This window comes from uncultured Ferrimonas sp., from assembly GCF_947489035.1.
GTDB lineage: Bacteria > Pseudomonadota > Gammaproteobacteria > Enterobacterales > Shewanellaceae > Ferrimonas.
The window spans coordinates 1-57,671 of record NZ_CANLCI010000024.1; the positions used below are offsets into that span (position 1 = coordinate 1).

Annotated in this window: 48 protein-coding genes (1 of these 48 running past the window's edge); 22 read left to right on the plus strand and 26 right to left on the minus strand. The window is 54.1% G+C overall.

Going from position 1 to position 57,671, the window contains the following annotated elements; translation table 11 throughout:
• Window positions 1–536 precede the first annotated feature (536 nt).
• Complete coding sequence (locus Q0796_RS13625) at window positions 537–932, plus strand: DUF3465 domain-containing protein (RefSeq protein ID WP_298444153.1); 396 nt, start codon at window positions 537–539, stop codon at window positions 930–932.
• A gap of 162 nt (window positions 933–1,094) precedes the next feature.
• Here the strand turns inward: Q0796_RS13625 and hemH are convergent, their stop codons facing one another.
• The 12 genes from hemH to Q0796_RS13685 all read right to left on the minus strand — a co-directional run bounded on the left by hemH (window position 1,095) and on the right by Q0796_RS13685 (window position 14,007).
• Window positions 1,095–2,087: a ferrochelatase gene (gene hemH, locus Q0796_RS13630; protein WP_298444155.1), complete on the minus strand. Its 993-nt coding sequence runs from the start codon at window positions 2,085–2,087 to the stop codon at window positions 1,095–1,097.
• Between the two features lie 123 nt (window positions 2,088–2,210).
• Entirely contained in the window at window positions 2,211–2,855 is a 645-nt protein-coding gene (gene adk, locus Q0796_RS13635; RefSeq protein WP_298444157.1) for an adenylate kinase, read from the minus strand.
• Between the two features lie 116 nt (window positions 2,856–2,971).
• Entirely contained in the window at window positions 2,972–3,820 is an 849-nt protein-coding gene (locus Q0796_RS13640; protein ID WP_298444159.1) for a tetratricopeptide repeat protein, read from the minus strand.
• Between the two features lie 48 nt (window positions 3,821–3,868).
• Entirely contained in the window at window positions 3,869–5,770 is a 1,902-nt protein-coding gene (gene htpG, locus Q0796_RS13645; protein WP_298444161.1) for a molecular chaperone HtpG, read from the minus strand.
• A 102-nt stretch (window positions 5,771–5,872) separates the two neighbouring features.
• The gene (locus tag Q0796_RS13650; protein ID WP_298444163.1) at window positions 5,873–6,697 is read right to left on the minus strand and encodes a hypothetical protein; all 825 of its coding nucleotides are present in this window, start codon (window positions 6,695–6,697) and stop codon (window positions 5,873–5,875) included.
• Window positions 6,698–6,866: 169 nt separating this feature from the next.
• Window positions 6,867–7,466 (minus strand): recombination mediator RecR, encoded by a 600-nt coding sequence (recR, locus tag Q0796_RS13655; RefSeq protein WP_298444164.1) that lies wholly within the window; start codon window positions 7,464–7,466, stop codon window positions 6,867–6,869.
• Window positions 7,466–7,795: a YbaB/EbfC family nucleoid-associated protein gene (locus Q0796_RS13660; RefSeq protein ID WP_298444165.1), complete on the minus strand. Its 330-nt coding sequence runs from the start codon at window positions 7,793–7,795 to the stop codon at window positions 7,466–7,468. Before Q0796_RS13660 ends, recR begins: the two co-directional genes overlap by 1 nt.
• Before the next feature lie 130 nt (window positions 7,796–7,925).
• Window positions 7,926–10,436: a DNA polymerase III subunit gamma/tau gene (gene dnaX / locus Q0796_RS13665; RefSeq protein ID WP_298444167.1), complete on the minus strand. Its 2,511-nt coding sequence runs from the start codon at window positions 10,434–10,436 to the stop codon at window positions 7,926–7,928.
• 114 nt (window positions 10,437–10,550) lie between these two features.
• The gene (gene apt, locus Q0796_RS13670; protein ID WP_298444169.1) at window positions 10,551–11,096 is read right to left on the minus strand and encodes an adenine phosphoribosyltransferase; all 546 of its coding nucleotides are present in this window, start codon (window positions 11,094–11,096) and stop codon (window positions 10,551–10,553) included.
• Window positions 11,097–11,855: 759 nt separating this feature from the next.
• Window positions 11,856–12,590 (minus strand): putative DNA-binding domain-containing protein, encoded by a 735-nt coding sequence (locus Q0796_RS13675; protein WP_298444171.1) that lies wholly within the window; start codon window positions 12,588–12,590, stop codon window positions 11,856–11,858.
• Window positions 12,587–13,432 carry a DUF692 domain-containing protein gene (locus Q0796_RS13680; protein WP_298444173.1) on the minus strand — a complete coding sequence of 282 codons (846 nt, stop codon included), beginning with the start codon at window positions 13,430–13,432 and terminating at the stop codon, window positions 12,587–12,589. Before Q0796_RS13680 ends, Q0796_RS13675 begins: the two co-directional genes overlap by 4 nt.
• Before the next feature lie 143 nt (window positions 13,433–13,575).
• Window positions 13,576–14,007: a hypothetical protein gene (locus Q0796_RS13685; RefSeq protein WP_298444175.1), complete on the minus strand. Its 432-nt coding sequence runs from the start codon at window positions 14,005–14,007 to the stop codon at window positions 13,576–13,578.
• Window positions 14,008–14,535: 528 nt separating this feature from the next.
• On the opposite strand from Q0796_RS13685, the gene Q0796_RS13690 reads away from it, so the two are divergent.
• The 4 genes from Q0796_RS13690 (at window position 14,536) to dusC (ending at window position 20,729) form a co-directional block, all read left to right on the plus strand.
• A complete protein-coding gene (locus Q0796_RS13690) occupies window positions 14,536–15,303 on the plus strand; it encodes an efflux RND transporter periplasmic adaptor subunit (protein ID WP_298444177.1) in 768 nt (255 codons plus the stop codon).
• 6 nt (window positions 15,304–15,309) lie between these two features.
• Complete coding sequence (locus Q0796_RS13695) at window positions 15,310–18,312, plus strand: efflux RND transporter permease subunit (RefSeq protein ID WP_298444178.1); 3,003 nt, start codon at window positions 15,310–15,312, stop codon at window positions 18,310–18,312.
• Between the two features lie 354 nt (window positions 18,313–18,666).
• Window positions 18,667–19,647 carry a DUF2860 family protein gene (locus Q0796_RS13700; RefSeq protein ID WP_298444179.1) on the plus strand — a complete coding sequence of 327 codons (981 nt, stop codon included), beginning with the start codon at window positions 18,667–18,669 and terminating at the stop codon, window positions 19,645–19,647.
• A 137-nt stretch (window positions 19,648–19,784) separates the two neighbouring features.
• Entirely contained in the window at window positions 19,785–20,729 is a 945-nt protein-coding gene (dusC, locus tag Q0796_RS13705; protein WP_298444180.1) for a tRNA dihydrouridine(16) synthase DusC, read from the plus strand.
• Window positions 20,730–20,778: 49 nt separating this feature from the next.
• Here the strand turns inward: dusC and Q0796_RS13710 are convergent, their stop codons facing one another.
• On the minus strand, window positions 20,779–21,288 hold the full coding sequence (locus tag Q0796_RS13710) for a YqhA family protein (protein WP_298444181.1): 510 nt from the start codon (window positions 21,286–21,288) through the stop codon (window positions 20,779–20,781).
• Window positions 21,289–21,441: 153 nt separating this feature from the next.
• Window positions 21,442–21,993, minus strand: a complete 552-nt coding sequence (gene ycfP, locus Q0796_RS13715) for an alpha/beta hydrolase YcfP (protein WP_298444182.1) — start codon at window positions 21,991–21,993, stop codon at window positions 21,442–21,444.
• Window positions 21,994–22,238: 245 nt separating this feature from the next.
• Here ycfP and Q0796_RS13720 point away from each other — a divergent pair, with 245 nt between their 5' ends.
• Complete coding sequence (locus tag Q0796_RS13720; RefSeq protein ID WP_298444184.1) at window positions 22,239–23,612, plus strand: L-serine ammonia-lyase; 1,374 nt, start codon at window positions 22,239–22,241, stop codon at window positions 23,610–23,612.
• Between the two features lie 34 nt (window positions 23,613–23,646).
• On the opposite strand, the gene cysB is transcribed toward Q0796_RS13720, so the two are convergent.
• Window positions 23,647–24,618 (minus strand): HTH-type transcriptional regulator CysB, encoded by a 972-nt coding sequence (gene cysB / locus Q0796_RS13725; protein ID WP_298444186.1) that lies wholly within the window; start codon window positions 24,616–24,618, stop codon window positions 23,647–23,649.
• Between the two features lie 158 nt (window positions 24,619–24,776).
• Between cysB and Q0796_RS13730 the strand changes: the two genes are divergently transcribed.
• Window positions 24,777–25,547 (plus strand): hypothetical protein, encoded by a 771-nt coding sequence (locus tag Q0796_RS13730; RefSeq protein WP_298444188.1) that lies wholly within the window; start codon window positions 24,777–24,779, stop codon window positions 25,545–25,547.
• 203 nt (window positions 25,548–25,750) lie between these two features.
• On the opposite strand, the gene topA is transcribed toward Q0796_RS13730, so the two are convergent.
• Window positions 25,751–28,411, minus strand: coding sequence for a type I DNA topoisomerase (gene topA, locus Q0796_RS13735; protein ID WP_298444191.1), 2,661 nt, complete (start codon window positions 28,409–28,411; stop codon window positions 25,751–25,753).
• A 334-nt stretch (window positions 28,412–28,745) separates the two neighbouring features.
• On the opposite strand from topA, the gene astB reads away from it, so the two are divergent.
• Window positions 28,746–30,080: an N-succinylarginine dihydrolase gene (gene astB / locus Q0796_RS13740; RefSeq protein ID WP_298444193.1), complete on the plus strand. Its 1,335-nt coding sequence runs from the start codon at window positions 28,746–28,748 to the stop codon at window positions 30,078–30,080.
• 265 nt (window positions 30,081–30,345) lie between these two features.
• Here the strand turns inward: astB and Q0796_RS13745 are convergent, their stop codons facing one another.
• On the minus strand, window positions 30,346–33,747 hold the full coding sequence (locus Q0796_RS13745; protein ID WP_298444195.1) for an invasin: 3,402 nt from the start codon (window positions 33,745–33,747) through the stop codon (window positions 30,346–30,348).
• A 412-nt stretch (window positions 33,748–34,159) separates the two neighbouring features.
• Here Q0796_RS13745 and Q0796_RS13750 point away from each other — a divergent pair, with 412 nt between their 5' ends.
• Entirely contained in the window at window positions 34,160–35,446 is a 1,287-nt protein-coding gene (locus Q0796_RS13750; RefSeq protein WP_298444196.1) for a dicarboxylate/amino acid:cation symporter, read from the plus strand.
• A 117-nt stretch (window positions 35,447–35,563) separates the two neighbouring features.
• On the opposite strand, the gene sohB is transcribed toward Q0796_RS13750, so the two are convergent.
• Together sohB and Q0796_RS13760 are read right to left on the minus strand one after the other, a co-directional pair.
• Window positions 35,564–36,598 carry a protease SohB gene (gene sohB / locus Q0796_RS13755; protein ID WP_298444197.1) on the minus strand — a complete coding sequence of 345 codons (1,035 nt, stop codon included), beginning with the start codon at window positions 36,596–36,598 and terminating at the stop codon, window positions 35,564–35,566.
• 100 nt (window positions 36,599–36,698) lie between these two features.
• Window positions 36,699–39,188, minus strand: a complete 2,490-nt coding sequence (locus Q0796_RS13760) for a VolA/Pla-1 family phospholipase (protein ID WP_298444199.1) — start codon at window positions 39,186–39,188, stop codon at window positions 36,699–36,701.
• Window positions 39,189–39,446: 258 nt separating this feature from the next.
• On the opposite strand from Q0796_RS13760, the gene Q0796_RS13765 reads away from it, so the two are divergent.
• Both Q0796_RS13765 and Q0796_RS13770 read left to right on the plus strand, forming a co-directional pair.
• Window positions 39,447–40,193 (plus strand): YciK family oxidoreductase, encoded by a 747-nt coding sequence (locus Q0796_RS13765; RefSeq protein ID WP_298444201.1) that lies wholly within the window; start codon window positions 39,447–39,449, stop codon window positions 40,191–40,193.
• A gap of 102 nt (window positions 40,194–40,295) precedes the next feature.
• Window positions 40,296–40,517 (plus strand): VF530 family protein, encoded by a 222-nt coding sequence (locus tag Q0796_RS13770; protein ID WP_298444203.1) that lies wholly within the window; start codon window positions 40,296–40,298, stop codon window positions 40,515–40,517.
• A 51-nt stretch (window positions 40,518–40,568) separates the two neighbouring features.
• Here the strand turns inward: Q0796_RS13770 and rluB are convergent, their stop codons facing one another.
• Genes rluB through Q0796_RS13795 form a run of 5 tightly spaced genes read right to left on the minus strand, consistent with a single transcriptional unit; the run spans window position 40,569 to window position 44,355 of the window.
• Window positions 40,569–41,450, minus strand: a complete 882-nt coding sequence (gene rluB / locus Q0796_RS13775) for a 23S rRNA pseudouridine(2605) synthase RluB (RefSeq protein WP_298444205.1) — start codon at window positions 41,448–41,450, stop codon at window positions 40,569–40,571.
• A gap of 10 nt (window positions 41,451–41,460) precedes the next feature.
• Entirely contained in the window at window positions 41,461–42,045 is a 585-nt protein-coding gene (scpB, locus tag Q0796_RS13780; RefSeq protein WP_298444206.1) for an SMC-Scp complex subunit ScpB, read from the minus strand.
• The gene (locus Q0796_RS13785) at window positions 42,042–42,851 is read right to left on the minus strand and encodes a ScpA family protein (RefSeq protein ID WP_298444208.1); all 810 of its coding nucleotides are present in this window, start codon (window positions 42,849–42,851) and stop codon (window positions 42,042–42,044) included. The genes scpB and Q0796_RS13785 overlap by 4 nt, the downstream gene beginning before the upstream one ends.
• Window positions 42,852–42,898: 47 nt before the next feature.
• Window positions 42,899–43,519, minus strand: coding sequence for an L-threonylcarbamoyladenylate synthase (locus Q0796_RS13790; protein WP_298444209.1), 621 nt, complete (start codon window positions 43,517–43,519; stop codon window positions 42,899–42,901).
• Entirely contained in the window at window positions 43,516–44,355 is an 840-nt protein-coding gene (locus Q0796_RS13795) for a PHP domain-containing protein (RefSeq protein ID WP_298444211.1), read from the minus strand. The genes Q0796_RS13790 and Q0796_RS13795 overlap by 4 nt, the downstream gene beginning before the upstream one ends.
• A gap of 315 nt (window positions 44,356–44,670) precedes the next feature.
• Here Q0796_RS13795 and aroF point away from each other — a divergent pair, with 315 nt between their 5' ends.
• The 8 genes from aroF (at window position 44,671) to Q0796_RS13835 (ending at window position 52,828) form a co-directional block, all read left to right on the plus strand.
• The gene (aroF, locus tag Q0796_RS13800; protein ID WP_298444213.1) at window positions 44,671–45,684 is read left to right on the plus strand and encodes a 3-deoxy-7-phosphoheptulonate synthase; all 1,014 of its coding nucleotides are present in this window, start codon (window positions 44,671–44,673) and stop codon (window positions 45,682–45,684) included.
• On the plus strand, window positions 45,684–47,240 hold the full coding sequence (locus Q0796_RS13805) for an anthranilate synthase component 1 (protein WP_298444215.1): 1,557 nt from the start codon (window positions 45,684–45,686) through the stop codon (window positions 47,238–47,240). The genes aroF and Q0796_RS13805 overlap by 1 nt, the downstream gene beginning before the upstream one ends.
• Window positions 47,240–47,833, plus strand: coding sequence for an aminodeoxychorismate/anthranilate synthase component II (locus tag Q0796_RS13810; RefSeq protein WP_298444237.1), 594 nt, complete (start codon window positions 47,240–47,242; stop codon window positions 47,831–47,833). Before Q0796_RS13805 ends, Q0796_RS13810 begins: the two co-directional genes overlap by 1 nt.
• Window positions 47,827–48,837, plus strand: coding sequence for an anthranilate phosphoribosyltransferase (gene trpD, locus Q0796_RS13815; RefSeq protein ID WP_298444217.1), 1,011 nt, complete (start codon window positions 47,827–47,829; stop codon window positions 48,835–48,837). Before Q0796_RS13810 ends, trpD begins: the two co-directional genes overlap by 7 nt.
• Entirely contained in the window at window positions 48,834–50,210 is a 1,377-nt protein-coding gene (gene trpCF / locus Q0796_RS13820; RefSeq protein ID WP_298444218.1) for a bifunctional indole-3-glycerol-phosphate synthase TrpC/phosphoribosylanthranilate isomerase TrpF, read from the plus strand. The genes trpD and trpCF overlap by 4 nt, the downstream gene beginning before the upstream one ends.
• Before the next feature lie 13 nt (window positions 50,211–50,223).
• Window positions 50,224–51,411, plus strand: coding sequence for a tryptophan synthase subunit beta (gene trpB / locus Q0796_RS13825; protein ID WP_298444220.1), 1,188 nt, complete (start codon window positions 50,224–50,226; stop codon window positions 51,409–51,411).
• Complete coding sequence (gene trpA, locus Q0796_RS13830; protein ID WP_298444221.1) at window positions 51,408–52,220, plus strand: tryptophan synthase subunit alpha; 813 nt, start codon at window positions 51,408–51,410, stop codon at window positions 52,218–52,220. Before trpB ends, trpA begins: the two co-directional genes overlap by 4 nt.
• Window positions 52,221–52,294: 74 nt before the next feature.
• Window positions 52,295–52,828, plus strand: a complete 534-nt coding sequence (locus Q0796_RS13835) for a septation protein A (RefSeq protein ID WP_298444222.1) — start codon at window positions 52,295–52,297, stop codon at window positions 52,826–52,828.
• Window positions 52,829–54,551: 1,723 nt separating this feature from the next.
• On the opposite strand, the gene Q0796_RS13840 is transcribed toward Q0796_RS13835, so the two are convergent.
• Window positions 54,552–55,124: an acetate uptake transporter gene (locus tag Q0796_RS13840; protein WP_298444223.1), complete on the minus strand. Its 573-nt coding sequence runs from the start codon at window positions 55,122–55,124 to the stop codon at window positions 54,552–54,554.
• Between the two features lie 517 nt (window positions 55,125–55,641).
• Between Q0796_RS13840 and Q0796_RS13845 the strand changes: the two genes are divergently transcribed.
• From Q0796_RS13845 to Q0796_RS13855, 3 genes are all read left to right on the plus strand, one after another.
• The gene (locus tag Q0796_RS13845) at window positions 55,642–55,938 is read left to right on the plus strand and encodes a YciI family protein (RefSeq protein WP_298444224.1); all 297 of its coding nucleotides are present in this window, start codon (window positions 55,642–55,644) and stop codon (window positions 55,936–55,938) included.
• The gene (gene xthA / locus Q0796_RS13850) at window positions 55,938–56,744 is read left to right on the plus strand and encodes an exodeoxyribonuclease III (protein ID WP_298444225.1); all 807 of its coding nucleotides are present in this window, start codon (window positions 55,938–55,940) and stop codon (window positions 56,742–56,744) included. The genes Q0796_RS13845 and xthA overlap by 1 nt, the downstream gene beginning before the upstream one ends.
• 381 nt (window positions 56,745–57,125) lie before the next feature.
• Window positions 57,126–57,455: a hypothetical protein gene (locus Q0796_RS13855; protein WP_298444227.1), complete on the plus strand. Its 330-nt coding sequence runs from the start codon at window positions 57,126–57,128 to the stop codon at window positions 57,453–57,455.
• Between the two features lie 79 nt (window positions 57,456–57,534).
• Here Q0796_RS13855 and panF read toward each other — a convergent pair whose 3' ends face one another.
• Window positions 57,535–57,671, minus strand: partial view of a sodium/pantothenate symporter gene (panF, locus tag Q0796_RS13860; protein WP_298444229.1) — the end only. The gene runs 1,294 nt beyond the window's last position; the window shows 137 of its 1,431 coding nt (coding positions 1,295–1,431); its start codon lies beyond the right edge, outside the window; it ends in the stop codon at window positions 57,535–57,537.

Below are 57,671 nucleotides of genomic sequence, written 5' to 3' on the forward strand. Positions count from 1 at the left end.
ATTCGTCAGCAAGTTGCATAATCAGCCAAGCTCTTTGATATAGCTGTGTTTTCTGGTTTGATTTGATCAACAACGCCTCTTGACTACACTAAGTATTCAAAGTATAAACTTAAATTCACTCATGGTGAGCAATCTATTGAAATACCAGCAAGTTTTATTTTAATAAAAGAGTTGCAAGAAACTGAGCCAACAACACTTTTTATTTGATTAAATGAAAAGATCCAATTGAATTATCACTTCTTCATGGATAATGAAATTGAGTTAGATTTATCACCTTATGACATATGCAGTGAAGTAGAATTTGGTGTGCTGTTGGAGTTTCTAGAAAACCTAGCTCAATAGTTAAAAAATAGAGTCATCCTTACTCATGAAGGAATACAGGGTCAAATAATTTTAAGCTGTGGTCATAAATTCGCATAACAAGTCATTAAAGTAGAAAAAATAACAGTTGGCTTTTTATTCACTCCGTTCACTTATTTTAGCCAACAATTTTTCTCGTCAATCGGGCGTTATGTGAATCCAAGGAGTTTGAGCATATGAAGAGGTTTTTAGTAATCTTAGTGGCAACTCTGTGCCTGATTTCAGTTGGTTCGAAAGCCAATGATCACAAATTGAAACAGGCATATGAAAACCATCAAAGTGACCTTCAAGTTCAGGGAACAGGCACTGTAATTCGTTTGTTACCCGATGATAATGATGGAAGTCGACATCAAAAATTCATCATAAGACTGAATAGTCAACAAACCTTACTTGTTGCTCACAATATCGATCTTGCGCCTAGGATTCCTAACTTAAGAGTAGGTGATCGAGTTCAGTTTTACGGTGAGTATGAATGGAATAAAAAAGGTGGTGTAATGCACTGGACACACCACGATCCTAACAATAGGCACCCCCATGGTTGGTTAAAGCACAACGGTAAAAAGTACGAGTAAAAATTCTCATCACAAACAATTTAAGAGTAATTCCCAACGCGTGGTGATATAAAAGTAAACTAGCAGTATCGTAAATCGTACCACTAACAATTTTAATAAAAACAGCCCACGCATTGCGTGGGCTGTTTTTATTCATCGGGTTTGCTTAATCAGAAAAATAGACTATTTCGCCCAATACCCTGCGTGCTGGTTCACCAGTTGTGCCATCATCTCGATGTGGTCGTCGTTGTCATTCAGGCAGGGAACAAAGTGGTATTGTTCGCCACCGGCTGCGATAAATTCGTTTTTGCCTTCGATCGCCAACTCTTCCAAGGTTTCGAGGCAATCCACCGAAAACGCCGGTGAGATGATGTCGATTTTTGTGATGCCCTGCTTTGGCAGTGCTTCCAAGGTTTCGTCGGTGTAGGGCTGTAGCCATGGCTCTTTGCCAAAGCGCGATTGGAAACACAGCAGCCATTGATCTTCAGTTAACCCCAATGCCTGTGCTAACCCCTTGGCGGTGGCTTCGCAGTGATCGCGGTACAGATCGCCTTCGGTGATGTAACGCTCTGGCACACCGTGGAACGACATCAACAGCTTTTGACCACGGCCATGCTCGGCCCAATGGGCTTCAACGCTGTTTTTCAGTGCGCCGATGTAGCTTGGCTCTATGTGGTAATCGCGGATCAACCGATATTCTGGCAGTGCACGCTGGCTGGCAAACACTTTGGCTAGGCCATCAACCACGGCGCCGGTGGTGCTGCAGGAGTACTGTGGAAACAGTGGCAAGATCACCACTTTATCGACCCCTGCTTGTTGCAGCTTGGCTAAGCCTTCTGCCATGCCCGGTTTGCAGTAGGTCATTCCCAGTTCAACGGGGATCACCGCGCCATGTTGCGCTTCTAGCTTGGCTGCCAAGGCATCCCGTTGTTGCAGGCTGATTGCTTTCAGTGGCGAGCCCTGCTCGGTCCAGATGCTCTGGTAGGCTTTAGCTACGCGCTTAGGCCGGGTGTTTAAGATGATGCCATGCAGAATCGGCTTCCACTGCCAGCGGGGCAGATCGACCACCCGAGGATCACTCAGAAAATCTTTTAAGAAACAGCGAACGCACTCTGGCGTTGGCTTACAGGGGGTGCCGAGGTTAACCAACAGCACACCATAACGAGGCTTTGTCATAGAGGATCAGAGACTTATCGAAAATGGTTATCTACGCAGAGCCTAGCACTGGTTCAAATAACAAAAAAGCCCGCCGAAGCGAGCTTTTGAAGATTGTGGCAATCACTGCGATAAAAGCGGCGATTAACCCAGCAGTTCACCAATTTGGCCAGACACTGCAGCAACTTGCTGAGTACCGTCCATTTTGTGGTACTGGTTCGCGCCAGCAGCAGCGGCTTCGGTGTAGTAGTTGATCAGTGGGGCTGTCTGCTCGTGGTACACAGACAGACGCTTACGCACGGTCGACTCTTCGTCATCGGCACGGATCACCAGTTCTTCACCGGATAGGTCGTCTTTGCCTTCGACTTTAGGCGGGTTAAACACCACGTGGTACACGCGGCCTGAACCTGGGTGTACGCGGCGACCGCTCATGCGCTTAACGATCTCTTCGTCTGGTACGGCGAATTCAATCACGTGATCGACTTTGATGCCGTTCTCGGTCATGGCATCAGCCTGAGGGATGGTGCGTGGGAAGCCATCCAACAGGAAGCCACCTTGGCAATCGTCTTGAGCGATGCGCTCTTTAACCAGACCGATGATCACATCATCTGGTACCAGTTGCCCTGCGTCCATCAGCTTTTTCGCTTCCAGACCCATCGGGGTGCCCGCTTTAATGGCGGCGCGAAGCATATCACCGGTGGAGATCTGCGGTACACCGTATTTCTCCATGATGAATTGGGCTTGTGTGCCCTTACCAGCACCCGGTGCACCCAGCAAAATAATGCGCATGCTCTGTCCTCTAGACTGTGTGAATTTATTGACGCGCGGATCTTGTCACAGGCGGCCTAAATAGTGAAGAGCTAAGCCGTTAGTCTTTGGTCAAAGAACCGCCAGATAAGTTACTTTTAGTACAGTAACCCATAGAATTTGCGGCGATAGCTGCTCGCCACCGGATCCGCACTGCCTAAGGCGTTAATAATATCTAAAAAAGTCACTCGTGCTTGGCCATCGGCCGCGTCTAATTTTTTGCTTAATAACGCGAACAATTGCGCCAGTGCTTCTTCGTTTCGCCCCGCCAAATGCTGCGCTTTAGCCAGCGCCACTGCCACTTGTTGATTGTCCGGCTCGGCGTCCAGTTGCTGTTGTAACGCACGGATCTCTGGGGTGTCAGCAGCTTGTTGCAGCAGGGTTAATTGCGCCACTAGGCTGGTGTATCGGCTGTCTTGATCTTCCAGCTTCACTTTGGCCAATAAGGCTTCCACCTCTTCGGCCTTTTTTTGCCCTAACAGCGCTTGCGCCAAGCTCAGCAAGGTGTCGGCGTTTTCGTCGCTGGCCAGTGCATCACGCAGCAGCAGCACCGCCTGATCAAACTCTCCCGCATCCAACAGCGGCAATGCTTGCTCAAGCAGCAGTTGCCACTGGGCAGGCAGATGCTTAGCCAACATGGTTTCAATCATGGCGGCAGGTTGTGGCCCGGCAAAGCCGTCAACCGGTTGGCCGTTGGCGAGCACCAGTACCGTTGGCAACCCTTGAATACGGAAATACTGCGCCAGTTCCATTTGGGTGTCGCAATCCACGTGCGCCAGCACCATGTGATTCGGGTACAGCTGCGCTTGCTGCTGTAGCACGGTGCTGATCTCGGCGCACTCTGGCATCTGCGCGCTGTGGAAGTTCATCACTACAGGGCGTGATTTACTGGCTTCCACCAACTGCTGAATGTTCTGCGCGTTGGCGTTAAAAATGTTTTCAGACATGGGGGGTTCCATAAACTTAGCCCCGCACTAGGCGGGGCTGAAATCGGCTTATTTGCTCAGCTGCAGCAGCAAGCTGTTCAGTTGAGCCACAAACTCTGATGGGTCTTTCAAGCTGCCTCGTTCGGCCAAGGTGGCTTGGGATAGCAGCAAGTTAGCCCATTGGTCGAAACGCTGCTCGTCTTGCTCGTCGGCCAGCTTCTGCACCAGTGGGTGCTCTAGGTTCAGTTCAAACACTGGGGTTTGCTCTGGCACCTCTTGCCCCATCGCTTCCATCATCTTCACCATCTGGCTCGACATGTCGCTGTCGGCAGCCACGATACAAGCTGGTGAATCGGTTAGGCGTTGCGAGACTTTCACCTCTTTTACTTTAGCGCCTAATACGGTTTGAAAGCGTTCTAGCATTGGCTTGTGGGTTTCGGCCTGCTTTTCTTGCTCGGCTTTCTCTTCGTCAGACAGATCGTCTAAGCCCAGATCGCCTTTGGTTACCGACACCAGCGGTTTGCCGTCAAATTCGGTAAGATGCGATACCAGCCATTCGTCGATGCGCTCAGACAGCAGCAACGCTTCAATGCCTTTCTTCTTCAGCACTTCCAGATGCGGGCTGTTCTTCGCGGCGTTGTAGCTGTCGGCCACGATGTAGTAAATCTTATCCTGACCCTCTTTCATCCGCTCGATGTACTGGGTCAAGCTTACGTTTTCAGTGCCGCTGTCGTTGTGAGTTGAGGCAAAGCGCAACAGCTTGGCGATCTTCTCTTTGTTGCCCATGTCTTCTGCTGGGCCCTCTTTCAGGGCGTTACCAAACTGGCTCCAGAAGGTTTGGTACTTGTCTTCGTCTTTGGCCAGTTTGTCCAACATGCTCAGCACTCGCTTGGTGAGTGCGGTACGCAGCGATTGGGTTACTTTGTTGTCTTGCAGCAGTTCGCGAGACACGTTCAGTGGCAGATCATTCGAGTCGATCAGGCCCTTAACGAAGCGCAGGTATTGCGGCAAGAACTGCTCGGCTTCGTCCATGATGAACACGCGCTGTACGTACAGTTTCAAACCGTGCTTGTTGTCGCGGTTCCACATGTCGAATGGGGCTTTCGATGGGATGTACAGCAGCGAGGTGTACTCTTGCTTGCCTTCCACCTTGTTGTGCGACCAGCTCAGTGCGTCTTCCCAATCGTGGGATACGTGCTTGTAGAACTCCTGGTACTGTTCGTCGCTGATGTCAGACTTAGATTGAGTCCACAAGGCGGTGGCTTTGTTGGCTGCAGCCCACTGGCCTTCGGTGGCTGGGATGGTTTCGCCATCTTGCTCACGCTCGGCTTCGCCTTCTTGCCACATCTCAACCGGGATAGAGATGTGATCAGAATACTTAGCAACGATGGCCTTCAGGCGGTAGTCGTCTAGGTACTCTTTTTCGTCTTCGTTCAGGTGCAGGATGATGTCAGTACCGCGACCGGCTTTGTCGATGTCGGCGGTGGTGAACTGGCCTTCGCCGTTGGATTCCCACTGCACGCCTTGGCTGCTGCCTGCGGCACGGGTGTTCACGGTCACTTTGTCGGCAACAATAAAGGCGGAGTAGAAACCCACACCAAACTGGCCAATCAACTGTGAATCTTTAGCGGCATCGCCGGACAGGTGCGAGAAAAATTCTGCGGTGCCGGATTTGGCGATGGTACCCAAGTGGTTGATCACGTCCTCTTTGGACATGCCAATGCCGTTATCAGAGATGGTTAGGGTACCAGCGTCTTTGTCTACCGACAGGCGCACGCGCAGTTCACCGTCGCCTTCGTACAGGTTGGCGTCTGACAGCGCTTTGTAGCGCAGCTTATCGGCGGCGTCGGCCGCGTTAGATACCAGCTCACGCAGGAAGATCTCTTTATTGGAATACAGGGAGTGGGTTACCAGTTTCAGTAACTGGGCAACTTCTGTCTGAAAACCGTGGGTTTCTTGCTGCACGGACATGGGTTTCTCCTGAAAAACAGTCGTAAAAATTAGTGTCTTTCATGAGATGGGGCCAGCATCCGATTTTTCAATACTCTTTTTACGGCAATCATTACGAGGTGGCTAACTATTAGGCGATATGTGCCACAACGCGGCATCCGCCAGCACCGACTCTGGCAGTGGGGTAACTTGCAATAACCCATCCCCCAATGGCACTCGACTGGTGCGCTGGTAAGAGGAGCAAGCGCGCCGCTGCGCTTGATCAATCAAGCGGGTCAGCATCGGAAACGAGGAACCCAAACGCCCCTGATGGTACTGAAACGGATGCCGTTGCCGCTGCAGGTAATCGCGCATGCGGTCATTCACAAAGGCGGGAATGCCGTTGGCTCGCACGACCGCCTGCGGATGCTGTTGATCGGCAAGCTGCGCGGCACTCAAGCGTTGCTGTACTCGCTCAAACAGCAGCGGCGTTATCGCTAAGGCACTGCGCAGGTGGCCAATCACTTGCGACAGCGCCTGCAACTGCTTGGGATCGAAATCGCACTGATCGGGGCCGCGGTGCAGCGTAAGCAAAATATTGCCGGTGTCGCTTGAAAGCACGCTGCCGGTATGAAAATGGCTTTGCAGCTGCTGGCACAGATCGGCCACATCACTGTGAGCCCGGCGCAAACGCATGGGGCCATCCAATACCGTCACTTGGTTTGGCTGGCTGTTGGCCAAGCAATACCACGGATCTTGGCGACGGTGGGTTAAGTAGCGATTCACTGCGGTGCCGCAGATGTCACTGCCGCAGGCAATGGGTAAGGCTGAAGGTTGGCCAAGATGCGCTAACATGCCGCCTGACGCGCCCATGCTGTGGCGCAAAAAGTCGAGCCATTGATACCAGCTGCCATCAACGGCGGCGTCAAAGGCGCCTTCAATTACTTCTCCCATCCACTGTTCAGTCATCTCACTTTCCCTGTGCAAAACGTAAGCAGTTGTTATTGAGGCCTCAACCTAACGGCATCAACCGCCTTAAACAACGCACAAATCTGGGGAATTTCTGGGGATAAGTTGGGGAAAAGAAAAGGCGCCCAAAGGCGCCTTTTTTACCAATAAATTTTATTGGTGTTACGGTTTAGATGCTGGTTCGGCCACTGAATGACAACGCCAACGTGGTGCCATCAACGTATTCCAGTTCGCCACCCACCGGCACGCCATGGGCGATGCGGGTTACCTTAACGCCGCAATCGTGGGCGATGTCGGCGATGTACTGGGCGGTTGCCTCGCCTTCCACTGTTGGGTTGGTGGCAAGAATGATCTCACTCCACTCCCCTTCCGCTAAGGTGACTTCCAAGGTATCTAAGCCAATGTCATCTGGGCCAATGCCGTCAAGCGGCGACAGGTGCCCCATCAACACAAAATACTGACCGCTGTACTGACCAGCCGATTCAATGGCCAGCAGATCTGCGGGGGATTCCACCACACATAACTGGCCGGATTCGGCGCGCTTGGGGTTAGCACAGATCTGGCACAGCGTCTGCTCGGTAAAGGTACGACATTGTTGGCAGTGGCCAACGTCGTTCATGGCGCGGCTAACGGATTCACCCAGTTTGCCGCCACCGAGACGATCTCGTTCGAGCAGATGAAACGCCATCCGCTGAGCGGAGCGAGGACCAACGCCGGGCAAACACTGCAGCGATTTGATCAGCTCATCAACCAGAGGGCTAAATTTCATTAGAACGGCATCTTCATGCCTGGTGGCAGTTTCATGCCGCCAGTCACTTCAGCCATGTGCTTTTTCTGGTTTTCTTCGATGCGGCGAGCGGCATCGTTGATCGCAGCGGCGATCAAGTCTTCCAGCATCTCTTTATCGTCTTCCATTAAGCTTTCGTCGATCTCAACACGGCGCACGTTGTGGGCACCGTTCATGGTGATCTTTACCATGCCAGCGCCGGATTCACCGGTGCATTCCATTTTTGCGATCTCTTCTTGGGCCTGCTGCATGCGATCTTGCATCTGCTGCGCCTGCTTCATCAGGTTACCCATTCCGCCTTTACCAAACATATCTGTGCTCTCTTAACTGCGATGTTCAATGATGGGGGCACATGTTACCTGAACCGTCCCCCCGGACAAGATGTAGATGTTGCGTTTGCTCACGCCTTGTTAGCAATTGTGGCCAGCTTGACCCCTGCCATCAGTACGCGACCGAATCTTCTAATAGGTTGGCATCCATTTCGGCTTGCAACCACTGCACCACCGGATCCGCTTGCAGATCGGTTTTGGCTTGTTCTAACCGTTCCCGCTGACGACGGCGGCGGATCTGCAGCGGCGTTTCTCGCTGGGGCAGATCGTTCACCTCAATACGCAGCGCCACGGTTTGATCCCACAAGGTGGCTAACGCTTGCTGTAACGGGCCTACTACGGTGTCGCTGTTCAGGTGGCGCTGTTCGCTGATCAGGTTCAGTACCACCTGCTCGCCATCGCGCTCTAACACCGAGTTGATCGCCAACTGCCGCGGTCGGGCGCCTATGCCCAGCTGACCAATGGCTTGATACCACTGCATGTCGAGTTCGCGCTCGCCCTCTGCCGTCGGCACCGCCAGCGGCATCGGTTCCGCCTCTGGCTCTGGCTCGGCGGCAACAACCTCGGTTGCAGCCACGGCTTGTTGCGGCAAGGGGCGCTGACCAATGGGCAACAACGTTGGCTCGGCGGCCGGCACAGAAGCAGACTCTAATCCAGTTTGACCGTTTTCCTCGACAGAGGTTGCGTCAGCCTGCAAGCGCGGATCGTTGTCGATATGCCACGGCGGCAACGCTTGGGGGTCGCTGCTGTCGATGCTGCTTTCAGCCGTTTGTGGCTGGCGCGGTGGAGGCCGTTTTAGGATTCGTGGCGCCGCAGTCGACGCTGCGGCTTCATCCTTTCCCGGCAGATCCTCATCCACGCCGCTAAGGTGCTTGCGCTGCTGCTTTTCGTCTTCCAACACCTGTTGCATCAACGCCATGGGATCCAGCACTGCCGGTGTCGATTGCGCGGCTGCGGGTGCGGGTGCTGACTGCGAGGCTGGCATCACCGGCTCTGCCGCCATGCTTTGTTCGTAATGGCTGTAATCCGGCTGGTATTCCTCGGGGCCATCGTAAGCCTGTGGGTAATCCAACTGCTCGGCCGCTTGGCTCATCAGCTGTTGCTGCTCGGCGGCCATGGCCGCGGCATCCGCGGGCTCAACCTGGGCGGTTGGCGCTGTTGGCTTTGGCGCTGGCGACGCTGGCGACGCTGGCGACGAGTGAGCCAGTTGCTGCGCCTGACGCTCAAGCTGGATCTGCTCGGCGGCTAACCGTTGCTCGGCTGGAACCGCGCTGGGCTCGGCCGCGATGGCCGCTGGGGCGGTCGCATTAGGGCTTGGCGCGGCGGGCTCTGTTACCGGCACCGCGACCGGTGCCACTGCGGGCGCAACGACAGGCTCGGCAACGGGGCTGGCTGGTTGAGGCTTACCCTCTGCCGCTGCTGGCTGTGCGGTTTGAACCGGCTCGACCTTAGCTGCGGCTGCGGCTGGGGCTGGGGCTGGGGCTGGGGCTGGGGCTGGGGCTGGGGCAACAGTTTGTCGCGCCTGCATTGGCGCAATATCAATTGCAGGGGCGAACGCTAATGCCCGCAGCATCACCATTTCAAAGCCACTGCGTGGATCCGGGGCAACGCTCAAGTCGTTACGACCTTGGGTCAGCATTTGATACCACAGCTGCACCTGTTCTCGATCCAGCTGCGACGCTAAGTGCGCAACGCTGTCGCTGTCGGCCAGGGCGCTGTGGGGCTGCAGATTAAACTGCGCTAACGCCACTTGATGCAGCAACGCCGCCATCTGTCGCAGCAGTTCATCGTAATCGGGAGCGAACTGATCGATCTCGTCCAGCACTTGCAGCAACGTGCTTGGCTCGCCTTGGCATAAGCCATTCATTAACTGCAGGCTGTAGCGGCTGTCGATGGTGCCCAGCATCGCTTGCACCTGCGCCAACTCTAAGCTACCTGCGCCGTGGGCAATGGCCTGATCGGTTAGACTCATGCCATCCCGCACCGAGCCATCCGCCGCTTGGGCCAACAGATCCAGCGCCGCCGGTTGATAGCTGACTTGCTCGGCATCCAACACTTTGGCGAGGTGGCCGCTGATCCGCTGCGGCACCACACTTTTTAAGTTGAACTGCAAACAACGGGACAACACCGTCACCGGCAATTTTTGCGGATCGGTGGTGGCCAACAGAAACTTAACGTGCTCTGGCGGCTCTTCTAAGGTTTTCAGCAGCGCGTTAAAGCTGTGGCGCGACAGCATGTGCACTTCATCAATCAGGTAGACCTTATAGCGGCCACGTACTGGCTGATATTGCACGTTGTCGAGAATTTCGCGGGTATCGTCAACCTTGGTGCGCGAGGCGGCATCGATCTCGAGCAGATCGACAAATCGGCCTTGGCTGATCTCGACACAATGGCTGCAGGTGCCGCATGGGGTAGCGGTAACGCCCTGCTCACAGTTCAGCCCTTTCGCCAACAAGCGAGCGATGGAGGTTTTCCCCACCCCGCGGGTGCCAGTAAAGAGGTAGGCGTGGTGCAGTCGGTTGTGTTGCAACGCGTGGGTCAACGCTTTGAGCACATGCTCTTGGCCGACGACTTGATCAAATGTGGCTGGCCGCCATTTTCGGGCCAGAACCTGATAAGACATGAGAATCCAATTACGAGTAGGTGGGGCAGTCTGTGGATCACTGTACCACAGCCATTTAGATAGCAAAAAGCCGAGCGGTAAGCTCGGCTTTTGGGGCAAGAGAAACCGACCTTATCAGTCGCCTTCAAACTCACACAGAGACAACACTTCCAAGTCCAGTGCTTGCAGGCGTTTTTCGCCGCCAAGATCTGGCAAGTTGATGATGAAAGCAGCGTCAGTCACTTCACCGCCCAGATCACGAGCCAACTTGGTGGTCGCTTCAATGGTGCCGCCAGTGGCCAGCAGATCGTCAACCAGCAACACTTTGTCGCCAGGTACGATCGCATCTTGGTGAATTTCCAAGATGTCAGTGCCGTACTCCAACTCGTAAGATTGCGAGTTAGTTGGGCGAGGCAGTTTGCCTGGCTTACGTACTGGTACGAAACCCAAACCCAGCTCGTAAGCCAGTGGGGCGCCAAACAGGAAGCCACGCGCTTCGGTACCGATGATTTTGGTGAAACCGCGATCTTTGTAGTGCTGCGCCAACAGCTCGATGCTTAGACGAAATGCCTTACCGTCTTCCAACAGTGAGGTTACGTCACGGAACATGATGCCTGGTTTTGGGTAGCCAGGGATGGTCTTGATGCTGTCTTTCAGCACAGCCAGTGAAGCTTGATTCATGATGTTATCTTTATCTACAGGTGAGCTAGCCACAATAAAAAAGTCCAGCTTGCAAACGCAATCTGGACTCATCAACCGTATTGCTGGCTAAGCTTAAGCACCTTGTAGGTTAGATGCAACTGCTATCTACCTGTGTGCGTGCCAGCGTTCAAATCTGTCGATTTGATCGCCATACCCTTGCTGTACGGGAATAATTTGTTACTGAGAGAGGATATTAATCCAAGTCAAAGAGGCAGGCAGAGTTGGGATCATCAACACCAACAAAAAGCCTAAAAAGTGAAGAATATTATAAGGTTCTTTAAAATCCTTTTGCGCCACGACTGCACACTCCCATGCGTTTAAATTGGCGGCAGTATAAATTGATCCAGATCACAAAAACACGGACAAAAAACAGGGCTTTACTGCGAATTATCAACTCATTAGCCAAGCATCAGTTTTTTTCCCCAGTGGCACCAATCAGAACAGTTACAAACGCTAAACCGGCATCAAAAATAAGATTCATGCTGTGGTTTTGCTCAGCTTGCGCGGCTGGCCGATTAGGGTTATCGACTAAACCACACTCGCAACAGCATGGGCTTGGGCCACGGTTGCTTTTGGCTTGATACGGATGCTGGGGCTCAAACGGTGGGCGAGTAATAAAGTGGCAGACTCAATCCTGATAAGGCTGCTGCCCCCCAAGTTACTTTCCCACACAAACGCAGAAAAGCCCGCAGTGCGGGCTTTTCTGGTAACGAATCGGGTTGTCGTTTGAGCAGCAAACTATTGCTGCACGCGCACGATGCCTTTACTGGCCAGCTGCAACAATAACTGCCCTGCCCCTTGGGCGACGACAGCCGCATCCATCTGCGGCAAAGCGGCCACCATCGCTTGGGCGATCTGCTCGGCATTGCTGCCCGGCTGTTGCTGCAACTGTTGCAGTAACCGCGCACTCAACGGATTTAACTCCATAAAGGCAACGTCATCATCCAGATCCCGATACACCAACAGGTAAGTGGGGTTGGGCTCTGGTTGGCGATTGTGTTCGCCAATTTGGTGCACCGGATACCCGTACTGGCCAATCTCGGCGGCACGATACAAGCACAGTGGGCTGGTGAGCAGTTGCTCTGCTTCGGTCAATAACCGCTGATCGGTCACCTCTGGCAGAATGTCGATTCTCAACTCGAGCTGTTCGTAATGCGCCAGTGCGGCTTCCCACGGTTGTAATTCGGTTTGTGCCGCTAAAAATTGCACAAATTCCGCTGAGATATCGACAAACAATGGGGAGTGGCAATCGTGCTCGGCAAAAAAGCGTCGGAGCCGCTGCTGCCAAAGCGCGGGCTCGGTCAGCGATTTCAGCACCGGAAAGCCACTGTCGACAAAACCGGCCACGTTGTTAAACATCAGTTCGCGGTAAACGTTCATGCGCCGCGCCTCTACCCCTGCAGGTGGAGTGCCGGCCTCGGTGGCACGAATGTGCTGCATGAACTGCTGTTGCAGTTGGGCGAAATCACTCATGCGGGTTGCTGCTCCTGTCCTTGCTGCTGGGCCTGAATCTGGATCTCGCTGATGCGGTTTACTTCGGTCATCAACTGGGGCAGTTCCGGTAGGTTAAAGTCGCGCTCTAACAGGGTGGGGTGGATCCCATGCACGCGATAGCACTCTGCCAGCAGATCCCATACCGGTTCAATCACATCGGCACCGTGGGTATCCACGATCAGATCTTCGGCTTCGTTGTAATGCCCAGCGATGTGCAGATAGCGGATCCGCTCTGACGGCAAGCCACGCAGAAACTGGTGAGGATCGTTACGGTGATTCACGCTGTTTACGTAGATGTTATTCACGTCCAGCAACAATTCACAATCCGCTTGCTGCAGCACCGCGTTGATGAATTCCAGTTCGCTCATTTCGGCGCCCGGCTCGGCATAGTAAGAGACATTCTCTAGCACGAGCTTACGCTCTAGAATGTCTTGCACCCGCTTAACTCGCGCTGCAACGTGCTCTACCGCTTCTTCGGTAAAGGGAATTGGCATCAAATCGTAGAGGTGGGCATTGCCCGAGCAGTAGGAAAGATGCTCGGAATAGATGTCGATATTGTGTTGATCCATAAAGCCTTTAACCTGTCTGACAAAGGCTTCGTCCAGTGGCGCGGGCGCCCCAATAGACAACGACAAACCGTGGCAAACGATCGGCACCTGTTCTGACAACTGGCGAAATTGGCGTGCCAATTTGGGGTTTATTCGCAACCAGTTTTCCGGTGCGACTTCCATAAAGTTAACCCCCGCAGGGATCCCCTGCTGGCAAAGTGGTTGCACCATTTCACGGCGCAACCCCATGCCCGAACCCACGATATTCGCCATCCACTGCTCCTATACTGCTGCATTGCGATTGAGGCTGTTGTTACACGACCCACTCCGGCCCAAAAGATAAGGCTGGCCAAGGCCAGCCTTATTGGGCTTACGCTACCACTATTGCTGTGGCCACGTCAGAGCGATTGCTCAGGTTATGCTGCGCCACCACATTTGCCTTCGCCACACTTACCTTCTTTGGCTTTCTTGTCGCCGCCGCACTTACCTTCACCACACTTGCCTTCTTTGGCTTTCTTGTCGCCGCCGCACTTACCTTCACCACACTTACCTTCGTGGGCTTTTTTGTCGCCGCCGCATTTGCCTTCACCACACTTACCTTCGTGGGCTTTCTTATCGCCGCCGCATTTGCCTTCGCCGCACTTACCTTCTTTGGCTTTCTTATCGCCACCACATTTGCCTTCGCCGCATTTACCTTCAGCGCCTTTATCACCCACTAAAGTGGCTATTTCATAACCTTGGGTCAGTTCATTAACTGAGAATGGGTTGGCTTGAGCCGTAACCAAAGAACCGCCTACAACCAAAGCACCCAAGGCTGCAGCAACTGAAGTTTTCTTCGCAATAGTCATTTTTTCTATCCTTAAAAATCGGGGGAGATAAATTTGTTTGGCGTGTTGTGCGCCGGCTTAGTTAACAAGACCTAGGCGATCTTCAAACGCTTTCAAAAAAAGTTAAAAAGATCACATTTTTCTTAAATTACACGATTAAGTCACCACGGCGCTGCCAAAACAGCAAGCTACATAAACGGCCTTTTCTAATGACTAACACCAAATTTAGATCATTTTTCCCCACAACGGCGCTGACTTGCCGATATTTCCACCGCCTATCCTCTGCCCACAATGGCAACAGCGGGCTGGTTCGCGCGCTTCACCATTGCGACAACAACGCTTAGGCGCCACTTCTGGATCTGGTTACCGCAACCCTCGGCCTTGCTGCTCTGCACCACGAAAATAGCCACCGCCAATAAATGCCACTCGCAAAAAGTAAATAACTAAAACAATTTCATGAACTTAAGCTGTTTCCCTACGGCTTGATTCACCTTTCTTTTATACCCACCGCGTTACTGTGGCGCCATTACGTTGAATGGATCCCTACCAATGCCTAAGCCCATCACCCCCATCAGCCTGTTTCTGGCGCTTCTGCTGCCACTGTCTACCGCCTACGCTCTAGAGCTTGTTGGCGTATCTCAGTTGAGTGCCCCCACTGAGGTGGTGTCGCGGATCAGTGGTGTTATCACCGCTGCGCCACACCAAATCGGCGATCCGGTGCAGGCCAAACAGCTGTTAGTCGCCCTTGATGCCACCGATTTCGCCCTTGAAGTGGCTCAGCAACAAGCGCAGCTGCAACTGGCCCAAGCCAACCTGCAACTGAAGCAGGCCGACTACCAACGCTACTTGGCCTTAGCCAACAGCGATAACCTTGCGCGCACTCAATTCGATTTAGCCAAATCAGAACGGGCCATTGCTCAGGCGCAGCTGCAACAAGCCAAACTGCAACTGCAACAAGCCCAGCTGGCGCATCGTCGCACCCAAATTATTGCCAGCTTTAACGGCATCATTACCGTTGATAACGTCAGCCAAGGGCAGTTTGTTGAAGCCGGAGCGATCCTGTATCAGCTGGCCGATCCCAACCGCTTAACCCTGCGGTTGCTGGTCAGTGAACAGGAGGTCAATCGGCTGCGCGTTGGTCAGCCGTTGCAGTTTTGGGCGGCCAGTGCACCGCAGCACAAGCAGCAAGCGCAGATCAGCCGCATCGGCTTGGCCCCCCTACCACAGCAGTACGCCTACCCCATCGAGATCGACATCGACAACCACCGCGCTGGCCTGAAGCCGGGTATGTCGATCCACGCTCGTATCGCAGAGTAAGCCGTGATGACTCAAATTCTTAGCTTCTTCGCCCAGCGCCTGTTTTTAGCCCGTGCGTTGACCATTATGGTGCTTACTGTGGGGATCGGTGCCTTGGGCATCGTTAAGCTGCAAGAGCTGCCCAATGTGGCCTTTGCTGAAGTCAGCATCACCACTCAATACCCGGGCGCGTCGGCCGCAGACGTTGAACTGAACGTCACCAACAAGATTGAAAAAGAGCTCAAGTCGGTGCAAGGGGTGCGCCGCTTCACCTCCGAATCCAGCGCTGGTCGCTCGCAAATTCTGCTGGAGCTGGATGAGGGCGAACGCTTGGATCGCACCGTACGCCAGATCCAACAAGCGGTGGATCGGGTCAGTGATTTGCCCACCGAGATCGACCAAGCGCCACTGGTAGAGCAAGAAACCACGGCGTCGTTTGAAGTGATGAGTTTTGGGGTGGTGGCCGATGTGGATAATGCCCAGCTGCAGCAATACAGCCGCCAGCTAGAACAACAGATCCGCGCTCTGCCGGGGATCAGCAAAGTCGAGATGGCGGGCTTTCGCCAGCGGGAATTTTGGATTGAGGTGAACCCAGAGAAGATCCGCCGTTTTGGCATCGATTTTCAGCAGATCAACAATGCCATTGAACAGCGCAATGTAGCCACTTCCGGCGGGGCAATTGAATCGTTCCAAAGCGAACGACAACTGGTAACGCTAACCCAATTTAGCAGCATCAAGCAGCTGCAACAGACCATCATTGAAGTGCAAGCCAATGGCACCATTGTGCGTTTGCGCGATGTCGCCAAGGTGCACGACACCTTTGAGCGCGCCCAGCAGTTAGGGATGATCAACGGCAGCAACGCCATCCTCTTTACCGTTTACAAAAGCGCCAGCGCCGACATCAATGCCACCATTGATGGGGTTAAGTCATTATTGCAGCAAGCGGAAGTACGCAGCCAGCACACCTATCAGTTTCCCGTGTCGTTGGATTTAGCCCAAGACATGAGCGAACGTTTTAACATCGTCAGCACCAACGGCGGCATCGGCTTAATGCTGGTGTTACTGCTGTTGAGCGTGGTGTTGCAGCGGCGCGTTGCTTTTTGGGTGGCGCTGTCGATCCCGTTTTGTCTGCTTGGGGTGATCGCACTGTTGCCCGCCTTTAACATGAACCTGGATAGCGTTACCTTGGCGGCGCTGCTGTTGGTGATTGGGGTGATTGTGGATGATTCCATCATTGTGGCCGAAAGCGTGTATCAGCAACACGAGCGTGGCTTGCCACCACTGCAAGCGGCGGTAACGGGCACCAAGCAGGTGCTGACGCCGGTGCTGGCCAGCTTAACCACCACCGCCTTGGTGTTTGTGCCGATGCTGTTTATTCCCGGCACCTTAGGCAAAGCGATTGCGGTGATCCCAGTGGCGGTGATCTTAGCGCTGCTGTGGTCGTTGTTTGAATGCACCGTTACCCTGCCCGCTCACCTGCATCAATCGTTGGCGGCCGCGCCACGTAACCGCCACCAACCCAGCCCTCGCTGGCAAGCCCTCAGCGATCGTTACCAGCAGTTACTCGGCTGGTGTCTGCAACGCCGCAAACGCACCCTTGCCAGCGCAGCGGTGGCGTTGCTGCTGATGTTGGGTTCGGTCGCCGTACTCAAAATCGATTTTTTCCCCGGCCAAGCGGCCAAGTACATTGAGATCCACACCGAAACCGCCCCCGGTTTGCCACTGGCCCAAGTACGCCAAGCCCATCTGCGGCTGGAACAAGCCATCGCCGCTTTGCCAAGCAACGAACTGGCCAGCTACCAATTAAGCTACGCGGCGCCCATCAGCAGCGGCTTGATCCGGTTAACCAGCGCACAGCAGCGCCAGCGCACGGCGGTGGCCATTGCCGCCAGCCTAGAACAAGAGTTGGCGGATCTGCCCCAGCTCAAGCAGGTTAAATTTGTGGTTGATGCCGGTGGCCCACCGCCGGGCGAACCCGTTGAATTGCGAGTGATCAGCAACGACAGCAACGCTCGCCAACAGGCGGTTGCACAAATCACCCAGTGGATGGCGCAGCAGCCGCCGCTCTACAACATCAATAACAGCGATGCGGTGCTGACGCCGCAGCTGCAGATCCTGCCTCGATATGAATGGCTGGCACGTTATCAACTCACGGTGGCGGATCTGGCGACCACCTTACGCATTGCGTTTGATGGCGAACAGGTAAGCCAAACTTGGATTAATGATCAGGAGATCACCTTGCGGGTGCTGCTGAGCCAACCTTGGCGCAACGCCGAACAGCTGACGCAGCTGAAGTTGACCAACGCCAGCGGAATAGAGGTGCCGTTAACTCAGTTAGCGCACATTAAGATGATCGACGCTCCTCGCACCCTGCTGCACTTTAATGGCGTTCGCCAAGTGCTGATCAGCGCCCAAGTGAACAGCGAAGACGTGGAAGCCGATGAATTGGCCGAGCAGATGCTGCTGCAATTGGCTCCGACGTTGCCACCACACGTTACGTTAGAGCTGGGGGGTGAAATTGAAAACACCAATGAAGCGCTGTCGGGTTTCTTTGTGGCCTTTCCGGCGGCCATGTTGGCAATCTTCTTTGTGATGGCCATTTTGTTTGAGTCGATGCTGCAGCCGCTGCTGGTCATGGCGGTGATCCCCTTTGCCGTGGGTGCGGCACTGCTGGCCTTATTACTGCACCTGCAACCGTTGTCGCTGTTTGCCTTGATTGGTGTGCTGGGGATGACCGGAGTGGTGGTCAATAACGCCTTGGTGTTGATCAATCAGATCAACCAGTACCGACAGCAAGGCCAAGCCGCGATTGACGCCATCACTGCCGCCGCCAGCAGTCGCTTACGACCAATTTTATTGACGTCGGCGTCTACGGTGATTGGCTTGCTGCCGCTGGCTTACGGCTTTGGCGGCACCGATGTCTATATGGGCCCCATGGCGCTCACCTTGGGGTACGGCCTGTTGTTGTCACTGCCAGTGGTGTTATTGGTGCTGCCGGTGCTGTACGCCAGCTGCGTTGCTCGGCGCTAACCTCGGCCGTCATCCTCTTCACTTTTTCCATTAAGCCACCGTTGCGGCGGTGGCTTAGTTTCCCTTTCGCGAAGTCATCCCCACCCGCCCAGTACTCGCTCGCCCCCCCTCATCTCAAGCATCAAACACTCGCCTTGGGCTCAACCATCAACCGCTCATTCAGACGCGCTGCGTTGTTGGCCCTTTGGCTGGCCACTGCGGCGCTTTTTGTGTAACCAAGCAGCGCCATCGCCGCATATTGTGATGCAGACCCACTTTTCATGCCATCCAACGCAATGCATCGACAAATCGTTCACGCCGCACCCTCTATCGTGGCTGCAACTTACGAAGACCCAGAACGCAAGGATACTCATCATGTTCCCTAAAACACTCTGTGCCACCGCCGTTTCGCTACTGTTTATCAGCGCCGCTCAGGCACAGCCTGTTGATTTCGAACAGTCTGGCTTCTCAGGCGACACCACCTTCTTTCTCGGTTTTGGCTCTGAAACGTCGAACTTCAACACCGACAACGACATCAAAACCGGCGAGCTGAACAGCAAAGGCAAGTCTGAGTCCGAGGCCCAATTTGGCTTGCGTGGTGAAGTGCGTTACACCTTTGCCGATGCCCACCAATTCTTCACGTCGGTGCGAGAAGACGATTACGGCCCAGGCGAAGCCACCTTAGGCTTGGGTTACCGCATGGCGCTGGCTGAAGACTCCTACATCGGTGTGTCTTACTTAAACTCCATCGGTGGCGAAAGCTTTGAAGATCCGTACTTGGTTAACACTAAGCGCACCACAACCGACGTATCTGGCAGCACCATCTTGCTGGAATACGATGGGATCCTTGGCAGTGACTTCTCGGCAGAGCTGGCACTAACCAGCCTTGACGTTGACAAAGAGGCCTCCGGTTCCGCCGGTACCCCCGCCCAGCAAAAATTGGTGCAGCGCGATGGCAGCGGCGTTGATCTGACCGTAAGTTACGACATGATGCTGGGCCACAACGCCATGCTGATGCCAGCGGTAAGCTACCAAAGCTTCAGCGCCGATGGCGATGCCATGAGCTACACCGGCTTTGGCTTAGAGATGGCCTACCTGCGGATGATGGGTGATCACAAACTGATGTTGTCTGCCGCGGTAGACAGCAACAGCTACGACAAGAGCCACCCGGCGTTTGCCAAAAAGCGCAAAGACACCGGCTACGAATTGATGGCGATGTACGAATACGACGGCTTTGAAGGCTGGGAAAACTGGAGCGTGAAAGCGGTTGCCGGTTACGAAGCCCAAGCCTCTAACATCAACTTTTACGACCAAAACGAATACATCTTTGCCGTTGGTGTTGGTTACCAGTTCTAACCCTTTTCATCTAAACCTGCTTTGGCAGCGCCTTGTGCGCTGCCTTTTTTTTGTTTGTCGCTAGAGTTTTTGCATCACACTGGTACACTGCGCCGCTCCTTTTCCTCCCCAAATCGATAACGCTGCGAGCCCCAACCATGAGAGTGATTTTAGCCCCGATGGAAGGCGTCATGGACGCCTTGATGCGCGACATGCTGACCCGTCAGCACGGCGTTGATATGTGCGTGTCTGAATTTGTGCGGGTGGTTGATCAACTGCTGCCGCCACGCACCTACCATCGCTTGTGCCCTGAACTGCAAAATGGCGGTAAGACCGCCGCAGGAGTGCCAGTACGGGTGCAATTGCTAGGACAAGCGCCGGAATGGATGGCGTTGAATGCACAACGCGCGGTGGAGTTAGGATCGGACGGGGTCGATCTGAATTTTGGCTGCCCAGCCAAGCAGGTGAATCAGTCCAAAGGCGGCGCGGTGTTGCTGAAAGAGCCCGATGCCGTGCACGACATCATCAAAGCGGTGCGCGATGCGCTGCCCGCCGATAAACCTGTTACGGCGAAGATCCGCTTGGGCTACCACGACAAAGCGCTGATGCTGGATAACGCCTTTGCCGCGCAAGAAGCCGGTGCCGCCGAACTGTGCGTGCATGGCCGCACCAAAGACGACGGCTACAAAGCGGAACGAATTGATTGGGATGCCATTGGTCAGATCAATCAGGCGTTGTCGATTCCGGTTGTGGCCAACGGCGAGATCTGGTCAGCCGCAGACGCGAAACGCTGCATTGAAGCCACCGGCTGTGAGGATTTGATGATTGGTCGCGGTGCCTTGGCCTTGCCCAACTTAGCCGAGTGCATCAAAACCGGCGCGGCACCGCTGCCTTGGAGCGAAATGAAGCAGGTGCTGATCGATTACTCTGGCTTTGAACTGTATGGCGACAAAGGGGTGTATTACCCCAACCGCATCAAGCAGTGGCTGCGCTATCTGATGAAGCAGTACCCAGAAGCCCAGGCCACCTTTGACGTGATCCGTCGTCTTAAAACCCCTAACGACATTGTGGCCGAGTTAGGGGCCGAACACTTAATCAAATAACCGGATTTGGCTCAGGGGCAGTCGATCTTCCTAAGCCAACCGCTCCGCGTTATTTGCCCGCGCCTTTGCCGCCGCCGTTGCTCAACCACAAGCTGGCGGCCACCAGAAACACAATCAGCGCCATATAGAGCAGCTCCAGCATGTTGTTGGGGCGCATCTCAACCAGCAGCGCAAACACCTTAATCACCAACAGCATCAACACCACTTTGCCCAATTTGGCTTTCAGCTGATCAATGCTGTTGATGGCGAACGCTTGGGATTCATGCCCTTGGGCTTGCTCAATGCGACTGACAAACAGTTCGTACAGGCCGAACGAAAAGATAAACAGTACCGACGACAACAAGAAGGTATCCAGCACTTCAATCACCACCAGCACCAGCTGATCGCGGCTGATGCTGCCGTTGCCTTCAACCAGAAATTGCCACTGCATTGTGATCAGGTGCCACACTTCAGCCACGCCCAATACGATTAAGGCGATCCCTGCGATCACGCAGCTGATCACCGCAATTAACAGCGTTAATCGACTGCGCCACAACAGCGCTTCAAATGCCTTTTCCATGCCACTTCCTTGTTAGAAAAAACGCAGGTTAGCAATAGCTTATCGGGCTTACAAGACAACGGCGCCGCGCTTAAACAAGCGCTTAAGCGCAGCACCTGAGTAAAACTCAACCAGAGCAGTGGATCCGCTTTGATCACATTAGATTTGTGGTGTTTACGCCACCACTTCGCCAGCCTTAAAGGATTTTATCCGCTGCAAATGGGCGCCGATCTGCGGAAATTTATGTGGCTGTTGTTCATCCCAAACAACGGGGTAATACGGCGCCAGTTGCTGTTCGGTTTGCTGGTTATCCAGCACCTCATCCTGGCGTGACAGCACCACTAGTGAGCGCCCCTGATTCTGCTGCCGAAAATCGCTAATGCACTTAGCGGCGATGTCGCGGTATTCCTCGGGGCGGTTAATGCGGCCGATCATATTCTGTTGCGGACACAGGTTGGGATTAAACTGCACAGAGCGCAGCTGGCATAAAAAGCCGATGCGTTCGACCCAATAACCGCCTAAGCCAACCCCCACCAAGATCGGATTGGGATCATCGCTGAACTTCACGTGCTTAGTGACTTCATTCAGCAGGTGCTGCATATCGTGCTTAGGGTGCATGGTGGAATAGCTGATCATGCGCACATCGTCGTCGATCATCTTCAATTGCAACACTTTTTTATGGTTGCCTGGGCTGGTGGCATCAAATCCATGCAGGTACAGAATCATGCGGCAAACTCCATTAGCGAATTATTGTAATTATGGTCACTACACTGACTATATTGGCGCTTTTTTAGCGCCACTGACAAGAGGCAATCGCCGCGGCAACCAAGCCGATGTTGGGTGGACTTTACGGTTGTAAACGGCGCAGCTGATCTGATGACCGGCGTGATGGTTGGGGGCACAGCGCTGCTGGTGTACCATCAACGCCATTAGGGGGAAACGTGATCCCCGTCACCAAAGAAGGAATTCCCGTGATCAGCGTTTTTGATATGTTCAGCGTTGGCATTGGCCCATCCAGCTCCCACACCGTGGGCCCGATGCGCGCTGCCAATCGCTTTTTAGCGGATCTGCATCGCCTCAATCACTTCGATAACACCCAAGAGGTTCAATCGGAACTGTTTGGTTCGTTAGGCCAGACCGGCAAAGGCCACGGCACCGGCAAAGCGGTGGTGTTGGGGCTGCTCGGTCAGCAGCCGGAAAGCTGCGATCCCGATGCGGTTGATGCGATGCTGGAAGCGGTCGCCAGCAGCCATAAAATCAATCTGGATGGCCAAAAATCGGTGCTGTTTAGCCGCAAAGATGGCATCACCTATCATCGCCGTAAAAGCCTGCCAGAACACGCCAATGCCATGAATTTAAAGGCGTTTAATGGCAAAGAACTGATTTATCAGCGCACCTATTTTTCCATTGGCGGTGGCTTTGTGCTGGATGAAGATGAGATCGGCCAACAAGCCAACATCAACCAAGTCACCGAATCCCAGCCCTACCCCTTTAGCAGTGCCCAAGAGCTGGTGGATCTGTGCACCGAACACGGTTTGTCTATTTCAGCGTTGATGATGGCCAACGAGAAGGTGTTACGCAGCGAAGCGGAGATTGAGCAACAGCTGTGGCACATTTGGCAAACCATGTTGGCCTGTGTTGATCGCGGTTGCCGCATGGAGGGGATCTTAGCCGGTGGCTTAAAGCTGCGTCGCCGTGCCCCGGCGCTTAAGCGCCGCCTAGAAGCCGAAGGCAACACCAACCACGATCCGCTTAACGCGATGGATTGGGTTAACCTGTTTGCCATGGCGGTTAACGAAGAGAACGCCGCCGGTGGCCGAGTGGTCACCGCCCCAACCAATGGCGCTGCTGGGATCATTCCGGCAGTGCTGTGCTACTACGACCGCTTTATCCAGCCGGTGACCAAAGACACCGCCACCCGCTATCTGCTCACCGCAGCCGCCATTGGTATCTTGTACAAAAAGAACGCCTCGATCTCTGGCGCCGAAGTTGGCTGCCAAGGGGAAGTCGGCGTGGCTTGCTCAATGGCCGCAGGGGCCTTAACCGAGCTGATGGGCGGCACCGTGGCTAACGTGGAAAACGCCGCTGAAATTGGCATGGAGCATAACTTAGGGCTGACCTGCGATCCGGTTGGCGGCTTGGTGCAAGTGCCCTGCATTGAACGCAACGCCATGGGCTCGGTGAAGGCCATCAATGCCTCACGATTGGCCATGCGCGGCGACGGCATGCATAAGGTGTCGCTGGATAAGGTGATCAAAACCATGTGGGACACCGGCATGGACATGCGCAGCAAATACAAAGAGACCGCCAAAGGCGGCCTCGCGGTCAATATTGTTGAGTGTTAATGCCCTCTGAGCGAGGTTTGGGTTTGCCGTTGCGTTAGCGCATCGGCAAATCCATATCCGCAAACATCTCGTCAATGGCGGCTTGATCCCGCAGCGCCAACGCCTGCTCGACTCGGGTCTTGGTCAGATGCGGGGCAAAACGCTCCATAAAGTCGTACATGTACGAACGCAAGAAGCTGCCTTTACGAAAACCAATCTTGGTAGTGTTGGCTTCAAACAGGTGCGACGCATCGCGCACCACTAAATCATCGTCTTTGCCGTCCAAGGCCATGGTCGCCATCACCCCAACGCCCAAGCCTAAGCGCACATAGGTTTTCAGCACATCGGCACTGGTGGCCGAAAACACCACCCTTGGTTCTGCCTCAACCGTCGCAAAGGCCTTTTCTAAAGCGCTGCTGCGGTTAAAGCCAAACACGTAAGTCACCAATGGGTACTTCGCCAACTCCGATAAGGTGATGGTTTTGCAGCGCGCTAACGGGTGATCTTTGGGAAACACGATAGACCGATTCCAGTGGTAACACGGCAGCATCACCAGATCGTGATACAGGTGCATGCCTTCAGTGGCGATGGCAAAATCCGCATCCCCCCGCACCGCCATTTCACAGATCTGATCCGGTGTGCCTTGATGCATGTGCAAGTTCACGTCGGGATAGCGTTGAATGAAGTTACCAATCATCTGGGGCAACGCATACCGAGCTTGAGTGTGGGTGGTGGCAATGTTCAAATCACCCCGATCTGGCTGGGTGTATTCTGAGGCAACGTTCTTGATCCCTTCCACTTTGCCCAAAATATCGCCGGCAATGTCGATGATCTGCTTACCCGCAGGGGTAACGTGGGTAAGATGCTTGCCACTGCGACCGAAGATCTGCACGCCCAGTTCATCTTCCAGCATCCGCACCTGTTTCGAGATCCCCGGCTGCGAGGTATACAAGCTTTCCGCTGTCGCCGAGACATTTAAATTATTGTTAACGACTTCAACGATGTAACGAAGTTGCTGCAGCTTCATGGCGTTCCGTGGCCCGATATGACAATTAAGTTATATTGATACCACAAAAACACGTAAAAATGGAATAAGCAAAAGGTCGGAATGAGGGTTAAGCGGGTGCGCCAACTGGGGGCTTTGGTGTAGCATTGGCGTTCAAATAAAAACGGTCGAAGAATACGATGTCGCTTACAATTTTCTTTATTTTGTTGGGTGCGCTGCTACTGGTTGTGGTTGGCATCAACATGCTGCAACAACATAAGCAACAACTGGAACGTGCTCGCCGCCAAGAGATGGCGAAGCAAAAAGCGATCATGGATGAAGTGGAACAACTGTTGGCCTGTGGCCCGTTGCTGCCCTTTACCAATGTGCTGGTTCGATTGCTCAATCAACGCTTGCTTGAAGCCGTGCGCCAAGTGCTGGCGGTCGATACCCGCAACCGCGATATGCTGGCTCGCCAAAGTGATCTGCAGGCGGCGTTAGCCAACCTTAAAAAGAATCCACCGACGGAACGTACGGTAGACAGCTTTAATACGCCGCAAGCTGAAAAGCAGATAATGATGCTGATTAAGGTGCTAAAGCGCTTAAAAGAGTTCGTACGCCAAGAGCAGAAAAAAGGCACCTTAACCCACGATGAGTTTGTGACTGAATCCCGCCGTGCGGATCAGGTTATGCTGCGCATCAATGGGTCGGTCCTGATGGATCGCGCCCGTCATGCGGCCTTGAATCATCAGGTCGGCTCTGCCCGCCAGCACCTTAATCAGTTGGCCAAAGTGCTCAATAGCCACACTGGCGACGATCAGTACAAGAAGACCGCCATGGTTAAGGTGAGCGAGATGCTGGAGGAGCTGAACCAGCGCCAGCAAGCCAATCTGCAAGAACACGTTGACGATCAAGTCAGCCAAGATACCGATGAACTTGATGAGCTGTTCTCACCGAAGAAGAAATGGTAACCACCGCAGCGAACCAAAAGGGGACTCATTGAGTCCCCTTTTTTGTGGCTGTGCGCCGATCAGATCAGCTGTCCCGCCGCCAATCACGCTGCCACTTATCCCAGCAACGATGTTCAACGCTTACCAGCATGGCTGTTCTAGCGCTAACCAGCGCCCATAAAAAAACCAGCTGCAAGCAGCTGGTTTTCTGTCAAAGCTAAGGCCTAATCTTTCTTCTTGGCTTTGCTTTTCTTGGTTTGTTCTTCAATCCACTTGCTGCCGTCGTATTTAGCAACCCAACCGGTGGCTTTCCCGTCCACTTCAGAAGCAACGTATTGCTCCTTGGTTTTCCGGCTGAATTTCACCTGATACAAGTTACCTTCGTCGTCCTGCTCTGGGGCATCAGCCAAGTAATGGAACTTAGTGGAGATCCGATCGCGGAAGCGTTTCAACTCCGACACCTTAGGGGCGCGAGTTTCACGGCTTTTCGGGAAGGTGCTGGCCGCTAAGAACAAACCTGCAGCGCCATCACGCAAAATAAAGTGCGCGTCAGACTTCTCGCAAGGCAGCTCTGGCAGCGCGACGGGATCTTCCTTCGGCGGCGCAACCTCACCGCTCTTAAGCAGCTTACGGGTGTTCTTGCACTCTTTTTCATTGGTATCGGTACAAGCGAAGTACTTACCAAAGCGACCGTCGCGCAGTTCCATGTCGGCACCACAGCGTTCACACTCGATCAGCGGGCCATCGTACCCCTTGATCTTAAAGGTGCCCTTCTCCACTTCGTAGCCATCGCAGGTTGGGTTGTTACCACACACGTACAACTTGCGGGTTTCATCCACCAGGTAGCTGTCCATGGTGCTGCCACACTTGCCGCAACGCTGCATGGTGATCAGCGCTTTCGCTTCCTGATCGTCCGTAACCGCTTCCGCTTCTTCGCCCGACGTTAGGTTGATGGTGGTTTTACAACGCTCCTTCGGCGGCAGCGCATAACCGCTACACCCTAAGAAGACGCCGGTGGTGGCGGTACGAATGCCCATTGGCCGTTCACAGGTTGGGCACGGGATGTCGGTTTCCACCATCTGGTTCGGGCGCATGCCCCCTTCCAGCTCATCCAGCTCAGCCTTGGTGATGTTACCGGTTAGGTCATCGTAGAAACCGTCCAGTACCCCTTTCCAGCTCAGCGTACCTTGGGCGATCTTATCCAAGGTCGCTTCCATACCGGCGGTAAAGTCGTAGCTCATCAGTTCATCGAAGTTTTCGACCAACCGATCCGTCACGATTTCGCCCATCTTCTCGGTGAAGAAACGACGGTTTTCTACCCGTACGTAACCACGATCTTGAATGGTGCCGATAATGGCAGCGTAGGTCGATGGACGGCCAATGCCACGTTTTTCCAGCTCTTTCACCAACGAGGCTTCGTTAAAACGAGCCACTGGCTTGGTAAAGTGCTGTTTCGGATCCAGTTGTTGCAATTGCAACGCTTCACCCACGGTCACCGGTGGCAGGGTTTTGTCTTCGTCACCCTTACGGCCAACCGGTGGCTGCGCACGGGTCCAACCATCAAACACTAAGATCCGGCCTTTGGCTTTCAATTCGTATTCGCCCGCCGTTGCCGTAACAGTGGTGGAGTCGTACTTAGCCGGCACCATCTGACACGCCACAAATTGACGCCAGATCAGTTCGTACAGACGCTGAGCGTCGCGCTCCATGGTCGACAGCGTTGACGCTTTGACGGACACATCGGATGGACGGATCGCTTCGTGCGCCTCTTGCGCGCCCTCTTTCGAGCCATAACGCAGTGGGTTTTCCGGCAGGTAGTTGTTGCCGTACTCATCGCCAATAAAGCCACGTACCGCTTCAACCGCTTCGTTGCTTAAGTTGGTGGAATCGGTACGCATGTAGGTGATGTAACCGCCTTCGTACAAGCGCTGCGCTAAGGTCATGGTTTTCTTCACCCCAAAGCCCAAACGGGTACTCGCCGCTTGCTGCAAGGTTGAGGTGATGTATGGGGCAGACGGTTTGCTTGAGCTTGGCTTGTCTTCGCGCTTGCTGATGGTGTAGCTGGCGCCTTGTAGCGCGGCCAGTACGGCATCGGTTTGCTCTTTGTTAACCAGCTTCAGCGCTTGGCCTTGGTGGCGAGCCACCTCCATCCGCAACGCAGTACCTGAAGCGGCATTCAGATCCGCATGCACATCCCAGAACTCTTCGGGCACAAAGGCACGGATCTGGCGTTCGCGTTCAACCACTAGGCGTACGGCAACCGACTGCACTCGACCCGCAGACAAGCCACGAGCCAGTTTCTTCCACAGCAATGGCGAGACGGTAAAGCCCACAACGCGATCCAGGAAACGCCGGGTTTGCTGGGCGTTAACTCGATCAATGTTCAGGTGCAGTGGCTCAGCGAACGCTTCTTTAATCGCGGTTTTGGTAATTTCGTTAAACACCACTCGACGGTACCGCTCGGGTTCGCCGCCAATCACCTCTTGCAGGTGCCAGGCGATCGCTTCCCCTTCGCGGTCCAAATCCGTTGCGAGATAGATGGTGTCGGCTTTTTCAGCCAGCGTTTGCAGCTCTTTAACGACCTTTTCTTTGCCAGGCAGTACTTGATAATTGGCTGCCCAATCGCTTTTAGGGTTGATCCCCATGCGGGTGATCAACGCTTGGTAGTCGCGCTCTTGTTTGTATTTCGCTTTCTCTTCGGGGGCCATTTTACGCACTTCGGCTGCAGTCTTAGCAGGCGCAGAGCGCGTATTTGATTGACTGGCCGACGTTGGCAAGTCACGAATGTGGCCCACGGAAGACTTCACGACAAAATCTTTGCCGAGATATTTGTTGATGGTCTTCGCCTTTGCTGGCGACTCCACAATTACCAAAGATTTTCCCATGGGGTGGTTTGAACCTTATTGAACGCGTTGGGGAAGAAAAATTGGCTCCATATATAGAGGTACTGAGGCCGAGTTTCAAGCCTAGCCCGTTTATGAACCAACCACTTAGCTAATTTTTGGTCAACCTAATTTATTTTCGCGACTGAAAACGCAATTGCTCAAACTACTAATGCATCAATGCCATACATGCAAGTAATAGTTATGCACTTGTTGCTGTGGCACGCCGTGTGCCACGCTTGAGGCCGCAAAAACAACCTTTATACTGAGCCAACTCAAATCCAGACGATACAGATCATATTCTGTGCTCTAGCGCCTAATCCAAAGGAGGGATTGCATGCATCTTGAAGCAAATTTTGATGGTTTGGTTGGCCCAAGCCACAACTATGCTGGCCTGTCTGTGGGCAATTTGGCCTCACAGAACCACGCTAACGCCAAGTCAAACCCAAAGGCCGCTGCGCTACAAGGCTTAGACAAAATGCTGGCTCTGCACGATTTAGGCATGATGCAGGGGATCTTAGCACCGCAGTCTCGCCCTGATCTTACCAGCCTGCGGCAAATGGGCTTTCACGGCAGCAATGCCGACGTCTTGGCCAAAGCCCACCAACAGGCGCCACAACTGCTGGCCGCTTGCTATTCCGCCAGCAGCATGTGGAGCGCCAACGCCGCCACGGTATCGCCCAGTGTCGATAGCGCAGACAACAAGGTGCATTTCACCCCAGCCAATTTGGTCAACAAGCTGCATCGTGCCATTGAACATGAGCAAACCGGGCGCACCTTACAGGCGGTTTTCAATGACGACAACCACTTTGTGCACCATTCGGCCTTACCCAGCCACGACGCTTTAGGGGATGAAGGCGCTGCCAACCATACTCGTTTGTGCCGTGACTATGGCGAACGGGGGTTGCAACTGTTCGTGTATGGCAAATCCGCCTATGACGTCAGTAAACCGCAACCCCAACGCTTTCCCGCTCGGCAAACTCTAGAGGCCAGCCAAGCAGTTGCTCGTTTGCACCAACTGGATGGCAAACACACGCTGTTTTTACAGCAAAATCCCGCCATCATCGATCAAGGGGTGTTCCACAACGATGTGATTGCGGTTGGTAATCACAATATGCTGTTTTGTCACCAACAAGCGTTTTTAAATCAAAGCCAAGCCTTAGATAAAGTGAAAAACGCCTTCGGCGACAGCCCACTATATATAGAGCAAGTCAGCACCGAAGAAGTCAGCATTGAGCAAGCGGTAAAAAGCTATCTGTTCAACACCCAAATTATCACTTTAAGCAACGGTGAAATGGCGCTGATCGCCCCCACCGAATGTTTAGAGCAACCGCAAGTCGCGGCTTATTTAGCGGATCTGCCCAATCGTAACCAGCCGATCCGCAAGGTGCATTTCTTTGATGTAAAACAAAGCATGCAAAACGGCGGCGGGCCGGCGTGTTTGCGCTTACGTGTGGCGCTCTCAGCCCAAGAACAAAGTGCGGTAAACCAGCACTGCGTCATGAATGCCGCTAAGCATCAGCAATTAAGTCAGTGGGTTAACAAACACTACCGCGATCAGCTCAGCTTTGATGATCTGCGTGATGAAGCCCTGCTAACGGAAAACCAAACCGCACTGGATGAGCTCACCCAACTGCTGCAGCTGGGCAGCATCTACCCGTTCCAGCGCTAGTTTTTGCAGAGCGGCACCAACCGTTACGGCAAGCGCCGCGTCAGTTGCCGCACAAGCCCAAACAAATCAGCCCAGCAGATGCTGGGCTGATTCGTTTGGACGCAGAAACTGGTTTCCATCGGTGCTGGTTGGCTCGCCGTGCTTAGCTGCGGCTCTGGCAGCGCCCGAACCAAGGTCATTGCAACAGCGCCAGTTAGCGAAGAAAAAAGAAGAAAGCCAACAAAAAGGCCAGCAAATGCTGGCCTTTTCCTATCAATGCAACACCTTAGCCTGCATCCAGTACCGGCATACCATAAGTGCGTGCTGCGCCCTTTGGCGTTTTCACGGTAATGGTTAAAGTACCCTCTGTTTTACCATTTGGCTCAGTTTCCTGCTCCACAGTAAAGACATAAGCCGATGGGCGATCTGCCGAGGTGTTTGGAAACGCGTATGATTCACCAATCACCAACACCCCGTTAGAAGTTGCTGCAGTGATGCTGGTACCAACCGGCAGTGGGTTGTTGTTCACATCCGTCAAATACAACACCACGGTACGGCTGGCATCGGTAATCAAGTTGATCTGAGCCCCGTTGAGTATCGCATACGGCGCATCAGAGAAAGCCAGCTTACCCTGTGGCGAGCTGCCTGCCATCACAATGGCTAAATTACGGCTCACATTCAGGTGAGCGTAGTTATCATCTAAGCCCGTATCCGAACAAGCAGCGCTGGACGCGGCATCGCACAATAAGCCGGTGTAGAGGCCATCAGCAGCGGTGAAGTCATCGCTCAAATCAAAGTCGGTGAACTCTTCCGTAACCGCGCCAGCAGGAACTGCACCGCTCGGATTTGCACCCGTTGCATCAAAGTTACGGTAGACGCCATCTTCGTTGTCATCGCGGAACGCTTCAGACAAGTCACCAAAGGGTTCGCCCGCATCAAACTGACCGTTACCGTTCAAATCAATAAAGCTTTCTTCACCAATGGCGTAAGCCATCACTGTGGCTCGACCCGGTAAGGCTTTATCATCAAAGCCACTGCCATTGAAATCCAAGCGTGATGGACCAACGGTCGGATCGATACAAGGAGGCGCAGTGCTGCCAAGGTTATCGGCTACCGAACAAACCGCACCAACACCATCAAATGGACGAGGGTCTTGGCTACGCCATTCAACGGAACAGGCGCCATTGATGGTGGTACACGTAGGATCGACCGCACCGCCCTCTGTAACAAAGCTAACTGTTGTGCCATCGGGCACCGGATTATTGAAATGATCCGCCGCTAAGATATTGATGGACGACACTTCACCATCAAACTGCAGGCCTTCTGGGTTAAACACCGACGCCGACATCGAGAAACTGTTGTTGTCGGCTAACCCTGTGCTGATCACCAGTTCATCTGAAACATTAGAGATGTTATTGGTGCCATCGCTCCACAGCGCAAATACTTTCACTGGCGTTGGCACAGAGCCCGCTTTCACCGTAACGCTGACCATCCCTTCAGCATCGGTATAACCCGAGGCATATTTGGTGAGATCCGCACCCGCCGGAATGTTGCTGCAGCTCGCAATATCATCACCGACAGGGCTTGGGGTCAGTTCAATCCCGCCAACATCAGTGGCTAACTCAAAACACAGCAGCTCTTGCGTTGCTGCGGCCGCGGTTTCATCCAGCAGTTTAAAGGTCACCACACCGGTTTCGCTACGGCTACCGGTACCACCAATGCCGCCACTGCTTTTAAGAGCCAAAAGGCTTGGCACGGCAGAAACGTATTGAATTGAACCAACCTTCGCACCGGTAACGTCGATGCTGACATCACCCGTTACGTTGGTGCCACCGGTTTGCGCCGAAGCTGTAACGCGGTCTGTACCATTACACCCATTGGCACGGTAAGTGGCGTAGGCAATGCCACCAATGGTGTTTACTGGCGTATCAACCACCGCAGTGCCGGCCACAATACAATCGGAAGACAGTTCAATCGCAAAGGGTTGATCAAGCGCTAAGCTGCCGTCGGGGTTTTGCACCTGCACTTCAATGATGGTGCTGCCGCCCGCTGGCAGGTTGTTACTGCCGATCTGAGCGCTTACCTGCAAATTCACATCAACACGGCCAATTTCAAAGGCCTTGCTCGCACTTTGGCCACTGACGGATACCGTAACTTCACCGGCACCCACATCACCATTAGCAAACAGATCCAAAATGGCACGACCGTTGTCATCGGTTACCGCAGTACCGGCGGATGGGCTGATCCCACCAAGAGTGGTGCTGGCCAAGACTAAAGTTTGCGTTAACGGTTGGCTGCTGCCTGCCTGAGTAACCTGCATACCAATGATGCCGGACTCAGTATTCGTGATGTTGTCAGTAACGGTACAGGCTTCAAAGTTACGCGTGGCGCGGTCCCAACCTGAGGCATTATTACAGTTGTAAATTTCAAAGGTAATTTCCGGTACCAAGGTACCCGGGTCAATCACATCCCCTAAGGTGATAAAACCAATGGTCGAGGTTGCCCCGCCCACATTCGCCACCACTTCACCGGCACCTTCAACGCTACCGGCTTGCAAAACAATGGTAGCAACGCCGTTGCTGTCGGTTAAGGCGGTGCCCGTAGCTGGAATAAAGTTACCCAAGGTGCTGGTAAAGCTAACCACTTTGCCTGCTAACGGCTGTTGCTGGCTGTTACGAACCTGCACCTCAAAGTAGCCAGGCTGGGTTTCTGAAATGGTGCTGTTGGTGATCGGGCTGCCACCAACGCCATCCAGCAAGGTGATCTCAATCAGGTTATCTTGCCCCCCCGCTTGCTCTGGCGCATCGCCCGCGGTTTGGAATACCACGTCTTGCTGATAGCTAACATTATTAAAGACAAATGAAGCCGTCGCAGTGGATGCACCCGCTTGATCCCCTGGTAATAATGTGACTTCCGCAACGCCGCTGGCGTCGGTGACCGCAGTGCCCAACGATGGGTTAATCACACCAACGGGTGAGGTTGAGAACTGCACTAAGGCATTACTGATGGGCTGTCCTTGCATCATCAGCGTGGCTTTTAATTTACCCGGCGTAGCTTGTGCCACGGTATCTAAGCTATCGCCATTAATATCTTCCAGCACCAAGCTCAGCTCTGGCGTCACATCCACAAGCACCACATCAAAGGTGGCTTGCTGGGTTAATGTCGAGCTATCGCCGTATATATAAGTGGCGGTTAAAGTGCCAGCACCAGCGGCACTGCCGGCTTGCAGCTCAATAACAGCACTGCCGTTAGCGTCGGTTAATTTAGATGGGCGATCCAGCACACCAAAATTGTCTACGGTAAAACTCACGACCTTGCCAATAACCGGAGTGCCTTCAAGGCTGACCGTCGCCATCACTTGCAGTGGCGCATCGGTACGCACCACGTTATCAACACTGCCACTGCCGTTTAGCAGCGATAGGGTCATCACCGGGATCGCGCCGCCCGTTGTGCCATCGACTTCCACGCCGTAATCAATCTCGACGCTGATCGCACCAGAACCGCTTACGTTGGCAGTAATGGTGCCGGCACCAGAGCTGTCACCGGCGCTGATCTGAATCGCTGCGATCCCGTCATCGTCGGTCAGTTTACTGTCTGGGCTGAGAACACCAGGTCCAGAGTTGCTGAAGCTGATGGTTTTGCCTTTAACGATAGAGCCGTCATCTTTTAACAATGCTTGCAGTTGCAACGGTGAACTGTTGGTCGCTACATTGGCCGCATCGCCAGCACTATTAACAAGCGTTAATTCCAAAGTATACTTTGGCGTATCTGGGGTTCCTCCCCCACCAGAATTGCCCGATTCAAGGCCACCGCCACCACCGCTGCATGCAGTCAAAAATATGGCGAACAACAGGGTTAGGAAACCCCTAAGGAAATAACTCATTGACGACTCCATGTCACAATTTTAAAAAGTCTACGCAGCGGGTAACTTAACACCCAATAACGACAACCTCATCAATTTTCAGTAAATCTCATTCATCTGCAACAAAAATTCAATATTTCACCTCAAAGTTATACATTAAGGCCCTTTTTTGTTGGGCTACCTTCTTGTTAGGCTTAGCTGCACTAAAAATAAAGATAATGATTATGAAGGAAGTTGTATGAGCGAAGTTAAATCGGGAAAGCTAGGTTTAACAACCAAGATCCTGCTAGGTATGTTCCTTGGCGCAGCCATTGGTTTTGTACTGAGGTTTTCCGCAGGTGAAGCCCAATGGGTTAGCGATTATTTCACCAATGGCGTTTTTGATGTTATCGGCGGCTTGTTTGTCTCCGCCCTGCGAATGCTGGTGGTCCCGTTAGTATTCGTATCATTAGTCTGTGGTACCGCCAGTTTGGCAGAGCCCTCCACCCTTGGCCGCATTGGCGGCAAGACCCTTGCGCTGTATTTGTTCACGACCGCCGTGGCCATTTCATTGGCACTGGGTGCTGCGCTGCTGTTCCAACCTGGCGATCCGATCATGCAGGCCGCTGCGGTTGGGTTTGAAGCCAAAACCGCCCCAAGCCTAGCCGATGTACTGATTGGCTTAGTACCACGTAACCCACTGGCAGCCATGGCCGAAGGCAACATGCTGCAGATCATTGTGTTCTCGGTGCTGTTTGGTTACTGCATCGCCCAGCTGGGTGAAAAAGCCGCCACCGTACGTCGCTTCTTCAACGAGCTTGACGACGTAATGATGAATCTGGTGAACGTGGTCATGTGGTTTGCCCCATTTGGTGTGTTTGGCCTGATCGCGAAGATGTCGCTGACATTAGATCTGGCTGCATTTGGTTCTGTGATTAAGTACTTCTTCTTAGTACTGGCAGTGTTGTTTGTGCACGCACTGGTGGTGTACCCAATGTTGCTCACCACCTTAAGCGGCTTAAACCCAATCACCTTCTTGAAAAAGATGGGCAACGTACAGATGTTTGCCTTCTCCACCGCCAGCTCTGCCGCCACGCTGCCGGTCACCATGGAGAACGCCAACCACAACTTAGGGGTGGGCACTCGCGTTAGCTCGTTCACCTTGCCGTTGGGCGCTACCGTGAACATGGATGGCACCGCCATTATGCAAGGTGTCGCCACCGTATTTATCGCGCAGGTGTTCAGTGTTGATCTGACCGCCACCGACATGTTGATGGTTATCCTAACCGCCACCTTGGCGTCCATTGGTACTGCTGGCGTTCCTGGGGTGGGCCTGATCATGCTGGCGATGGTGCTGCAGCAGGTGAACCTACCAGTCGAAGGCATCGCCCTTATTTTGGGTGTGGATCGTCTGCTCGATATGGTGCGTACTGCGGTGAACGTAACCGGTGATACCGCGGTATCGCTAATTGTCGCCAACAGTGAGAACGATCTGGATAAAGAGGTCTTTAAAGATCCAGACGCACTGGACAAAGTAATTAGCTAAGGCCTAATTAAGCGTATAAAAAGGCCAGTCGCGGTTGCGGCTGGCCTTTTTTATTGCTGCTTTCAGTTGTGACATGCGGGCAGTAAATCCGCCATCATCCAACTTTACGGGCGTCAGTTAACGCTTTATTTGCCCCAACTCCGCCAGCTTCATCATGCTGCGTTCAATCACCGCTTCTGCGCCCTTGCCTAAGCGCTTAGCCAACGTCTGCTTCAGTTGGTATTGCAGCTGCAGAATCGGCTTATCCGTCTGCATCAGGTAATCGTCTGATGTTTGAATCGCATCCACCAACCCCAGCTCTAGCGCTTGCTGCCCAAACCAGTGTTCACCGGTCGCAACTTTACTGATCTCCAGCTCCGGACGGTACTTGCTGACAAACTGCTTGAACAAGCCGTGGGTATGCTCCAGCTCTTGCTTGAATTTGGCGCGCGCTTCATCGCTGTTTTCCCCAAACATGGTAATGGTGCGCTTGTACTCACCAGCGGTGTGCATCTCAAAGTCGATGTCATTTTTCTTCAGTACTTTGCTGAAATTTGGCAGCTGAGCAATCACCCCGATAGAGCCTACAATCGCAAAAGGAGCGGCAATCACTTTATTGGCCACGCAGGCCATCATGTACCCGCCGCTGGCCGCCACTTTATCAACCGAGATGGTCATTGGGATCTGCGCCTGACGCACGCGATCAAGCTGGCTGGCCGCCAACCCATAGGCGTGCACCATACCGCCGCCACTTTCTACCCGCACCAGCAGTTCATCTTGCGCTTCAGCCACCGTCAGTAACGCGGTGATCTCTTCACGCAGGTTGCTGACTTCAGCGGCATCGATCCCCGCTTTAAAATCAATCACAAACAAACGGCCTTGGCGCGCATTGGCTTGGTCTTTGTGTTGTTCTTTATCCTGCTTGCGCTTCGCTTTCGCGGCCGCTTTGTCTGCTTTGGTCAGCGCTTTGAGTTGATCGTCACTGAGCAGTTGCTGCTGCAATTGCGATTTATAATCTTCAAACTTATCGCTGATGTCATGCACGGTAAGGCTGCCCTTGTTGGCCTTACCGCTTTTGCTGCTGATCGCCGCAATGACTATCACCGCTGCGATGGCAACCACTAGCGTGATCGCTTTGGCTAAAAACAGTCCGTACTCAAATAGAAATTCCAACATACTCTCCTGCGAATGGATTTTCGTTATAGCGTTGCCCGTTAGTGTATCGGATCAAAAAAGCCCGGCAACCGCCGGGCTTGATTCGCGTGGTAATAATCTACTCGCCGCAGCTGCCACCTTGCACAATGCAGCCGTTGCTCACCGCTAACGCCTTACCTTGGGAAGCCGCGTGGCTCACCACCTGAGATTGCATCTCTGCCGTTGCGGCAGCGGCATCTTCAGCGGTTAACACACCGGTTAATTCAGCCGGTACAAACGGGCTGGCAACCGAGCCGTGATGGCCCTTGGTAAAGCGTACCGCCCCACTCACGCCATCAGCATCCATCGCGCTGGCGCTAACGCCATCCAACCCAATGGCGCTGATCAACGGTTCGGTACCAGACAACGGGAAGCCCGTAACGCGGTTTGGCAACACTAAGTCACCAGGCTGGGTGGCGTCACCAATCACTTCAATCAGGTGCACTGGTGTGCCTGTTGCGGCCAACATGGCACCGTGGTTGATCGGATCCATCGAATCAATGGCGGTTTGCGCAGCAAAAGCAAATGGAGGGATAACCTCCGCTTCAATCTGCGCTAATACGGCATCACAGGCTGGGGCATCGATCACTCCGCCGCTGGCCGGATCAATACAGTCTGGTGCTAACTCCGCCACTAAGGTGGCGCGCAGTACCGGACCAAATGCCGCCGAACCGGCAAAGGCGCCAGCTAAACCGCCTGCTGGCGCAACTAACGACGCATTCGTTAATGCGTAGGGGTTGGCACCTAAGGCTTCAGGCCAGCTGTTGGCGTAAGCGGTGGTGGTGGTGCCGGTGATGCCACCTAAGCTCAGCCCTTGCAGGCTCACTTTGCCCATATCGAAGGTGGGTGCTGCACCCGCCCCGACTTCGCCTAAGGTCAACGCCGTTAAGCTTAAGCGTAACCCCAGCTGATCCACAATCGCCTGACGGAAGTTATCGCGGTTAGTTAAGCTGCTGTCGAGCTTGGCAAACACCAGCACATTGCCGTTGGCGTAAGCTGGGCCAAAACTGCTGTTGGAAGCGCTAATTTCATAGATGCCATCGCCATTCAGATCAAAACCACGATCGCCATGCAATGGCATGTCGATGGTTACGGTGGCGATCCCAGCAGAACTGTATGCCCCCGCCAGTGGCAAGGTGGTGGCCTTCGTTTGGCCAATGCCGTGCAAGGTCATCGCCACTGGCCAACCGGTAGCAGGCTTAGCAACGGTTAGTCCCAAAGCGGCCAATTTGGCGCTGTTTGGCATGGTGATCTGCACCGGCACCTTCACCCGTTGCTGCCCCCCCGTCATGCAGGTGGCCATATCCACCCCGCCACACGGGTTCGGCACTGGGTTAAAACGGGTAACGTGACGCAGTGGATCGGCCATTTCGCCGTTGTCCAAGATAAAGCTGGCGCCAACCAAGAGGCTTGGATCCGATTGCGCCGCAATCGGGTCAATGCCTTGAGCAATCGCTTGGGCCGCAAAGTTTTCCGGCAAGATGGCACCGGCCAACGCCTGCTGTAAAATCGCTAATGGGCTGTCACCCAATGCCTGCCAGCGGCTGTCAACGGTTGGGTTGGTTGGCGTTGGGATGGTCAGGTAATAAGGCAGCTCCAATTCCGCAGTGAACACGTCGGTCGCCTCAGCTAAGGCGTACGCAGTACCCATTGCAGGGGTTAAACCTAAGGCATCAGCTACGGTAATGCCGGCAGGCATCGGTGGCATCGACCACTTAGGGGCAAACAACGGCGACACTGCTCGGCTTGGGGTCGGTTGCAGGCCATCGGCCATCAGCTGGCTAACGGTGCCAACCGAATCTTGGATCGATTGAGTGGTGAACACCCCAGCGTAAGTCACGGTGTCGGCATCCACCGAATGCGCCCCCGCCAACTCATTGATGTAATCTTCCAGCAGCGCTTTCAAGCTCAGTTGATCAGCAGTGAAGCCTGGTAGGTCCAGCATCAAGCTGTCGAAACTTAACGAGCCGATGATCGCTTCACCGTCGGTATCAAGCAAATCGGTTGTGGTGATGTACGCGTACCCGGTGGTTGGCTTTAACGGCTTCAGTGGCACAATCGCCACGCTGTTGTCCGTTGCGCTAACCACGAAATCAGTGCCGTAACTTAACTCTTCGCCCACTTTACAGACGCTGATAGACGCTTCATCGGCACAGCTTGGATCCGGCGACAGTGGACCACCTAGGGTCACTTCAAATACTCGCACCGCACCAGCATTCATCGCAGACGTCGGATCCAGTGACGCCGCACCCGGCGCCACATCGATATTGATGTTGATTGGCATGGTGGTCGACCAACCATCGAGGCCACCGAGTGCTATCTGGGGATCGGTGTAATCGCCGCTGTCTTCACCTGGGATCTCCAAGGTGCCATCGGGAGTCCCTAAGAACAGCAGATCATTTGGTAATGGGATCAAGCCGTTGGCTGGATCAAATTGAATGCGACTGGCGGCCAGCGGGGCAAGATCGCCGCCGGTTTCATCAGCAAGGTATTCCGATTGGCTATCGCCGTTACAGCCGGTTAGACCTAACGCCGAGGCAACCGCCACGGTTAATATCAGTCGTTTCATTGTTACTCCCCAATTATCTTTACTTTTATTTTGTTGCCTTCCATTGGCACAATGGTGGCAGGCAAAGAGGTACTACCAGAACCACTTTGTTAGAAAAATTAACCTATAAGCCAGTCGCTTACTACATTTTTGCAACAATAGTTGCCGTAATCGTCAGCAATTGCTGCTCATTCGGCCCAGCTTATGTTTAAAACAATGGCATAATGGTCAGACAAGCTTTTAGATTTCATGTAGTTGAGTAAGCAGTAAGGAAACTTGATGTTGGAATTCCAATGTGACGCCGATGCGCTCGCCGGTAAAACCATTTTGGTCACCGGTGCCGGTGCCGGCATTGGCCGCAGCGCCGCCCTTCATTACGCCATGCATGGCGCTACCGTGATCCTATTAGGACGCACCACCAAAAAACTGGAAAGCATCTACGACGAGATTGTTGCGGCCGGTTATCCCGAGCCCGCCATCGTGCCACTGGATATGCAGGGTGCCACGGAGCAAAACTACAGCGACTTTGCCGACACCATTGTTGAGCAATTTGGTCGGTTAGATGGGGTGTTGCATAACGCGTCACTCTTAGGGGCATTAACCCCTTTTGAACAGATCGATCTGCCGATGTTTAATGAGGTGATGCAGGTCAACGTGACCGCCCAATTTATGCTAACCAAAGCGTTGCTGCCGGCGCTAAAATTAGCCCAGCATGGCTCCATCGTTTTCACCTCTTCAGGGGTTGGCCGCCAAGGCCGCGCCTTTTGGGGCCCTTACGCCATCTCTAAGTTTGCCACCGAAGGCATGATGCAAACGCTGGCCGACGAGCTGAGCGACAGCACCGTGCGCGCCAACTGCATCAACCCAGGCGCCACCCGCACCAAGATGCGTGCCACGGCTTTTCCTGCAGAAGATCCAATGACCCTAAAAACCGCTGACGATCTGATGCCGCTGTATCTGTACCTGATGAGCGATGCCAGCTGCGATGTGAGCGGCCAAAGCCTCGACGCCCAGCCAAAGCGATAGCGGTTCGCCTGAGCAAAAAAAGCCGATCGGATGATCGGCTTTTTTCTTGGCAGTTGGGCTATAATCGCGCCCCTTGAATGTTTATCAGCGCACAGGCTCGTTATGGATCAGCAACCCAACAACCCATTGCATGGGCTCACCCTAGAAAAAATCGTGGTGCAACTGGTGGACTGGTATGGCTGGGATGAACTGGGTTACCTCATTAACATCCGCTGCTTTACCCACGATCCATCGGTCAAATCCAGCTTAAAATTTCTGCGTAAAACCCCATGGGCACGAGAAAAAGTAGAGCAACTGTACATCCGTACTTTGAACAAACGCTAGATAGCAAAAGAGAGCCATTCGGCTCTCTTTTTTGTTTGCTGCGCCAATCGATTAAGTACGAGTACGCTTAGTCGGGCTGCCACCAGCACGGGTGCGGTGCTTGCTGACTGCGCGACGGATCTTATTGGTCTTTAGGGTTTTCTGACGACGCTGACCAGCCTTATCTTGAGCTAACAAGGTGCGCGTTTCCGGCCCCATTTCAACCACGCCGCGAAGGTAGTTGATCTGCTCTAATGGCAGTTCAACCCAGCCACCGCGAGGCAAGCCTTTTGGCAGTGGGATGTCGCCGTAACGGATCCGCATCAAGCGGCTTACCTGCACCTCTTGGCTTTCCCACATGCGGCGCACTTCGCGGTTACGACCTTCGGTCAGTACCCCGTGATACCAAGTGTTTAAGCCTTCACCACCAGCACGACCCAAGCGGCGGAAGCTGGCTTTGCCATCTTCCAAATCAACCCCTTGGCGTAAACGGTTGAGCATGGCGTCATCCACTTCACCAAACACACGAATGGCGTATTCACGCTCAACTTCGTGGGATGGGTGCATCAAGCGGTTCGCCAGTTCACCGTCGGTAGTGAACAACAGCAAACCGGAAGTGTTGATGTCCAAACGGCCCACGGCCACCCAGCGGCTGTCTTTCAGCTTCGGCAAGCGATCGAATACGGTAGGACGACCCTGTGGATCGGTGCGAGTACATAACTCACCTTCTGGCTTGTAGTACGCCAACACACGGCAGATCACTTCGTCTTCCGACTTCAGTGAAATTAGAGTGCCGTCGATGCGTACTTTCAGATCAGAACCACCTTCGATGCGATCGCCCAATTTGGCCACTTGGCCATCGATGCTTACGCGTCCAGCGGCGATCACCGTTTCCATCTCCCGACGGGAACCGTGACCTGCTCGAGCTAATACTTTCTGTAATTTTTCGCTCATTAATCTCTTCTTAGTGTACGTGCGGATCGGGATCCGCTGGCGCACGGCTAAACATTGCCGTTAACGCCTGTTCATCGTCCAGAGCCGGTAAGTCCGCCAGACTCTGCAAACAAAAGTATTGTAAAAACTGCTCGGTCGTGGCGTACAACGCCGGTCGACCCGGTAACTCTTTGTGGCCAACTGCCGCAATCCAGCCCCGTTCCAGCAGCGTGCGCATGATGGCCGCACTGATGGCAACGCCCCGTACCCGTTCGATTTCACCCCGGGTAATGGGTTGACGGTAGGCGATAAGTGCCAGAGTTTCCAACAACGCCTTGGAAAATCGAGGCGCTTTTTGCTGCCACAGGGCGCTCAGCGGTTCGCTTAGCTCCTCACGGCTTTGAAACTGATAGGCGCCACCCAGCTTCACCAGTACCACGCCGCGATCCTGATAATGCTGCTGCAGCTGCAACAGCACAGAGCGGATCTGCACACTGCCCACCCCATAGGGTGCCAGCAGCGTTTGCTTTAACTGGTTAATGGTCAGCGGGGCATCGGCAATAAACAGCGCCGCTTCAATCAGCTGTTGCAGTTTATTGTCGTCTAAGCCGGTCATACTCGCGCCTTTAAATAGATGGGCCCAGCCACTTGCGCTTGTTGCAGCTCGATCAATTGCTCTTTGCACAGCTCCAGCAGCGCCAGCAAGCTCACCACCACCCCGGCGCGGCCTTCGTCCACCGTGAACAACCGTTCAAACGGGGTAAACTCAGTGCTGCTCAGGCTGGCGAGGATCTGGCTCATTCGCTCGCGAGTAGAGAGCGACTCTTTGGCTATCTGATGGTGTTCAAAATGATCGGCACGGGCAATCACTTGCCGTAACGCACCGAAAATCTCATCCAGCGACACCTGCGCGGGCACCACCTGCGGCACTAAATTCGCCGCCTGTACTGCCCGGGCACGCCACACATCACGCTCTTGTCGTGGCAACTCGTCCAACCCTTCGGCTGCACTTTTTACCACTTCATACGCCTGCAGCTGCTGGATCAATAACGTACGAGGATCAAGCTCTTCGTCATCGGCGCTGGGCGCTTTAGGCAACAACAACCGCGACTTAATCTCAGCCAAGGTGGCTGCCATCACCAGATATTCCGCCGCCAGTTCAAACTTCATCGCTTCCATCAGCGCGATGTATTCCATGTACTGCGCGGTAATGGTCATTATCGGCAGATCCAGAATATCCAGCTTTTGCTTGCGGATCAGATACAGCAGCAGATCCAGCGGCCCTTCAAACGACTCTAAAAACACTTCCAAAGCGTCCGGCGGGATAAACAGATCCGCCGGCCCCTGCAACAGCGGTTTACCGCGGACAATCGCCAGCGGTAACGAGGGCTGCTCGGTCATGATGGAGGGATCCAGTGCCATAATAAAAAACGCGCCATTATAGAGTGAGTCAAGCCGATTGTCAGGGGTTATTCAAACGGGGTGGGATCCCCGGCACCTTCACGAATGATCTCGGGGTTATCCTCAGACAGATCCACCACCGTCGTCGGCTGCGACAGCATATAGCCACCATCCACAATCAGATCCACCGCGTGCTCTAAACGCTGCCGGATCTCATAGGGATCCGCCTCGCTGTCATTCTCACCAGGCAGGATCAAACTGGTCGACATCATCGGCTCGCCCAAGGCTTGCAAGATCGCCAGCGCAATGCGGTTATCGGGGATGCGAATGCCGATGGTTTTCCGTTTTGGGTTCAACAAACGGCGCGGCACCTCTTTGGTGCCTTTAAAGATAAAGGTGTAAGCGCCAGGGGTGTTGTTACGCAACAGCCGAAACGCGGCGTTATCAACCCGCGCGTAATTGGCCAGCTCGGAGTGATCCCGACACATCAAGCTAAAGTGATGATCATCATTGATCTGGCGAATGCGACAGATCCGCTCCAGCGCTTTTTTATCGCCAATGTGGCACCCAAGGGCGTAGCCCGAATCCGTGGGGTAAGCGATAACGCCGCCTTTATGCAGCAGCTCTACCGTTTGCGTTACCAAGCGGGCTTGTGGGTTGTCCGGATGAATTTGGAAAAACTGGCTCATTGGCTCTCCTTAGTCCAACCGAAATGGTGCCACACCCCGGGTTGGTCGGGTCGGTGTAGCCCGCGGCCCAATTCCAGCCAGCGGCTGGGGCCGTGAAAATCGCTGCCAGCGGACAACAGCAGCTGATGCTCCTGCGCCAACTGCTGCAAAAACTGCTGTAATTGTGGGTTAATTTGGCAATGAATGGTTTCCATTGCTTGGCCGCCCGCGGCCACAAAATCCGCGGTTAACATTCGCAGCCACTTGTTCGACAACTGGTATTTACTGGGGTGGGCCAAGACCGATACGCCGCCAGCTTGGTTGATCAGGTCAACCGCTTGCGCCAGTTCAACCCACTGGTTGCCCACGTAAGCGCATTGCCCTTTGCCTAGGTATTTATCAAACGCCAACTGCGGCTTGGCCACAATGCCCAGCTCAACCATCGCTTTCGCAAAATGGCTGCGACCAATATTGCCGCCACCGGCAAACGTCGACGCTAGGGCTAGAACCCCTGTTACGCCACGCTTAACCAGCTTTGCTTCAATCTGTTCGGCACGCTGCTGACGCCAAGCCGATTGTCGAGCCAACAGTTGTTGCAGCGGCTGGTTATCCACATCGAAACCTAAGCCAACGATGTGGATCTCCCAGTTGCGCCAACTGGAGGAGATCTCCACACCATCAACAAGGGTTAATCCCGTTCCTGCCGCCGCTTGCTTGGCTTCCGCCAGCCCTGCGGTGGTGTCGTGATCGGTTAATGCCAAAACCGACACCTGCTGCAGCAGTGCCCGTTTTACCAGTTCCGTCGGAGTTAAGCTGCCGTCGGAAGCGCGGCTGTGGCAATGCAGATCAATTTTCATAAGTATCCTTCGCTAGTTACCCGCATTGTACGTCACCACCAGCGCCTTGTCCGAGCTATCGACATTTGTTGTTGACAGCCCCCTAGCGCAACCGTTAGCCTTTGTACTGTCAAGCCAGTACGGCAACTTTTGTTTACACGCTACAGCAGTCAGGAAACTCCCATGCACAACGCAATTCAACACAACACTTGGTGGTGGCGCTCCCGAACATAGCGGGGGTGCAATACGTTGTGCCTGACTGAGAAAAAACTCATTTCTACAGCCCGCTTTCGACATACCGAAAGCGGGTTTTTTTGTATTTAAAGGATTTGCACCATGATCATCATTTTAAAAGCGGGCGTAACCGAAGTTGCCGCCAAACAACTGCTGGCGCAAATTGAAGCCCTCGGGTTAAAGCCGCTGTACATGCCCGGCGTTGAACGCACCGTACTGGGCGCCATTGGCGACGAACGGGTGCTGCAATCGCTGCATTTAGACAGCAACCCCATTGTTGATGAGATCAAACCGATTTTGTCGAAATACAAACTGGTCTCGCGCGAGATCAATCCAGTTGATACCCACGTGATGCTGGGCAACCACGCCGTCGGTGGCGAACGCTTTACCGTGATTGCTGGCCCCTGTGGCGTTGAAAGCCGCGAACAGCTGCTCAGCGTCGCCAAAATGGTGAACGGCCAAGGCGTTGCGGCCCTGCGCGGCGGAGCGTTCAAGCCGCGTACTAGCCCCTATTCATTCCAAGGGCTGGGCGAAGCAGGCTTAAAACTGCTTAAAGAAGCCAACCAATTGACTGGCCTGCCTACCGTTTCTGAGGTGATCGACGCCAACGACGTTGAGTTAATGGCCAACTACATCGACTGTTTTCAAATTGGCGCTCGCAACATGCAGAACTTCCGCTTACTCGAAGCGGTCGGTCGCTTACGATTGCCGGTACTGTTAAAGCGCGGCATGAGCGCCACCGTTGAAGAGTTACTGTTGGCGGCGGAATACATTGTGAATGCTGGCAACCCTAACGTGATCCTGTGTGAGCGTGGCATTCGCACCTTTGAAACCGCCACCCGTAACACCTTGGATCTGAATGCCGTCGCCTACTTGAAGCGCAAGACCCACCTGCCAGTCTTAGTGGATCCCAGCCACGGCACCGGCGTGCGCGAGTTAATTGCACCACTGAGCTTTGCCGCCGCAGCGGTCGGCGCCGATGGTATTATCGTAGAAAGCCACCTAAAGCCATGCGAAGCCCTGTCTGACGGCCACCAAGCACTGGACGCCGAACAGTTTTCCACCCTGATGGATGGCCTTCGCCCCTTCGTTCACGCCGCCGGGAAGCAGCTGTAATGAGCCCTAATCAAATCAGTGGCCAAGCGCAAACCTTGACCACCAGTGTGGCCTACCACGCAGAGCCAGCGCAGGTGTACCACAGCCTGTGCCACAACCAAGCCAACACCCTGTTGCTGGAATCGGCCGAGATCGAATCCAAAGCCGGATTAAAAAGCCTGATCATGCTCGACGCCGCCATTGCGCTGCGTTGCATGGGGCGCACGGTGACCGTTAGCGCATTAACCGCCAACGGCCGTAACCTGATGCCCTTTATTGCCCAGCAACTGGCGCCGTTTGCGCCGGTGGAGAGTGGCGACACCATGACAGTGCAGCTGCCTGCCGTTGCCGCAGGCCTCGATGAAGACAGCCGCTTAACCGCGCCATCGCCGTTAACGGTACTGCGCTTATTGCAGCAAAACATTCAATCCGATAACGCCCTGCCGGAGTCCATTTTGCTCGCCGGTGCCTTCGCCTTTGATCTGGTGGCCAGTGTAGAGCCACTGCCAGAGGTGGCCGACAGCGCCAACAACTGCCCGGATTACCTGTTCTATCTGGCCGAAACCACCTTGGTGTTGGATCACCAAGCCCGTAACGCCCGGGTTATTGGCACCGTGTTCTCTGGCGAATTGGCAGAGCAAGTACGCAACGACAAACGCCAGCGCCTTGGTGCCATTGCGGCGCAGTTAAAACAGCCTTTAGCCGCCCTGCCTAACAGCCCAGTGGCACCAGCATCGGTGGCCATCAACCAAAGCGACGCCCAGTTTATGGCCACCGTTGATGAGCTGAAAGAGCACGTTCGCGCTGGGGACATCTTTCAGGTGGTGCCCGCCCGGCGTTTTTCGCTGCCTTGCCCAGAGCCGATCTCCGCTTACCAGCGGCTGCGTCAGCTTAATCCCAGCCCGTACATGTTTTACATGCAGGCGCCAGACTTCACCCTGTTTGGGGCCTCACCAGAAAGCGCACTGAAATACGAAGTGGCCAGCAACCAAGTGGAGATCTACCCCATTGCGGGCACTCGCCAACGCGGCAAGCACAGCGACGGCAGCATCGATCACGACTTAGACGGCCGCATCGAATTGGGGCTGCGCCAAGATCAAAAAGAGCTATCAGAGCACCTGATGCTGGTGGATCTGGCCCGCAACGACGTAGCCCGCATCAGCCAACCGGGCACCCGTAAAGTGGCCGAGCTATTAAAGGTGGATCGCTACAGCCACGTAATGCACTTGGTGTCGCGGGTAACTGGCCAACTGCGTACCGATCTGGATGCGCTGCACGCCTACCAAGCCTGCATGAACATGGGCACCTTAACCGGCGCTCCCAAGGTGCGCGCGGCCCAGTTGCTGCGCCAAGCGGAAGGCGAACGCCGTGGCAGTTATGGCGGCGCCGTGGGTTACTTAAATGGCCGCGGCGACATGGACACCTGCATCGTTATCCGCTCGGCCTTGGTCAACAACGGCGTTGCCCACGTGCAAGCCGGTGCTGGCGTGGTGTACGACTCCGATCCCCAAAGCGAAGCGGACGAAACCCGCAACAAAGCCCAAGCGGTGCTGCGCGCCATCGGAGGTGAAGCATGATCCCAATTACCCTGCTCGATAACTTCGATTCCTTTACTTGGAATCTGGTGGATCAGTTTCGCAGCCTCGGCTACCCCGTTACCGTGTACCGCAACGACATCGACGCCAAGCAGCTCGCGGCTAAGTTGCTGGCGCAAACGGAGCCCGGAGTGCTAGTGCTGTCCCCCGGCCCCGGCGCGCCCCATGATGCGGGCTGCCTGATGGAGCTTATCGCCCTGTGTGCTGGCAAGGTACCGATGCTGGGGATCTGCTTAGGCCACCAAGCGATGATTGAACACTACGGCGGCAAGGTTGGCCGCGCCGCCCAATTGATGCACGGCAAATCCAGCCCAATGCAGCACGACAACGGCCCACTGTTTGCCGGTTTGCCCAACCCATTGCAGGTGGCGCGCTATCACTCGTTAGTGGGGCTGAAAATTCCAGCGCAACTGACCGTTACCGCCCACGTAGACGAGATGGCGATGGCAATCGTGCAGCCGCACGACCGCGCTGTGGGTTTTCAATTCCACCCAGAGTCCATTTTAACCGAACACGGGGCGTTACTGCTGCGCCAAACCCTGAGCTTACTGACCAAGGAAGAGCCTTTATGTTGATCACCGATCTGTTAGCCCAGCTGTTGGCGGGACAATCATTAACCCAAGCCCAAAGCCACGATCTGTTCAGCCAAGTGGTGGCTGGCGACGTGACCGAAGCGCAATTGGCCAGCGCCCTGACCGCACTCAAGCTCAAAGGCGAAACCATTGACGAGATCGCCGGTGCGGCGCTGGCGCTGCGCCAAGCCGCCACCCCATTCCCCCGCCCCGCTGGCGATCTGCTCGACATCGTTGGCACCGGCGGCGATGGTGCCAACACCATCAATATCTCCACCACCGCCACCTTTGTCGCCGCCGCGGCCGGGGCGCGGGTAGCCAAACACGGCAGCCGCAGTGTCTCCTCCAAGTCCGGCTCGTCAGACATGCTCAGTCAATTTGGCATCAACCTCACCATGAGCCCAGAGCAGTCGGCGCAGTGCCTGAACCAGCTGGGAGTGACTTTCCTGTTTGCGCCGCACTACCACGCCGGGATGAAATACGCCGCGCCGGTACGGCAACAACTGAAAACTCGCACCCTATTTAACATCATGGGGCCACTGATCAACCCCGCTCGGCCAAACCAGATGCTGCTGGGGGTGTACTCCCCAGAGCTGGTGGAACCCATCGCCAAGGTGCTGCAAAGCCTTGGGGTGGAGCGCGCCTTGGTGGTGCACGGTCTGGGCTTAGATGAACTGGCGGTGCATGGCCAAAGCCATGTGATTGAACTGAAAGAGGGTCAGCTTTACCCACGCAGCTACACCCCACAACAACTGGGCGTGGATCAGTTTGACATCCAAGAGTTAGAAGGCGGCGAGCCCGAGTACAACATGGCCATCAGCCGCGACTTGCTTGGCGGCGGTGGCAGCCCAGCGCAGCGCGCCGCCGTGGCGGTGAATGCCGGTGCTGGCCTTTACCTTGCAGGCAAAGCCGACACCATTGCCGCAGGCACCAAGCTGGCCTTGGCCACCATGGACAGCGGCAAAGCGCTGGCGCTGATCAATGCGTTTGCGGAGGCCAGCCAATGAGCCTGCTGATCACCGATACCGTGCTGGATAAGATTGTCGCCACCAAGCCCGGCCACATCGATGCCCTCGCCGCCAAGTTTGGCGAGCTGCTGGATACCCGCGCCGCGCCATCGGATCGCAGCTTATTTGCCGCGCTGTCTCAGCCTAATGCTGGCTTTATTTTAGAGTGCAAAAAGGCCAGCCCCTCCAAAGGGCTGATCCGCGCCGACTTCGATCCGGTTGCCATCGGCACCATCTACAACGACTACGCCGCCGCGATTTCGGTGCTGACCGATGAGCAATTTTTCCAAGGCGACTTTGATTACCTAAAAGCGGTACGCGATGCGGTGTCGGTGCCGGTGCTGTGCAAAGATTTCATCATCGATCCTCGCCAGCTGCGCTTAGCGCGCCACCTCGGGGCCGACGCGGCGCTGCTGATGCTATCAGTCTTATCGGATCAGCTTTATCTGCAACTGGCGGCCGAAGCCAAACTGCTGGGGCTGGATATCCTCACCGAAGTCAGCAACGAAGCGGAGATGGCCCGCGCCATCGCGCTGGACGCCAACATCATCGGCATCAACAACCGCGACTTGCGCGATCTGTCGGTGGACTTAGCGATGACCGAACGACTGGCGCCGCTGGTGCCTGCCGGTAAAGTGGTGATCAGCGAATCCGGCATCTACCAACACAGCCAAGTGCGCCGCTTAAGCCCGCTAGTAAATGGCTTTTTGGTGGGCAGCAGCTTAACCGAGCAAGCCAACATTGATCTGGCTTGTCGCCAGCTGATTTTTGGCCACAACAAAGTGTGCGGCCTCACTCGCCCAGCCGATGCCACAGCCGTGGCGCAAGCGGGGGCACTGTATGGCGGGCTGATCTTTGCAGAAAAATCGCCACGACGGATCCCCTTAAGCCAAGCGCGTGACATAACCGCCGCTGCTGATCTCAATTTTGTTGGGGTGTTTGTGAACCAACCAATGCAAGAGATCGCCTATGTCGCCAACGCTCTTGGCCTGCATGCGGTGCAACTGCATGGCAACGAAACCGACGCAGACATCAACCGTTTGCGCCAGTCGGTGCAGTGCCAAATTTGGAAAGCAGTAAAGCCAGACAACAGCAACCGCGTCAATAACGCCGATCGTCTACTGTACGACAGCGCCAAAGCGGGGCAATTTGGTGGCACCGGCCACAGTTTTGATTGGAGCCTGCTCGGCCCCGATCGGCGAGACGCCATGTTGGCCGGTGGCATAGGCCCCGACAACATCGATGCCGCCATCCACGCCGGCTGCTTGGGCTTGGATCTGAATTCCGCCATTGAAGACGCCCCAGGCCACAAAAATCATCAACAGCTGCGCCACTGCTTTCAAGTGCTGCGCCGCTACGGCAAGCTTTGTTAAGAGAGAATGAAAGATGAGTATTTTAGATCCCTATTTCGGCCAATTTGGCGGCCAATACGTGGCCCAGGTGCTGGTACCGGCGCTGGATCAGTTAGAGAAGGCGTTTATTGACGCCCAAAACGATCCGCTGTTTCAACGCGAGTTTATCGAGCTGCTGCAAGAGTACGCCGGTCGCCCCACCGCATTAACGCTGACCCGTAACTTCAGCCCTAACCCGCTGGTGAAAATCTACCTAAAGCGCGAAGATCTGCTGCACGGTGGTGCCCACAAAACCAACCAAGTGCTCGGCCAGGCACTGCTGGCCAAGCGCATGGGCAAGCAAGAGATCATCGCCGAAACTGGCGCCGGTCAACACGGGGTTGCCACCGCCTTAGCCTGTGCCCTGCTGGGGTTAAAGTGCCGCATCTACATGGGCGCTAAAGACGTGGAACGACAAAGCCCGAACGTGTTCCGGATGAAGCTGATGGGCGCAGAAGTGATCTCAGTGCACGCCGGTTCGGCCACCTTAAAAGACGCCTGTAACGAAGCGCTGCGGGATTGGAGCGCCAACTACGACAGCGCCCACTATCTGCTGGGCACCGCTGCTGGGCCACACCCATTCCCAACCATCGTGCGCGAATTCCAAAAGATGATTGGCGAGGAAGCGAAGCAGCAGATCCTAGCCAAAGAGGGTCGGCTGCCGGACGCCGCCATCGCCTGTGTTGGCGGCGGCTCGAACGCCATTGGCTTGTTTGCTGACTTTATTGAAGAGGAATCGGTGCAGCTGATTGGGGTTGAACCCGCCGGATTGGGGATCGACACCGACAAGCACGGGGCGCCGCTCACCCACGGCAAACTGGGGATCTTCTTCGGCATGAAAGCACCGCTGATGCAGGACAGCCACGGCCAGATTGAAGAGTCCTATTCCATCTCGGCGGGCTTGGATTTCCCATCGGTGGGGCCACAACACGCCCACTTGGCGGACATTGGCCGAGCGCAGTACCCGTCGGTTACCGACGATGAAGCACTGCAAGCGTTCCAACGCCTAGCCAAAACCGAAGGCATCATTCCGGCACTGGAATCGGCTCATGCCTTGGCGCACGCCTACAAAATGGCGGCAGAAGCCAAGGACGAAACGGTGCTGCTGGTTAACCTTTCCGGCCGCGGCGACAAAGACATCTTTACCGTATACGACATCTTAGAAAAGGAGGGTTCGCTGTGAGCCGCTATCAACAACTGTTTGCCCGCCTGAGTGAGCGTGGCGAAGGCGCTTTCGTTCCTTTTGTTACCCTTGGCGATCCAAGCGCTGCCGATGCCGTGGCGGTGATCGATGCGTTAGTGGCCGGTGGTGCCGATGCGTTGGAATTGGGCATTCCCTTTTCCGATCCCGCCGCCGATGGCCCCACCATTCAAAACGCCAACCTGCGAGCCTTAAATGCGGGCGTTACCCCAAGCCAATGCTTCGAGATCCTAACCCAAGTGCGCGCGCGCTATCCGGATCTGCCTATCGGGCTGCTGGTGTACGCTAACTTAGTGTTTTCACCTGGGCTGGACGTGTTCTATCAACGCTGCGCCGACGCTGGGGTGGATTCGGTGCTGGTGGCCGATGTGCCCGTGCATGCCTCCGCCGACTTTGCCGCCGCCGCGAAAAGCGCCGGTGTGGCGCCCATCTTTATTGCCCCGCCGAATGCCGACAGCGCCACCTTGCAACAAGTGGCCAGCGAAGGGCAAGGCTACACCTACTTGCTTTCCCGCGCTGGGGTAACCGGCACCGAAACCGCGGCGGGGATGCCAGTGGATCATCTGCTGGCGGATCTGGCCAAGCTGAATGCGCCACCGGCGATCCTAGGCTTTGGCATTGCCAAGCCACAGCAGGTGCAAGCGGCCATCGCCGCCGGCGCCGCTGGGGCGATCTCCGGCTCGGCAGTGGTTAACATCATCGAACAGCATCTGCATGATCCAAGCGCACGCGATGCAGCCCTGACTGAGTTTGTTAAAAACATGAAGGCAGCAACGATTCACGCAGCCTAGGCTGACAATAGGATGGGGCTTCAGTATGCTTTGGCGCTACGCCCCATCCGTTGCTCAACCTAGTGAGACGCTGAATGAAACAACTGCTCGATTTTTTACCGCTGCTGGTCTTCTTTGTGGCCTACAAGTTTTACGGGATCTTCGCCGCGACCGCTGCGATCATCGCCGCCTCAGCGATCCAATTAGGGTTGATGTATACCCTTTACCGTAAAGTCGAAAAGATGCACCTGATCACCTTTGCCCTGCTGTTTGTGTTTGGCGGTGCCACGGTGTTTTTTCAAGACGACACCTTCATCAAATGGAAAGTCACCATTGTCTACGGTTTATTCACTCTGGCCTTACTGATCAGTAACTTAATGGATAAACCGGTGATGAAAGCGATGCTGGGTAAAGAGATGAAGTTGCCGGATCTGATCTGGAAGAAGGTGGGTTATGGCTGGGCTGCTTTTTTTGCCAGCTGCGCCAGCGCCAACTTATACATCGCCTTTAACCTGCCCCAAGAAACCTGGGTTAACTTTAAAGTGTTTGGCTTAACAGGGCTCACCATCGGCTTTACCGTGCTGACCTTTATCTACCTGTTTAAGTACCTTCCCAAAGAAGAGAAATAACACCGCAGCAATAACGCCAAACGCCGCCTTAGTAACCTAAGGCGGCGTTTTTATTGTTGCTTACTCGATGTCAAACCAACAAAACGCGGATCTGCCGCAAGCGACTGTCGACACCGAGCCAAACACAGACAACAAAAAACCAGCGACAATGCGCTGGTTTTTCGTTTTTGGCCTAGGCACTGAGCCAAGACCGGACTCTGTCGATTAACGCAGAGAGAACATACCACCGTTAGACCAGTTTGATGCAGTGCTGTGGCAAGCGAAAGTGGTGTACAGGGATACGTTGTAAGTGAACATGTTCATATTAAACTCCGGTAATGTATTTAGTAATTTAGATGACAGATTCGAAGGTGCAGTTCCTTGGCGCAAACTCGATTCCGTGGAGTCATCCTGGTTACTCAGTTCCTTGGAGTGACTGTGGTCTTCCTGACCGAACACGGGGTCGACAGGCTGTCCTCTGTCGACGGGGAGCATCATAGCAAACCGTAATTTTATTACAATCTTTTTTGTGACTTAACGCACATTCACAGACATTTGTGAAAGTTAACAACAAATAGAACCTTGACACTCGTTTTTTCACAGGCGCAAGTGAAAGCGACTCTGCTGCGCATTCGGTCGATAATCAACCGCCCCCCTGTACCCGCCGCACTTAATGCTGTCCACGGCCAATAACGGGAGATCTGCATCCATGCCGCTGAGCGCCACATCAACGCTAATGCTGTGGCTGGCAGGTTGGGTGGTTGAGTGGTTGAGTGGTTGAGTGGTTGATAAGGGCTGTGTACCAATTAGCTGTTGAACTTATTGTGCATGACCCGCTGCGGCATAAAGGTCATTGCCGGGACCGCCCGGCGGCGGGCAAGGGACTCGTCCCTTTGCAATCCCGAGTGCATCGCTAAGCCATGGATGGCGCATCGATGCGGTGCCGAATGGCGCAGTGCAAGGAGCAAAAGTTGACGCGGTGCTAAGGCAATGGGATCCCAAAGGGAGGCTCCCCCCTTTTTTCTAGGCTGTGTACCAATTAGCTGTTGAGCTTATTGCAGCATGACCCGCTGCGGCATAAAGGTCATTGCCGGGACCGCCCGGCGGCGGGCAAGGGACTCGTCCCTTTGCAATCCCGAGCGCCTCCGAGTGACGACAGCCCCTCGTTCTCGCAGCATTACGTTACAGCAACGGCCAGATGCGCCATCCATGGCTTAACTGGCCTCTACGGCATCCTGCCTTCGGCTTTACTTCATCACTGCTGCACTCGGCGTCACCAAGTCGGCAGAAAGCTCTCACCGCCAGATGATTACTTAGCCGTGACAGATACGCCATCCATGGCTTTACTGCTGCATCACAGCGTTGAGCGGTGTACTGCAAAATGAGGTTGAGCAATAGGATGTTGCGAGTGCATCGCTAAGCCATGGATGGCGCATCGATGCGGTGCCGAATGGCGCAGTGCAAGGAGCAAAAGTTGACGCGGTGCTAAGGCAATGGGATCCCAAAGGGAGGCTCCCCCCTCTTTGCTACGAGTGAGTGTGCCGTCGCCACGGTGACATAACCACTTGAAAGCAGTGCCATCGAAGCTCGCCGCAGGCGACAATGGCTACCGCGCAGCAACGCCCACCGTTAACTAATACACAGCCTTGATAAGGGTAACCACAGCGCACGCCCCGCCCCATCGCGCAGACACAAAAAAGCCGCGACCATGGCCGCGGCTTTTTGCTGGAAAGCGAAAGAAGGATTACTTCTTCAGTTCACCAACAGGCAGGATCACACGGCCAAATTCGCCGTTGATGATGGTGGCCATTGCTAAGTAGATAGCAGAGAAACCACAGATGATGCCTTCGTAACCAGCGATCACACCGATCATCTTGTTGCCAGTGAAGTCTTTAATCGCCAGCAAGAAGAACAGCACGGTTAAGCTCAGGAAGATGAACTGCTTAACGCGTGGGAAGTTCGCCAAGGTGCCGATGAACATAAAGCCGGTGAACAGGCCCCACATTGCTAAGTAGCAGCCCATGAACTCAGGAGAGCTCGCAGAGAAGCCCAGGTTCATTGAAGGCATAACCCACAAACCCACCAAAGTCAGCCAGAAAGAACCGTAAGAGATGAACGCGGTAGTACCGAAGGTGTTGCCGTTCTTAGATTCGATGATGCCAGCGATGATCTGTGCGATGCCGCCAAAGAAGATGCCCATGCCCAAAATCATGGTATCCACTGGGAAGAAACCCGCGTTGTGGATGTTTAACAGTACGGTAGTCATACCGAAACCCATCAGACCTAATGGGCCAGCGTTAGCAACTTTTTGAGACATGGAATTACCTTGTGCAATTTGTATAAATTTTGGCTGGTGAGCCGCGAAATTGCGGTGGATTATACGGTGGAGAATTTGCACTTCCGTGATCAATGTCGAAACTCGATTCATTGTTCGCAAGCGAGAAAAAATGACGAAAAATAACAATTTAACAACAGGGTAAATTACCACCAAAGGGGTAATTTGTTAACCCTTCACCAACACCCCCAAAATAAACCCAATAGTTTGATTTAAAATTAAAAAATATACTTTTGTTATGTTCTTCATCACGGTGTCATGATGAGCCCAATTCGCTGGCGTGATCCGCCTCACGCAACAAATTAATTACCCTTTTTCATGATCACGGTTAGCCAAAATGTGACCATTGGCGCACAGATAACTAACAAGCAAATGACGTTAGATCACACAATTGCATTCGGCTGAGATCCCAATAAGAATTGTCGGTGCCCTTATTTTTCCAACATGCTAAATTCAGACTCGACGATTTACCCCCGATAACAAATGAAAGGTTCTCCTTATGTGGTACATGATCTGCTCTGAAGACGTTGAAAATAGCTTGCCAATGCGTAAGCAAGCACGCCCTGCCCACCTCGCTCGATTGCAGCAGTTGCAGGACGAAGGACGTTTACTGACTGCAGGGCCAATGCCTGCCATCGACAGCGACGATCCAGGCGAAGCCGGCTTCACTGGCTCGTTAGTGGTGGCACAGTTCGACAGCTTAGAAGACGCTCAAGCGTGGGCCAAAGCCGATCCATACATCGACGCGGGCGTATACAAAGGCTCAGTGATCAAACCATTTAAAAAGGTCTTTTAATGAAAATCGTCTCCTTTAACATCAATGGACTGAGGGCTCGCCTGCACCAGCTTGAAGCGCTGATCGACAAGCATCAACCGGATGTGATCGGCCTGCAGGAGATTAAGGTAGACGATAGTCAGTTTCCTCTCGAGGCGGTGCAAGCGTTGGGTTACCACGTGGAGCACCACGGTCAAAAAGGCCATTACGGCGTGGCGATGCTGACTAAGCAGAAGCCATTGGCGGTGCAAAAAGGGTTTCCCAGCGACGGCGATGACGCCCAAAAGCGGATGATCATGACCACCGTGGCTGATCAACACGGCCAGCCGGTGCACGTACTTAATGGCTATTTCCCCCAAGGGGAAAACCGTAAGCATGAAACCAAGTTTCCGGCCAAACAGAAATTCTATGCCGATCTGATGGATTACCTTAACCAGCACCGCCGCCCTGACGAGCAGGTTGTGGTGATGGGCGACATTAACATCAGCCCGGCGGAACTGGATATTGGCATTGGTGAACCCAATCGCAAGCGCTGGTTACGGGATGGGAAGTGTTCATTCTTACCGGAAGAGCGCGAATGGTTAGCCACCCTACTGGATTGGGGCTTCAGCGACAGTTTTCGCCACTTGCACCCACAGTTAGGGGAAAAATACAGCTGGTTTGATTACCGCTCGAAAGGGTTTAACGACAACCGTGGTTTACGCATTGATGTGATTTTAACCAGCAAAGCGTTAACGGAGCGGGTGATTGAAGCGGACATCGATTACCCACTGCGCGGCATCGAGAAGCCATCGGATCATGCCCCGATCTGGACTGTTCTTAAATAAGAACAATCTGTTCGTAAAAATATTACGGCGCGCCAGCGCCGTTTTTTGTGCCTTTCGGCCGAAAATTCATTCAAAAACACCATTCAACACAACCACCTCGCAACAAGCTTGTTACCAAATGGTAATCAATCAACTTAAAATACCCCCGCTTGCTCTACTTTTGGTCAATCGGTCGGACCAAACTGTAAGTTTCTGATCATACTGATAGTTATCCATTGTTTTCCTGTGCACTCGCTCAAGGTTTTGTAATGTGGCTCTGGTTTGAGTCAGCGGCGACTGTTATCAATGTTTCCGCTAGAGGAAAGAACCAAGTGTGATTGCCGGCGTGCAACACGTTTCCACCGACACCTTATTGCTATTGGGCAGAGGAAAATAAATAAAATGAGTCAAGCTCAATTGAACAAATTAATGGATTGCGTAGAGATCTTTCGTGAAGTTTACAGTGAGATCCCGCCACAAACTTGTTTGATGTTTATGCAGGTATGCCAAGAAGAGGGTTGTTCCATCAAAGAGCTGCAAGAACGCTTTGAGATGTCACAAGCCAGTGCAAGCCGCAACGCTCGACTGTTGTCTGAGCGTGTCCACTCCGGCCGCAACGGTTTAGGTTTGGTTGAACTTCGTGTTGATGAGCAAGATTACCGCATCAAACGCGCTTTCCTTACTGAACGTGGCAAAGAGATCCGCGATCGCTTAGCGACGCTGATGCACTAAGTGCCGCGGTAATGCAAAAAGGCTAACCCTAGGGTTAGCCTTTTTTGTTGCGGCACTACGCCAGCTGGAGCAAGCGCTGTTACGCCAATTGTTGTCGCGGCTTACTCAGTAGGCTCACTAACACAAACGCGCAGGCCGATAACAGCAGCGCAGGCACAATAGCGTGCACCCCCAGCGGCTTAATTTTAGTTGTGGTCCAGAACAGGAAGCTGCCGC

What these genes read in the sequence shown, in the direction of transcription:
- xthA (WP_298444225.1), top strand. Translation starts at nt 55,938, where the DNA reads ATGAAAATCGTCTCCTTTAACATCAATGGACTGAGGGCTCGCCTGCAC.
- Q0796_RS13690 (WP_298444177.1), top strand. Translation starts at nt 14,536, where the DNA reads ATGCCTAAGCCCATCACCCCCATCAGCCTGTTTCTGGCGCTTCTGCTG.
- dusC (WP_298444180.1), top strand. Translation starts at nt 19,785, where the DNA reads ATGAGAGTGATTTTAGCCCCGATGGAAGGCGTCATGGACGCCTTGATG.
- Q0796_RS13840 (WP_298444223.1), bottom strand. Translation starts at nt 55,124, where the DNA reads ATGTCTCAAAAAGTTGCTAACGCTGGCCCATTAGGTCTGATGGGTTTC.
- cysB (WP_298444186.1), bottom strand. Translation starts at nt 24,618, where the DNA reads ATGAAGCTGCAGCAACTTCGTTACATCGTTGAAGTCGTTAACAATAAT.
- Q0796_RS13760 (WP_298444199.1), bottom strand. Translation starts at nt 39,188, where the DNA reads ATGAAACGACTGATATTAACCGTGGCGGTTGCCTCGGCGTTAGGTCTA.
- Q0796_RS13805 (WP_298444215.1), top strand. Translation starts at nt 45,684, where the DNA reads ATGAGCCCTAATCAAATCAGTGGCCAAGCGCAAACCTTGACCACCAGT.
- Q0796_RS13845 (WP_298444224.1), top strand. Translation starts at nt 55,642, where the DNA reads ATGTGGTACATGATCTGCTCTGAAGACGTTGAAAATAGCTTGCCAATG.
- apt (WP_298444169.1), bottom strand. Translation starts at nt 11,096, where the DNA reads ATGAATCAAGCTTCACTGGCTGTGCTGAAAGACAGCATCAAGACCATC.
- Q0796_RS13765 (WP_298444201.1), top strand. Translation starts at nt 39,447, where the DNA reads ATGTTGGAATTCCAATGTGACGCCGATGCGCTCGCCGGTAAAACCATT.
- Q0796_RS13700 (WP_298444179.1), top strand. Translation starts at nt 18,667, where the DNA reads ATGTTCCCTAAAACACTCTGTGCCACCGCCGTTTCGCTACTGTTTATC.
- Q0796_RS13710 (WP_298444181.1), bottom strand. Translation starts at nt 21,288, where the DNA reads ATGGAAAAGGCATTTGAAGCGCTGTTGTGGCGCAGTCGATTAACGCTG.
- trpB (WP_298444220.1), top strand. Translation starts at nt 50,224, where the DNA reads ATGAGTATTTTAGATCCCTATTTCGGCCAATTTGGCGGCCAATACGTG.
- trpCF (WP_298444218.1), top strand. Translation starts at nt 48,834, where the DNA reads ATGAGCCTGCTGATCACCGATACCGTGCTGGATAAGATTGTCGCCACC.
- adk (WP_298444157.1), bottom strand. Translation starts at nt 2,855, where the DNA reads ATGCGCATTATTTTGCTGGGTGCACCGGGTGCTGGTAAGGGCACACAA.
- trpD (WP_298444217.1), top strand. Translation starts at nt 47,827, where the DNA reads ATGTTGATCACCGATCTGTTAGCCCAGCTGTTGGCGGGACAATCATTA.
- Q0796_RS13770 (WP_298444203.1), top strand. Translation starts at nt 40,296, where the DNA reads ATGGATCAGCAACCCAACAACCCATTGCATGGGCTCACCCTAGAAAAA.
- Q0796_RS13625 (WP_298444153.1), top strand. Translation starts at nt 537, where the DNA reads ATGAAGAGGTTTTTAGTAATCTTAGTGGCAACTCTGTGCCTGATTTCA.
- Q0796_RS13750 (WP_298444196.1), top strand. Translation starts at nt 34,160, where the DNA reads ATGAGCGAAGTTAAATCGGGAAAGCTAGGTTTAACAACCAAGATCCTG.
- topA (WP_298444191.1), bottom strand. Translation starts at nt 28,411, where the DNA reads ATGGGAAAATCTTTGGTAATTGTGGAGTCGCCAGCAAAGGCGAAGACC.
- Q0796_RS13790 (WP_298444209.1), bottom strand. Translation starts at nt 43,519, where the DNA reads ATGAGCCAGTTTTTCCAAATTCATCCGGACAACCCACAAGCCCGCTTG.
- scpB (WP_298444206.1), bottom strand. Translation starts at nt 42,045, where the DNA reads ATGACCGGCTTAGACGACAATAAACTGCAACAGCTGATTGAAGCGGCG.
- Q0796_RS13675 (WP_298444171.1), bottom strand. Translation starts at nt 12,590, where the DNA reads ATGAGTGATTTCGCCCAACTGCAACAGCAGTTCATGCAGCACATTCGT.
- hemH (WP_298444155.1), bottom strand. Translation starts at nt 2,087, where the DNA reads ATGACAAAGCCTCGTTATGGTGTGCTGTTGGTTAACCTCGGCACCCCC.
- recR (WP_298444164.1), bottom strand. Translation starts at nt 7,466, where the DNA reads ATGAAATTTAGCCCTCTGGTTGATGAGCTGATCAAATCGCTGCAGTGT.
- rluB (WP_298444205.1), bottom strand. Translation starts at nt 41,450, where the DNA reads ATGAGCGAAAAATTACAGAAAGTATTAGCTCGAGCAGGTCACGGTTCC.
- ycfP (WP_298444182.1), bottom strand. Translation starts at nt 21,993, where the DNA reads ATGATTCTGTACCTGCATGGATTTGATGCCACCAGCCCAGGCAACCAT.
- Q0796_RS13855 (WP_298444227.1), top strand. Translation starts at nt 57,126, where the DNA reads ATGAGTCAAGCTCAATTGAACAAATTAATGGATTGCGTAGAGATCTTT.
- Q0796_RS13685 (WP_298444175.1), bottom strand. Translation starts at nt 14,007, where the DNA reads ATGACTATTGCGAAGAAAACTTCAGTTGCTGCAGCCTTGGGTGCTTTG.
- Q0796_RS13680 (WP_298444173.1), bottom strand. Translation starts at nt 13,432, where the DNA reads ATGGCGAATATCGTGGGTTCGGGCATGGGGTTGCGCCGTGAAATGGTG.
- dnaX (WP_298444167.1), bottom strand. Translation starts at nt 10,436, where the DNA reads ATGTCTTATCAGGTTCTGGCCCGAAAATGGCGGCCAGCCACATTTGAT.
- astB (WP_298444193.1), top strand. Translation starts at nt 28,746, where the DNA reads ATGCATCTTGAAGCAAATTTTGATGGTTTGGTTGGCCCAAGCCACAAC.
- Q0796_RS13660 (WP_298444165.1), bottom strand. Translation starts at nt 7,795, where the DNA reads ATGTTTGGTAAAGGCGGAATGGGTAACCTGATGAAGCAGGCGCAGCAG.
- Q0796_RS13695 (WP_298444178.1), top strand. Translation starts at nt 15,310, where the DNA reads ATGACTCAAATTCTTAGCTTCTTCGCCCAGCGCCTGTTTTTAGCCCGT.
- aroF (WP_298444213.1), top strand. Translation starts at nt 44,671, where the DNA reads ATGATCATCATTTTAAAAGCGGGCGTAACCGAAGTTGCCGCCAAACAA.
- Q0796_RS13650 (WP_298444163.1), bottom strand. Translation starts at nt 6,697, where the DNA reads ATGACTGAACAGTGGATGGGAGAAGTAATTGAAGGCGCCTTTGACGCC.
- Q0796_RS13835 (WP_298444222.1), top strand. Translation starts at nt 52,295, where the DNA reads ATGAAACAACTGCTCGATTTTTTACCGCTGCTGGTCTTCTTTGTGGCC.
- Q0796_RS13640 (WP_298444159.1), bottom strand. Translation starts at nt 3,820, where the DNA reads ATGTCTGAAAACATTTTTAACGCCAACGCGCAGAACATTCAGCAGTTG.
- Q0796_RS13795 (WP_298444211.1), bottom strand. Translation starts at nt 44,355, where the DNA reads ATGAAAATTGATCTGCATTGCCACAGCCGCGCTTCCGACGGCAGCTTA.
- htpG (WP_298444161.1), bottom strand. Translation starts at nt 5,770, where the DNA reads ATGTCCGTGCAGCAAGAAACCCACGGTTTTCAGACAGAAGTTGCCCAG.
- Q0796_RS13785 (WP_298444208.1), bottom strand. Translation starts at nt 42,851, where the DNA reads ATGGCACTGGATCCCTCCATCATGACCGAGCAGCCCTCGTTACCGCTG.
- Q0796_RS13730 (WP_298444188.1), top strand. Translation starts at nt 24,777, where the DNA reads ATGTCGCTTACAATTTTCTTTATTTTGTTGGGTGCGCTGCTACTGGTT.